49 protein-coding genes and 1 pseudogene (1 of these 50 cut by a window edge) are annotated in these 56766 nt (G+C 72.2%); 32 read left to right on the plus strand and 18 right to left on the minus strand.

Translation table 11 applies throughout. The annotated features are described in order from the left end of the window. Window positions 1-199: 199 nt before the first annotated feature. From ABZ721_RS12465 to ABZ721_RS12475, 3 genes are all read left to right on the plus strand, one after another. The gene (locus tag ABZ721_RS12465) at window positions 200-964 is read left to right on the plus strand and encodes an alpha/beta hydrolase (protein ID WP_358788600.1); all 765 of its coding nucleotides are present in this window, start codon (window positions 200-202) and stop codon (window positions 962-964) included. Window positions 965-1184: 220 nt separating this feature from the next. Next, entirely contained in the window at window positions 1185-2723 is a 1539-nt protein-coding gene (locus ABZ721_RS12470) for an MFS transporter (protein WP_358788601.1), read from the plus strand. A gap of 137 nt (window positions 2724-2860) precedes the next feature. Next, entirely contained in the window at window positions 2861-4051 is a 1191-nt protein-coding gene (locus ABZ721_RS12475) for a hypothetical protein (RefSeq protein WP_358788602.1), read from the plus strand. A 66-nt stretch (window positions 4052-4117) separates the two neighbouring features. On the opposite strand, the gene ABZ721_RS12480 is transcribed toward ABZ721_RS12475, so the two are convergent. Further along, window positions 4118-4531 carry a rodlin gene (locus ABZ721_RS12480; protein ID WP_358788603.1) on the minus strand — a complete coding sequence of 138 codons (414 nt, stop codon included), beginning with the start codon at window positions 4529-4531 and terminating at the stop codon, window positions 4118-4120. 145 nt (window positions 4532-4676) lie between these two features. Beyond that, the gene (locus ABZ721_RS12485) at window positions 4677-4826 is read right to left on the minus strand and encodes an agmatine deiminase family protein (protein ID WP_358788604.1); all 150 of its coding nucleotides are present in this window, start codon (window positions 4824-4826) and stop codon (window positions 4677-4679) included. A 186-nt stretch (window positions 4827-5012) separates the two neighbouring features. On the opposite strand from ABZ721_RS12485, the gene ppk2 reads away from it, so the two are divergent. From ppk2 to ABZ721_RS12530, 9 genes are all read left to right on the plus strand, one after another. Then, window positions 5013-5864, plus strand: a complete 852-nt coding sequence (gene ppk2, locus ABZ721_RS12490) for a polyphosphate kinase 2 (protein WP_358788605.1) — start codon at window positions 5013-5015, stop codon at window positions 5862-5864. A 216-nt stretch (window positions 5865-6080) separates the two neighbouring features. Beyond that, entirely contained in the window at window positions 6081-6455 is a 375-nt protein-coding gene (locus ABZ721_RS12495) for a hypothetical protein (protein WP_358788671.1), read from the plus strand. 197 nt (window positions 6456-6652) lie between these two features. After that, on the plus strand, window positions 6653-6985 hold the full coding sequence (locus ABZ721_RS12500) for a metalloregulator ArsR/SmtB family transcription factor (protein ID WP_358788606.1): 333 nt from the start codon (window positions 6653-6655) through the stop codon (window positions 6983-6985). 194 nt (window positions 6986-7179) lie between these two features. Then, complete coding sequence (locus ABZ721_RS12505) at window positions 7180-7320, plus strand: hypothetical protein (RefSeq protein WP_358788607.1); 141 nt, start codon at window positions 7180-7182, stop codon at window positions 7318-7320. A 288-nt stretch (window positions 7321-7608) separates the two neighbouring features. Then, on the plus strand, window positions 7609-9456 hold the full coding sequence (locus ABZ721_RS12510) for a glycoside hydrolase family 15 protein (protein ID WP_358788608.1): 1848 nt from the start codon (window positions 7609-7611) through the stop codon (window positions 9454-9456). Window positions 9457-9581: 125 nt separating this feature from the next. Further along, the gene (locus ABZ721_RS12515; protein ID WP_358788609.1) at window positions 9582-9854 is read left to right on the plus strand and encodes a hypothetical protein; all 273 of its coding nucleotides are present in this window, start codon (window positions 9582-9584) and stop codon (window positions 9852-9854) included. A 71-nt stretch (window positions 9855-9925) separates the two neighbouring features. Then, complete coding sequence (locus tag ABZ721_RS12520; RefSeq protein WP_358788610.1) at window positions 9926-10324, plus strand: VOC family protein; 399 nt, start codon at window positions 9926-9928, stop codon at window positions 10322-10324. Window positions 10325-10541: 217 nt separating this feature from the next. Beyond that, entirely contained in the window at window positions 10542-10838 is a 297-nt protein-coding gene (locus ABZ721_RS12525; protein WP_358788611.1) for a hypothetical protein, read from the plus strand. A 182-nt stretch (window positions 10839-11020) separates the two neighbouring features. Next, window positions 11021-12370 (plus strand): S1 family peptidase, encoded by a 1350-nt coding sequence (locus tag ABZ721_RS12530; RefSeq protein WP_358788612.1) that lies wholly within the window; start codon window positions 11021-11023, stop codon window positions 12368-12370. A gap of 94 nt (window positions 12371-12464) precedes the next feature. On the opposite strand, the gene ABZ721_RS12535 is transcribed toward ABZ721_RS12530, so the two are convergent. Beyond that, window positions 12465-15713, minus strand: a complete 3249-nt coding sequence (locus ABZ721_RS12535) for a LamG-like jellyroll fold domain-containing protein (protein WP_358788613.1) — start codon at window positions 15711-15713, stop codon at window positions 12465-12467. Window positions 15714-16250: 537 nt separating this feature from the next. Here ABZ721_RS12535 and ABZ721_RS12540 point away from each other — a divergent pair. Both ABZ721_RS12540 and ABZ721_RS12545 read left to right on the plus strand, forming a co-directional pair. Next, a pseudogene (locus ABZ721_RS12540) lies at window positions 16251-17306 on the plus strand (ABC transporter substrate-binding protein). 198 nt (window positions 17307-17504) lie between these two features. After that, window positions 17505-21056, plus strand: a complete 3552-nt coding sequence (locus ABZ721_RS12545) for a ricin-type beta-trefoil lectin domain protein (RefSeq protein WP_358788614.1) — start codon at window positions 17505-17507, stop codon at window positions 21054-21056. A gap of 68 nt (window positions 21057-21124) precedes the next feature. Here ABZ721_RS12545 and ABZ721_RS12550 read toward each other — a convergent pair whose 3' ends face one another. The 5 genes from ABZ721_RS12550 to ABZ721_RS12570 form a co-directional block, all read right to left on the minus strand. Continuing rightward, complete coding sequence (locus tag ABZ721_RS12550) at window positions 21125-22960, minus strand: serine/threonine-protein kinase (protein ID WP_358788615.1); 1836 nt, start codon at window positions 22958-22960, stop codon at window positions 21125-21127. 93 nt (window positions 22961-23053) lie between these two features. Then, window positions 23054-24133 (minus strand): endonuclease/exonuclease/phosphatase family protein, encoded by a 1080-nt coding sequence (locus ABZ721_RS12555; protein ID WP_358788616.1) that lies wholly within the window; start codon window positions 24131-24133, stop codon window positions 23054-23056. A 106-nt stretch (window positions 24134-24239) separates the two neighbouring features. Beyond that, on the minus strand, window positions 24240-24848 hold the full coding sequence (gene vanX, locus ABZ721_RS12560) for a D-Ala-D-Ala dipeptidase VanX (protein WP_358788617.1): 609 nt from the start codon (window positions 24846-24848) through the stop codon (window positions 24240-24242). Continuing rightward, complete coding sequence (gene vanA, locus ABZ721_RS12565; RefSeq protein WP_358788618.1) at window positions 24845-25885, minus strand: D-alanine--(R)-lactate ligase; 1041 nt, start codon at window positions 25883-25885, stop codon at window positions 24845-24847. The genes vanX and vanA overlap by 4 nt, the downstream gene beginning before the upstream one ends. Next, window positions 25878-26837 (minus strand): D-isomer specific 2-hydroxyacid dehydrogenase family protein, encoded by a 960-nt coding sequence (locus ABZ721_RS12570; RefSeq protein ID WP_358788619.1) that lies wholly within the window; start codon window positions 26835-26837, stop codon window positions 25878-25880. The genes vanA and ABZ721_RS12570 overlap by 8 nt, the downstream gene beginning before the upstream one ends. 301 nt (window positions 26838-27138) lie before the next feature. On the opposite strand from ABZ721_RS12570, the gene murF reads away from it, so the two are divergent. Beyond that, window positions 27139-28494 (plus strand): UDP-N-acetylmuramoyl-tripeptide--D-alanyl-D-alanine ligase, encoded by a 1356-nt coding sequence (murF, locus tag ABZ721_RS12575; RefSeq protein WP_358788620.1) that lies wholly within the window; start codon window positions 27139-27141, stop codon window positions 28492-28494. 24 nt (window positions 28495-28518) lie between these two features. On the opposite strand, the gene ABZ721_RS12580 is transcribed toward murF, so the two are convergent. After that, entirely contained in the window at window positions 28519-29682 is a 1164-nt protein-coding gene (locus ABZ721_RS12580) for a peptidoglycan bridge formation glycyltransferase FemA/FemB family protein (RefSeq protein WP_358788621.1), read from the minus strand. Window positions 29683-29769: 87 nt separating this feature from the next. Between ABZ721_RS12580 and ABZ721_RS12585 the strand changes: the two genes are divergently transcribed. Both ABZ721_RS12585 and ABZ721_RS12590 read left to right on the plus strand, forming a co-directional pair. Continuing rightward, the gene (locus tag ABZ721_RS12585; protein ID WP_358788622.1) at window positions 29770-30465 is read left to right on the plus strand and encodes a response regulator transcription factor; all 696 of its coding nucleotides are present in this window, start codon (window positions 29770-29772) and stop codon (window positions 30463-30465) included. Beyond that, window positions 30458-31573 (plus strand): HAMP domain-containing sensor histidine kinase, encoded by a 1116-nt coding sequence (locus ABZ721_RS12590; RefSeq protein ID WP_358788623.1) that lies wholly within the window; start codon window positions 30458-30460, stop codon window positions 31571-31573. Before ABZ721_RS12585 ends, ABZ721_RS12590 begins: the two co-directional genes overlap by 8 nt. Before the next feature lie 56 nt (window positions 31574-31629). Here ABZ721_RS12590 and ABZ721_RS12595 read toward each other — a convergent pair whose 3' ends face one another. Continuing rightward, the gene (locus ABZ721_RS12595) at window positions 31630-32523 is read right to left on the minus strand and encodes an NADP-dependent oxidoreductase (RefSeq protein ID WP_358788624.1); all 894 of its coding nucleotides are present in this window, start codon (window positions 32521-32523) and stop codon (window positions 31630-31632) included. A gap of 69 nt (window positions 32524-32592) precedes the next feature. On the opposite strand from ABZ721_RS12595, the gene ABZ721_RS12600 reads away from it, so the two are divergent. From ABZ721_RS12600 to ABZ721_RS12610, 3 genes are all read left to right on the plus strand, one after another. After that, window positions 32593-33180 carry a helix-turn-helix domain-containing protein gene (locus ABZ721_RS12600; RefSeq protein ID WP_358788625.1) on the plus strand — a complete coding sequence of 196 codons (588 nt, stop codon included), beginning with the start codon at window positions 32593-32595 and terminating at the stop codon, window positions 33178-33180. Between the two features lie 106 nt (window positions 33181-33286). After that, the gene (locus ABZ721_RS12605; RefSeq protein WP_358788626.1) at window positions 33287-35866 is read left to right on the plus strand and encodes a serine/threonine-protein kinase; all 2580 of its coding nucleotides are present in this window, start codon (window positions 33287-33289) and stop codon (window positions 35864-35866) included. A 43-nt stretch (window positions 35867-35909) separates the two neighbouring features. Beyond that, window positions 35910-36293: a VOC family protein gene (locus ABZ721_RS12610; RefSeq protein ID WP_358788627.1), complete on the plus strand. Its 384-nt coding sequence runs from the start codon at window positions 35910-35912 to the stop codon at window positions 36291-36293. A gap of 68 nt (window positions 36294-36361) precedes the next feature. Here ABZ721_RS12610 and ABZ721_RS12615 read toward each other — a convergent pair whose 3' ends face one another. Together ABZ721_RS12615 and ABZ721_RS12620 are read right to left on the minus strand one after the other, a co-directional pair. Beyond that, on the minus strand, window positions 36362-37102 hold the full coding sequence (locus tag ABZ721_RS12615) for an ALF repeat-containing protein (RefSeq protein ID WP_358788628.1): 741 nt from the start codon (window positions 37100-37102) through the stop codon (window positions 36362-36364). Window positions 37103-37333: 231 nt separating this feature from the next. Next, window positions 37334-40171, minus strand: coding sequence for an N-acetylmuramoyl-L-alanine amidase (locus tag ABZ721_RS12620; protein ID WP_358788629.1), 2838 nt, complete (start codon window positions 40169-40171; stop codon window positions 37334-37336). A 467-nt stretch (window positions 40172-40638) separates the two neighbouring features. On the opposite strand from ABZ721_RS12620, the gene ABZ721_RS12625 reads away from it, so the two are divergent. The 4 genes from ABZ721_RS12625 to ABZ721_RS12640 all read left to right on the plus strand — a co-directional run bounded on the left by ABZ721_RS12625 (window position 40639) and on the right by ABZ721_RS12640 (window position 45090). Continuing rightward, window positions 40639-41931: a hypothetical protein gene (locus ABZ721_RS12625; protein ID WP_358788630.1), complete on the plus strand. Its 1293-nt coding sequence runs from the start codon at window positions 40639-40641 to the stop codon at window positions 41929-41931. Continuing rightward, on the plus strand, window positions 41928-43241 hold the full coding sequence (locus ABZ721_RS12630; RefSeq protein WP_358788631.1) for an ABC transporter substrate-binding protein: 1314 nt from the start codon (window positions 41928-41930) through the stop codon (window positions 43239-43241). The genes ABZ721_RS12625 and ABZ721_RS12630 overlap by 4 nt, the downstream gene beginning before the upstream one ends. Before the next feature lie 70 nt (window positions 43242-43311). Next, complete coding sequence (locus ABZ721_RS12635) at window positions 43312-44034, plus strand: hypothetical protein (RefSeq protein WP_358788632.1); 723 nt, start codon at window positions 43312-43314, stop codon at window positions 44032-44034. Window positions 44035-44091: 57 nt separating this feature from the next. Next, complete coding sequence (locus tag ABZ721_RS12640) at window positions 44092-45090, plus strand: winged helix-turn-helix domain-containing protein (RefSeq protein ID WP_358788633.1); 999 nt, start codon at window positions 44092-44094, stop codon at window positions 45088-45090. 39 nt (window positions 45091-45129) lie between these two features. On the opposite strand, the gene ABZ721_RS12645 is transcribed toward ABZ721_RS12640, so the two are convergent. Beyond that, window positions 45130-45528, minus strand: coding sequence for a MerR family transcriptional regulator (locus ABZ721_RS12645; RefSeq protein ID WP_358788634.1), 399 nt, complete (start codon window positions 45526-45528; stop codon window positions 45130-45132). A gap of 65 nt (window positions 45529-45593) precedes the next feature. Here ABZ721_RS12645 and ABZ721_RS12650 point away from each other — a divergent pair, with 65 nt between their 5' ends. Continuing rightward, a complete protein-coding gene (locus tag ABZ721_RS12650; RefSeq protein ID WP_358788635.1) occupies window positions 45594-46853 on the plus strand; it encodes an MFS transporter in 1260 nt (419 codons plus the stop codon). A 13-nt stretch (window positions 46854-46866) separates the two neighbouring features. Here the strand turns inward: ABZ721_RS12650 and ABZ721_RS12655 are convergent, their stop codons facing one another. From ABZ721_RS12655 to ABZ721_RS12665, 3 genes are read right to left on the minus strand one after another with little or no spacing between them, the layout of a single operon-like run. Further along, the gene (locus ABZ721_RS12655; protein WP_358788636.1) at window positions 46867-47730 is read right to left on the minus strand and encodes a hypothetical protein; all 864 of its coding nucleotides are present in this window, start codon (window positions 47728-47730) and stop codon (window positions 46867-46869) included. A gap of 58 nt (window positions 47731-47788) precedes the next feature. Beyond that, complete coding sequence (locus tag ABZ721_RS12660; RefSeq protein WP_358788637.1) at window positions 47789-48493, minus strand: GntR family transcriptional regulator; 705 nt, start codon at window positions 48491-48493, stop codon at window positions 47789-47791. Window positions 48494-48529: 36 nt separating this feature from the next. Beyond that, complete coding sequence (locus ABZ721_RS12665; protein WP_358788638.1) at window positions 48530-49606, minus strand: YafY family protein; 1077 nt, start codon at window positions 49604-49606, stop codon at window positions 48530-48532. A gap of 88 nt (window positions 49607-49694) precedes the next feature. Here ABZ721_RS12665 and ABZ721_RS12670 point away from each other — a divergent pair, with 88 nt between their 5' ends. From ABZ721_RS12670 to ABZ721_RS12685, 4 genes are all read left to right on the plus strand, one after another. Then, window positions 49695-50093, plus strand: a complete 399-nt coding sequence (locus ABZ721_RS12670; RefSeq protein WP_358788639.1) for a VOC family protein — start codon at window positions 49695-49697, stop codon at window positions 50091-50093. A gap of 199 nt (window positions 50094-50292) precedes the next feature. Next, entirely contained in the window at window positions 50293-51270 is a 978-nt protein-coding gene (locus tag ABZ721_RS12675) for a DJ-1/PfpI family protein (protein ID WP_358788640.1), read from the plus strand. Window positions 51271-51369: 99 nt separating this feature from the next. Next, the gene (locus tag ABZ721_RS12680) at window positions 51370-52125 is read left to right on the plus strand and encodes an MBL fold metallo-hydrolase (RefSeq protein ID WP_358788641.1); all 756 of its coding nucleotides are present in this window, start codon (window positions 51370-51372) and stop codon (window positions 52123-52125) included. Window positions 52126-52252: 127 nt separating this feature from the next. Continuing rightward, a complete protein-coding gene (locus ABZ721_RS12685; RefSeq protein WP_358788642.1) occupies window positions 52253-52690 on the plus strand; it encodes an ester cyclase in 438 nt (145 codons plus the stop codon). A 399-nt stretch (window positions 52691-53089) separates the two neighbouring features. On the opposite strand, the gene ABZ721_RS12690 is transcribed toward ABZ721_RS12685, so the two are convergent. Further along, entirely contained in the window at window positions 53090-54526 is a 1437-nt protein-coding gene (locus tag ABZ721_RS12690; protein ID WP_358788643.1) for a PLP-dependent aminotransferase family protein, read from the minus strand. A 46-nt stretch (window positions 54527-54572) separates the two neighbouring features. Here ABZ721_RS12690 and ABZ721_RS12695 point away from each other — a divergent pair, with 46 nt between their 5' ends. The 3 genes from ABZ721_RS12695 (at window position 54573) to ABZ721_RS12705 (ending at window position 56426) form a co-directional block, all read left to right on the plus strand. After that, window positions 54573-55514 carry an aldo/keto reductase gene (locus ABZ721_RS12695; RefSeq protein WP_358788644.1) on the plus strand — a complete coding sequence of 314 codons (942 nt, stop codon included), beginning with the start codon at window positions 54573-54575 and terminating at the stop codon, window positions 55512-55514. 139 nt (window positions 55515-55653) lie between these two features. After that, the gene (locus tag ABZ721_RS12700; protein WP_277436296.1) at window positions 55654-55821 is read left to right on the plus strand and encodes a hydrophobic protein; all 168 of its coding nucleotides are present in this window, start codon (window positions 55654-55656) and stop codon (window positions 55819-55821) included. A 197-nt stretch (window positions 55822-56018) separates the two neighbouring features. Then, window positions 56019-56426 carry an SgcJ/EcaC family oxidoreductase gene (locus tag ABZ721_RS12705; protein WP_358788645.1) on the plus strand — a complete coding sequence of 136 codons (408 nt, stop codon included), beginning with the start codon at window positions 56019-56021 and terminating at the stop codon, window positions 56424-56426. Between the two features lie 119 nt (window positions 56427-56545). Here the strand turns inward: ABZ721_RS12705 and ABZ721_RS12710 are convergent, their stop codons facing one another. Further along, window positions 56546-56766 carry the 3' portion of a sigma-70 family RNA polymerase sigma factor gene (locus ABZ721_RS12710; protein WP_358788646.1) on the minus strand. It continues 751 nt past the right edge of the window, so the window shows 221 of its 972 coding nt (coding positions 752-972); the start codon falls outside the window, past its right edge — the gene reads right to left on this strand; it ends in the stop codon at window positions 56546-56548.

Here is a 56766-nt window from a genome sequence, read left to right on the forward strand (position 1 = left end):
CCGATCACCTGCCGGCGAAATGGACTGGCCGACGCGATGATCGTGCTGCTACCGTCCGGGTGACCGCGACACCGTCCGAGGAGGTGAGACCCATGAACGCTGTATCTGTGGGTGCTCCCCCCTCCCGTCACGGCCGGCGATCGACGTAGCTGTCGCCGGGAGCGCCTCGACCACCAGGCACTCCCGAAGGGCATGACCTATGTACTCTCTGCATTTCACCGCCGAGTCGTCGTCGAACGGCATGATCGAGCGCGACTTCACGCTGGGCGACGTTCCCGGTGTCCTCTGGTCGCCCGCCCGCGGTGCGGCCGATCGTGCGCCGCTGGTCCTGATGACCCACGGCGGAGGCAACCACAAGAAGCATCCGGCGATGTCCGGCCGCGCCCGGCGTCTGGTGCGCGACGGCTTCCACGTCGCCGTCCTCGACGCGCCCGGACACGGGGACCGGCCGCGCACCGCGCACGACGAGGCGGAGGTCGCCGAGTTGTTCCGGGCACGGGCGGCGGGCGAGCCGGAGGGCCCGATCGTCGTGCGCTACAACGCGCACCTGGCGGAGCTCGCCGTGCCCGAACACCGCGCGGCCCTCGACGCCCTGCAGCAACTCCCGCAGATCGGCCCCGGTGGGCCGGTCGGCTTCTGGGGCATCAACATGGGCACCGCGATCGGCATACCGTTCGTCGCCCGCGAACCCCGGATCACCGCCGCGGTCTTCGGCCAGCACTGGCCCGACGTCCTGGCCGAGCAGGCGCGACAGATCACCATCCCGATCGAGTTCGACCTGCAGTGGGACGACGAGCACATCTCCCGCGAGCAGGGCCTCGCGCTGTTCGACGCCTTCGCCTCCCCCGAGAAGTCCCTGCACGTCAACTCCGGCCGGCACAAGGAACTGCCCCGGTTCGAGGCCGACAGCGCGGCCCGCTTCTTCGCCCGGCACCTCGGCCGGGCGATCACCACGGCCGTGTGAGCTGAGCGGTCGGCGGGTCCGGTGAGCCATGCCGGACCCGCCGCCCCCGACACAGCTTGCAGCCTGCCCCGTCCTGCGGCGTCGACCGACCGGACCCCCGCGCCACTTCCGGCAGCATCTTCGCAGGTCAGGATCGTGAAGCTCTCTCCTCACATGGCAGGAACGCAGCGCTCCGCTTAGCGTGGGGCAGGGAAGCCTGACGCCGTAAGGAGATGCGCGCATGGCCACCACCTCCGGAGAGCACACAGCCAGTAGCCCGGCCGCTCCCGTCACGGACGCTCGGCGCAAACGGGGTCCCGACGCCGACCACCCCTCGCACCGCTGGTGGGTGCTGGGCGTGATCGGACTCGCGCAGCTCATGGTGGTGCTCGACGCGACGATCGTGAACATCGCGCTGCCGTCCGCCCAGGCCGACCTCGGTTTCACCGACGGCAACCGGCAGTGGATCGTCACCGCCTACGCCCTCGCCTTCGGCTCACTGCTGCTGCTCGGCGGCCGGATCGCGGACCTGATCGGCCGCAAGAAGGTCTTTCTCATCGGACTCGTCGGGTTCGCGCTGGCCTCCGCGCTCGGTGGCGCGGCCACCAGCTTCGGCATGCTCGTCGCGGCCCGCGCCCTGCAGGGCCTGTTCGGCGCGATGCTCGCACCGGCCGCGCTCTCGCTGCTCACCACGACCTTCACCGACCCCAAGGAACGGGCGAAGGCCTTCGGTATCTACGGCGCGATCGCCGGCGCGGGCGGCGCGGTGGGGCTGCTGCTCGGCGGTGTGCTGACGGAGTACCTGGACTGGCGCTGGTGCCTGTACGTCAACCTCATCATCGCCGTCGTCGCCTTCGTCGGTGCGGTGCGCCTCCTGCAGCCCGGAGCACCGGCCGACCGGCCCAAGCTGGACGTGCCCGGCACGATCCTGGTCTCCGCCGGTCTGTTCTGTATCGTCTACGGGTTCTCCAACGCCGAGACGCATGCCTGGAGTTCGCCCCAGACCTGGGGCTTCCTGACGGTCGGCGCGGTACTCGTGGCCGCGTTCGGCTGGTGGCAGACCCGGGCCGAGCACCCGCTGCTGCCACTGCGGGTCGTCCTGGACCGCGACCGCGGGGCGTCCTTCGCGGCGATGTTCATCTCCGGCGCCGGGATGTTCGGGGTCTTCCTCTTCCTGACGTACTACCTGCAGCAGTCCCTGCACTACTCCCCCGTCAAGACCGGCTGCGCCTTCCTGCCGATGGTCGCCGTGATGGTCGTCATCTCGGTGATCACCACCAACAACCTCGTTCCGCGCTTCGGCGCCAAGCCCATCGTCCCGACCGGCATGCTCATCGCGGCCGGCGCCATGGTCTGGATGACGCAGCTCGACCTGACCAGCACGTACGTCCCGCACGTGCTGTTCCCGCTGATGCTCATGGGCCTCGGTCTCGGGCTGGTCTTCGCCCCGGGCATGAGCCTGGCGACCTCCGGCGTGGCACCGCACGACGCGGGCGTGGCCTCGGCGATGGTCAACACCAGCCAGCAGGTCGGCGGTTCGATCGGCACCGCGCTGCTGAACACCCTGGCGACCAGCGCCGCGACCAGCTACCTGGTCGGCAGGAAGCCGACCCCCGGGGCGCAGGCGCAGGCGCAGCTGGAGAGCTACTCCACCGCGTACTGGTGGTCGGCCGGCTTCTTCCTGCTCGGCTTCCTGGTCACGGTGGTCCTCTACCGGCGCGGCGCTCCGCGGATCCCCAGCATGGACGGGGAGGCGGCACCGAGCACCGCCCACATGTGACACCGCCGGTCCCACCGCGCCAGGTCCGTCATCCCTGGCCGGCGGGGCCGCCGCGGGCGGGGCGGGGCCGGGCCGGCTGCTAAAATGGACCCGTTGGCCTTCGGCGCCCCTCTTGGGTGCGCGCGGAGGCTTTTTTCATGCCTACCGACCCCTCCCCGTGCCGTCCCCTGCCCGCCACCAGCTACCGCGCCCTGCTGCGCAACCGTGAGTTCGCCGGCCTGTATGCCGGCTTCACCCTGAACGTCGCCGCGAGCACGCTGTCGGGCTTCGCGCTGGGCACGCTGGTCAACCGTCAGACCCGCTCCCCGCTCCTGACCGCCGTGAGCATGTACGGCGCCACGTTCGCGACGGTGCTCGGTGCGCTGACGCTGATGTCGGTCGCGGACGGCAGTCGTCCGCGCCGGACCCTGCTCACGCTGCAGTGGGTCTCGCTCGCGGGCGTTGCCGCCCAGGCCCTTCCGGGACTGCCGCTCGCTGCCCGGTTCGGCCTGCTGCTGGTGCTCGGCTTCTTCCAGTCCCTGGGGACCGGAACGCGGATGGGGTTGCTCGCCGAGGTCGTGCCGACCTCCGCGTACGCCCTGGCCCGTTCGCTGATGAACATCACCTCCGGCGGCATGGCCATCCTCGGCTACGCCATCGGCGCGGTACTCCTGCGGTACCTGAGTCCGCACGCGGTCTTCGGCGCCGCAACAGCCCTGACCGGAGTCGGATTGATCGTCGTGGCGGCCACGGTCCGCGAACGCCCGCTCCGGTCGGCCCGCCGCTCCGGACTGCGCCGGACCTGGACGACGAACCTCGCACTGTTCTCCCCTGGCGGCCGGCGGGCGCTGCTGCTGAACCTGTGGGTCCCCAACGGCCTGATCGCCGGCTGCGAGGCCCTGTTCATCTCCTACGCCCCCGACCACGCCGGCACCTTTCTGGCCGCCGGATCGGCCGGCATGCTCCTCGGCGACCTGACGGTCGGGCGGGTGCTCACCGCCGGGCAGCGGCGTCGCTGGGCCTTCGCCCTGCGACTGCTGCTCGCCGTCCCCTACCTGCTGTTCGCCGTCCACCCGCCCATGCTCGTGGCGACCGTCGCGGTGTTCCTGGCCAGTGCCGGATTCGCCGCCACGCTGCCGCTCCAGGAGCAGCTGCTGGAGCTGACGCCCGTGCCGGTCCGCGGCCAGGTCCAGGGAGTGGAGTCCGCCGGCCGGATGACGTGCCAGGGCCTGGGAGCCGTGTTCGCCGGCGGCGTCGCCCAGCACTTCTCCCCCGGCACGGCCATCACGGCGGCGGCCGCCCTCTCCGTCGCCGTCACCGTTGTCTCCCGGCCCTTCGTGGCCCGCTGAACCACGTCTGCTTCCGGGGGCCGGAGCGCTGGGAACGTGCCGGCGCTCCGGCTCCCGGGGGCGACGTCAGCTGTTGCCGGCGCCGTTCCCGGACAGGATCGGGATGTCGTCCGCCAGGTGCGAGAGCGGCTCGTCGCCCTTGATCTGGGAGGAGTTCTCGGTGCACTGCTGGTTCTGCGGGGAGGACAGGACCTGCACGTCCTGGACGGTGACGGGCACCAGGATGCCGACCAGCGACCCGACGTTGGCCTTGACCGGGAGGCCGGCGCACAGCTTGTTGGCCGAGCCCTGGACCAGGCCCATCTGCGGGCTGAGCACGCCGTCGGTGTGGGTGTTGCCGTAGGACTGCTCGGCGCCGTTGCCGTTGACGGTGGAGGCACCGCCGTCGTTGCCGATGGCCAGGGCCGGGGAGGCGAACGCGGCCGAGACGCCGACCAGGGACACGGCCACCGCGGTCGTGGCGAAGTACTTCTTGAGCATGGACGATCCTTCACGAGCAGAACACGTACGGACAGGGCACGCTGCGATGGAGCAGCGGTCTGACCAACTGCCGATCTGCCCGTGGGTTGCGCAACATCACCCGAACGATCACCCTCGGATGCAGGCGGTTGCCCGCGAGGGCCGCCTAGGCGACCGGCTGCTGCTGGGTGACGCAGTGGATGCCGCCCCCACCGGCGCCGAGGCGGCCGATGTTGAGCTGCTCGACGACGCGGCCGGGGAAGAGGCGGGCCAGCGTGGCCCGGGCCGCGTACGCGGGCGTGCCGGGAAGAGCCACCGGTGTCGACCGTGGAAAATCGAGTGCCCTCCCGCACCGTACTGCGGGGACGGCGACCCAGATAGGGCAGAACCCACCGGAACGCGCGTCGCCGACAGCACCACCGCGTCACCGCGTCCAGGAGGCCCTCCCCCGCGGAACGGCCTAGCGTGGAGCATCCGCACCCGCCGACTCCGGGAGGCTCCCGTGGCATCCGGCAAGAAAGCCCGCAAGGACGACGTCACCGCCAGCCTGCTGCCACGGCGCAGCTACGAACGCGAGTTGCTGCGCCTGCAGGTGGAACTGGTCAAGCTGCAGGAATGGGTGCGTGCCGAGGGCGCCCGGCTGGTCGTGGTCTTCGAGGGGCGGGACGCGGCCGGCAAGGGCAGCACCATCAAGCGCGTCACCGAGCACCTCAACCCCCGCGTCGCCCGCATCGCCGCCCTGCCGGCGCCGACGGGACGCGAACGCTCGCAGTGGTACTTCCAGCGCTATGTCGAGCACCTTCCAGCAGCCGGCGAAATCGTGCTGTTCGACCGCAGCTGGTACAACCGCGCGGGCGTCGAGCACGTCATGGGGTTCTGCACCAAGGAGGAGTACGTCCGCTTCCTGCACCAGTGCCCGATCTTCGAGCGGCTGCTCGTCGAGGACGGCATCCTGCTGCGCAAGTACTGGTTCTCCGTGAGCGACGCCGTCCAGGAGCAGCGCTTCCGGGCCCGGCTGGAGGACCCCACCCGGCGCTGGAAGCTGTCACCGATGGACCTCGAGTCCGTCTCCCGCTGGGAGGCGTACTCCCGCGCCAAGGACGAGATGTTCGTCCACACCGACATTCCCGAAGCGCCGTGGAACGTCGTCGCCAGCGACGACAAGCGCAGTGCCCGGATCAACATGATCGATCACCTGCTGTCCACGATCGACTATCACGAAGTGGAGCGACCCCCGCTGGAACTGCCCCCGCGCCCCCCGGCGACCGGCTACGAGCGACCGCCGCGCGACCTGCAGACCTACGTCCCCGATGTCGCCGCCGCCCTGCGGCAGGACGGCTCGGCAGCCGGCTGACCTGCGGACGGTGGCTCACCCGTCGTCCCGGGCCGGCCGCCGCAGCCGCACACCGGGCGCGGATCCTACAGTGAGATGACGGTCCTATTGTCCGTCATCAGGCTTTTCACCCCCCATGCCGCCACGCTGCGTAACGTCCCCGGCACGTCCTGGCCCGATCCGGCCGGGACGACCAGCCGCCTGCGAGGGCAGGCCGACGAGGAAATGAGCGTGGGTATGGCCAACGTGGAAGTCTCTCTCAAGGAGACCATGACATCTATCGAGGGCGCTTTGGGCGCGGCTCTCGTCGACTACACGACGGGAATGGCGCTGGGCACGCTGGGCGGAGGAAAGGATCTGGATCTGACCGTCGCCGCCGCCGGGAACACCGATGTGATCCGCGCCAAGGTCCGCACGATGGAGCACCTGGGCATGAAGGATGACATCGAGGACGTCCTGATCACCCTCGGCAGCCAGTACCACCTGATCCGGCTGCTCAAGGGCCGTGGCGGCAACGGGCTCTTCCTGTATGTCGTCCTCGAGAAGGCGAAGGCCAACCTGGCCATGGCGCGCCATCAGCTCAAGCGCATCGACGCCGATCTGCAGCTGTAGCCGGCGCCCCGACACCCGGACCCCGTACGCCCGTCAATTGAAGAGTTCTTCAATTGGGAACATCCTGATCAGGTCAATCCCTTGGGGGTACGGGGCCGGTAGGCGAGAGGATCAGGCTGCACTCCACCGCGAGCGCGGTGACAGTCGCGGCCACGCACCGGAGGCAGGGCCGTCATGATCGGCAGGAGCGTCGCACGATGCAGGTACCCCTTTACCAGGCCAAGGCCGAGTTCTTCCGCATGCTGGGACACCCGGTTCGGATCCGGGTACTGGAGCTTCTCCAGAACGGCCCGGTACCCGTACGCGACCTCCTGGCGGAGATCGACATCGAACCGTCGAGCCTTTCGCAGCAGTTGGCCGTCCTGCGCCGCTCCGGGATCATCGTCTCCATCCGCGACGGCTCCACCGTCAGCTACGCCCTCGCGGGCGGCGATGTCGCCGACCTGCTCCGGGCCGCCCGACGCATCCTGACCGAACTGCTCGTCGGGCGGGCCGAGTTGCTGGCCGACCTCCGCCAGGCCGATGTGTGACGCTCCCCGGCCGGAGCAGGGCGGCGTCACTCATGATCTTGTGCGGCGTTGATCCGCTCAGGGGCCGTCCCCGTCCCGCGACGCGGGTGCGGCCGGCCCCTGGAAGACACGCACTGGACGGACTCCGCGCTCCGCCGTGGGGCCGCATCCGCGCCCGTGGGTGGACCACCAACGGCTGGAGTGCCCACACCAAGGTGGAGGACGTCGCGAAGTTCCGCACCCACCGCGACCAGGCCTACCCCCAGCGCCACTTCCCGGCGGGCACCCGGCCGTGCGCGGAGGGCTTCCGCGGGGAGGAGAGCGTCGGCCTGCCCTGCGCCACGATCACCGCCTGACCCGGCACGCGCAGCGGCCCTGACCCCACCGCCGCGGCCACCCCACCCGCCCGGCGCCCCCGCACGGTGCTCCTTGCGGGGAGGCCCGCGGTGCGACGACGTCCTGCGGTTCTCACCCCACGGTGGCCCCGAACGGCAGCTCGGCCCACATGCGAGGGGTGAAAAGGCCTGATATCTGTGGCGTGAGAGCTTGTCCCGCGCGGGCGAGCGGAACCGCAGGAGCGGAGCAGGCCCAGGACCGGTTCCTCGGCCGAGCCCGAAACGGACGAACCCCCGGAAGGCCCGAGCATGCGCCGCTACCCCCCGATCGCCGACCACGGACTGATCGGCGATCTGCAGACCGCCGCGCTCGTCTCCTCCGACGGCGTCGTCGACTGGTTCTGCGCGCCCCGCTTCGACTCCCCCAGCATCTTCGCCGCCCTCCTCGACCACGAGAAGGGCGGCCACTTCTCCCTCACCGTCGACGCGGACCCCGCCGAGGTGACCGTTCGCCAGCTCTACCTGTCGGACACGGCCATCGTGGTCACCCGCTTCCTCACCGCCGACGGGATCGGCGAAGTCATCGACTTCATGCCCGTCGAGGACCCGCACCGGGCCGGCGACAGCCGTCGCCTCATCCGCGCGGTGCGGGTCGTCCGCGGCAGCGTGCGCTTCCGGATGGAATGCCGTCCCCGCTTCGACTACGGCCGCGCCCGGCACCGGACCACAACGAGCCCCGACGGCGTCTCCTTCGCCACCCCCGAGGCCCGCGCGCACCTGCAAGCGATCGGACCCGTGGCCCTCGCCGTCGACAACGGCGATGCCGTGGCCACGTTCACGCTCGACTCCGGCACCCTCGCCGCCTGCGTCCTGACGACCCTTCCCGCCGGCGCCCCCCATCCCCAGCCGCTGAGCGAGGACGAGCTGCGCCGGACCTTCGCGCGGACCCGCGGCTTCTGGCACGACTGGACCGCCCGCTGCCGCTACCGGGGCCGCTGGCAGCAGATCGTCAACCGCTCCGCGATCACCCTCAAGCTGCTCACCTACGCGCCCACCGGCGCACTGATCGCCGCGGCCACCACGGGTCTGCCGGAGCAGATCGGCGGGGAGCGCAACTGGGACTACCGCTTCACCTGGGTCCGCGACGCCTCCCTGTCCGTCAGCGCGCTCGTCAAGCTCGGCTACACCGAGGAGGCCGACGCCTTCCGCCGCTGGCTCGGCGACCGCGTGCGGGCCGGCCGCACCGCCCCCGGCGAACCCCTGCAGATCATGTACCGGATCGACGGCGATCCCCACCTCACCGAGGAGACTCTCGACCACTTCGAGGGATACCGCGGCTCCGCTCCCGTCCGGGTGGGCAACGGCGCCGCCGACCAGTTGCAGCTCGACATCTACGGCGAGGCCGTCTACGGCCTCTTGGAAGCCGGCCCCGGGGGCGAGTGGCTGGCCCAGCTCGCGGGCTATGACGGCTGGCTGGCCCTGGCCGAGCTGCTCGACTGGCTCTGCGAGCACTGGGATCGGGCCGACGAGGGCATCTGGGAGACGCGCGGCGGACGCCGGGACTTCACCTACAGCCGGCTGATGTGCTGGACCGCCTTCGACCGCGGCATCCGTGCCGCCACCCAGCTGGCCCGTCCGGCCGACCTCGCCCGCTGGACCGCCGCCCGCGACGCGATCCTCCAGCAGATCATGGAACGGGGCTGGAGCGAGAAGCGGCAGGCCTTCGTCCAGTCCTACGGCAGCGACGTGCTGGACGCCTCGCTGCTGCTGATGCCGCTGACCGGGTTCATCTCCCCGCGCGACCGCCGTTGGCTCTCCACTCTGGACGCCATGGACGACGAACTGGTCTCCGACAGCCTCGTCTACCGCTACAACCCCGAGGCCTCCCCCGACGGCCTGCGCGGCAGCGAGGGCACGTTCTCGCTCTGCAGCTTCCTCTACGTCGACGCCATGGCCCGCGCCGGCCGCCTCGATCAGGCCCGTTACGCCTTCGACAAGATGCTCACCTACGCCAACCACGTCGGCCTCTTCGCGGAGGAGATCGGTCCCACCGGGGAGCAGCTCGGCAACTTCCCGCAGGCCTTCACCCATCTGGCCCTGATCAACGCGGCGATGGCGCTGGACGAGGAGCTCGACCGCGAGGCCGCCGAACGCTGAGCCTTCGAGGAGAGGGCCGCCCGCACCTATGGGGCGGCCCCGACGGGGCAGACGGGGAGCGTGGCCACCATCGGGCCGGCGCCCGTCGGGGCCGAGCGGCGCCACCGCAGACCAGGGAGACCGCCATGGCCGAACAGCAGATACCCTCCGCCCCCGCCGCGCCGCAGCCCGACTCGGAGCAGGATGAACACGGATTCTCCAGTCCGGGATTCTCCAGCCCCGGGTTCAGCAGCCCTGACAGCCCGTCGAAAGTGGACGACTTCGAGGTGCCCGAGTACGAGGTGCCGCCGCTGACCGGGGTGGCGCTCGAGGCGTCGTCCGGCAGTGAACCGGGTTACAGCGCGCCGGCGTTCACGAGCCCGGACTTCACCAGCCCGGGAGCGATGGGCGAGGAATAGCCCCGTCCTGCTCGTGAGACGATCCCGCCAACCCCTGTACACGGCAGGGCCACTTGTAGATCCTGTGCCGTGTGAAGAACACCGACGATTCGCCATGGCCCACCGGCATCAGTGCCATCACTCTGTTCGTCGAGGACCTGGAGGCGACCAAGCGGTTCTACCGTGAGGTCTTCGGCCTGCCGCTGGCCTACGAGGACGCCAACTCCGCCGTGTTCGACTTCGGGAACACGCTGATCAACGTGCTGCGCACCACCGCGGCCCATGCGCTGATCGATCCGGCGCCCGTCGGGGATCCGAGCGCCGGCTCCCGCCTGCAACTCACCCTGCCCGTGGACGACGTGGACGCCATGTGCAAAGAGCTCTCCGCCCGCGGGGTGACCCTGCTGAACGGTCCGATGGACCGGCCGTGGGGAATCCGCACCGCCAGCTTCCGTGACCCGGGCGGGCACATTTGGGAAATCGCCAAATAATCGCGGCACTCGGCGCGCCCAAGTGCGCTCGTTCGGCTGCCGGGCCACACGGAGAACCCCGTCCGCTCGCTAAACCTTTCCCCAAGTCCGCCCCCGTATCCACCGGTAACCGCGCACAATCAGGGCGTACATTCGGGAACGATATCGGGGGCGATGTCTGATGGGTACGCAGGACGTTTGGATACGGGCGCAAAGTGTCGCATTCGGGAACCGCCTGGTGCGGGCCGACACCATCGTGCAGGTCACCTGGGAGCCGCCCGCTTCCCGATACCTCACCTTCACGCTCGCCGGTGAACGGGACGAGGTCCGGCACCAGATACGCGGCATCGGCTCGGCTGCCAGCGCCGTCTCCGAAGAGGAGGGCACCGCTCTGGTGCAGTCCCTGCACAAGGCCATCGCCGCCACCTCGTTCCTCCCCGGCGCGCACCTGCTGGTGCTCACGGACGAGGAGGGCACCGGGCTGCGCTGGCAGCGCTCTCCGCTGTACGACCTCGGGGAGGAAGCCGCCTCCTGACCAGGGCACGGCTCCGAGGCGCCGCGCCGCACGCGACGACAACGAACCGTGCGCTGAGCGCCAACGACGGCCGCGTCGGTCCGGGCCAGACTACGAGGACTGCCTCGTGGAGCGGCCCTCGGCGGGCACCTGGTACGGGCAGTTCGCACCGTCCGTAACCGTGCCTGAGGGGGCGTACGTCCATGAAGCGTGCACAGAAGTCCTGGTCCATCGCCGCGGCCCTGGCCGCGGCGATGACCCTCAGCCTGGCGGTGGGCGCCCCGGCGGCCCCCGCCGCGGCTTCGAAGAGTTCGGGTGGCGCCGACGTCGCGCAGCGGGGCGGGTCCTCGGAGGCCCTGGTGCAGGACCATCGCCTGCGGGAGAACCGGGTCGCGCTGAACCGGCTCGCCAACCGCCTGGTCCCCGTGGCGGAGGACCGCAGGCGGGAGGTCCCCGGATTCGCCGGCATCGTCCTGGATGTCGAGCGGGCCACGTTGGTCGTGCACTGGAAGGGCACTGTTCCCGCGCACATCACCCGCGTGCTCGCCGACGCTCCCCGGGGTGTGACGGCCCGCCTGAGCGCGGCGCGGTACTCGAAGGACGAACTCAGCCGCGCCCGCGACACCCTCCTGGCCGGGGAGGCCGCGCGCAACGCCACCTCCCTGGCCGCGCAGGGCCTGGTGGTGCACACGGTCTCCGTTCTGTCGGATGGCAGCGGGCTCCAGGCGCAGTACGCCACGCAAGTACAGGGCCGTCCGTCCTCGGCCTCGAGCAGCACGCCGTCCCGGGCGGTGCTGGAAGCATCGCTGCGCACGCTGACGAAGGTGCCGGTCGCGCTGGCAGCGGGCACCGCGCCGCAGGCAACGAACCGGGCCGACGACTCCTCGCCGTGGTACGGCGGCGGGCGGCTGACCAATCCCAACGGCACCAGCTGCAGCGCTGGGTTCGGCGCCACCTCGTCGGCCGGCAACCTGCTCATCACGGCGGCCCACTGCGGGACCACGGGGCAGTTCTCCGACGGCGCGAACGAGACCATCGGGCCGGTCCAGGCCGCCAAGGGCTCGCTCGACAGCACGGTCATCCGGGTCACCAACGGTCTCTCCTCCTGGCGGTACTTCGACGGCCCGTGGGACACCCAGGCCAGCAAGTACATCGACGGATCCGCGACAAACTGGACCGGCGACTACGTCTGCGGATCGGGTGCGATGACCGGCATCCGCTGCAATCTGAAGATCACCAACGATGACACCGCGGTCATCCAGGAGAACGGCGTCCGTGTCTCCCCGGCGGTCATCACGCAGCGCAGTTTCGTCGCGGACATCGCGGGCGGCAAGGGCGACAGCGGCGGCCCCGTGGTCGCCTCCACGGACGGCCAGTACGGCGAGAACATGACCGCGCGGGGCATCATCATCGGCGGCAAGGACGTGGTCCCCTGCCCCGCCGGCGGAACGGCATGGCAGACCACCTGCTTCTCGTCCATGGTGTACGTGCCGATCCGGCCGATCCTCAGCTACTTCGGCCTGACGCTGCGCACCGACCCGGCCCACCCGTAGCCGCCGCCCGGTTTCCGAGGCGAGGACCGGGAGCGGCCCCGCCGGTCCGGCACCTGTGAGGTGCTGGACCGGCGGGGCCTGCCGGGTCCGCTGCTCAGGATGCCGGGGTGCTGTGCAGGGCGGCCACCTCCTCGGCGGTCAGCGCACGGTCGAAGACGCGCACCTCGTCGATCGAGCCGTTCCAGAAGTCGCCGTTCTGGCCGGCGTACTTCGCACGGCCCAGGGACAGCGCGCCGGTGCTGACATCCGCGGGGCCGGGCTCGGTGGTGGCGACCAGTCGGCCGTCGACGTACAGCTTCAGCTCGTTGCTCGCCGCGTCGCGCACGCCGGTCAGGTGGTACCAGCGCCCCAGTTCGGGCTGGGTCACCAGCCGGGCCCGGTGGCCGCCCGGGGTGCTGAAGGCGAAGGCGCCCTGGCCGTACTGCAGGTAGAAGGGGTTTTCGGTGCGGCGGCCGTCCTGGCTGACGACCGTGGCGTAGTTGCCGGGGATGGCGTCGAGGGTGACCCACGCGGAGACGGAGTAGCTCTGGGTGGTGTCCACGACCGGGCCCGCGGTCTGGGCGTACTGGCCCTGCCCGGTGAACTTCAGCGCCGTGCCGTCCACGCCCGGGGCCCAGGTGGCACCGGGCGTCAAGGTGAGCGGACGGTGGTTGGGGCCGGTGTCGGCTGCCGAGGTGCCCGTGCCCTCGTTCAGCGCCCAGGAGCCGCCGCCGTGCAGCGCGTCGCGCGTTCCGGCGGCGGCGCCGGCCGCGATGACCTGGAGGTTGATGTCCCGTACCGCCGCCGGGTCGACCTTGAGTTCCCGGCGATCGTAGGTGTACAGGCCGTTGAGCTCGTTCTCCAGGTCGGTGACCTGCGTGTACACCGATCCGGACAGCTCCGCTCCGGCCGCCTCGAGGTAGAACGTGCGGGTGTTGTCGACGTACTTCTGCGTCAGTGCGGCCTTGTCCGCGACACCGCTGTAGATCACCGCGGGGGCGCCGGGCCACATGTGTCCGGCGCTCCGCAGCGTGAACCCGCCGTGTTCGCCGTCCATCGCGGCGCGGTTGTCGGGGAACGGCGGCTCGGTGTTGGTGTAGTCGTGGTGGTCGATGATGTCGCCCTTGCCGGAGTCTCCCTTGGAGGCGCAGCAGTTCACGCCGCTGTGGGCGTTGACGACGCGGCTGGGGTCGGCGGCCTTGACGCTCTCGGCGATCTTGCCGGTCTCCTCGCGGTTCCACTCCCCCCAGCCCTCGTTGAACACGATCCAGCCGATGACGGAAGGCGAGTTGTGCAGTTGCTGCATCTCCGCGCGGCCCTCGTCGAGGAAGGCCTTCTGGCCCGCGGCGTTGTTGAAGTCGCCGGAGACGAAGTCCTGCCAGACCAGCAGGCCCAGTTGGTCCGCGTGGTAGTACCAGCGCGGCGACTCGACCTTGATGTGCTTGCGGACCGCGTTGAAGCCGAGGTTCTTCTGTGCCTTCAGGTCGAAGGCGAGCGCCGCGTCACTGGGCTGGGTGTAGAGGCCGTCGGGCCAGAAGCCCTGGTCCAGCATGGCGAGGGAGAAGATCGGCTTCCCGTTGAGAACGAGCTTCGGGTAGCCGCCGACCGTGGCGATGCCGATCTTGCGCATGCCGAAGTAGCTGCTGACGGTGTCGGAGGACCTGCCGTCGGTCAGGGTGACCTTCAGGTCGTACAGGTAGGGGTCGTCGGGGCTCCACAGGTGCTGGTGGGCGACCGGCAGCTTCAGGGGGCTGTTGGCCGGTCCGGTGATCGTGCCGACGGTGCGGCCCTTGGCGTCGCGCGCGACGACGGTGGCCTTCGCGCCGGCGGAGGCGCCGGGGGCGTTGACGGTGACGGCCAGCGAGCTGGTGTCGATGTCCGGGGTGGTGACCAGGGTGTCGATGGAGGTCGTGGCGACCGGCTCCATCCAGACCGTCTGCCAGATGCCGGACGACTGGGTGTAGACGATGCCGCCCGGGTGGGTGGACTGCTTGCCGATCGGCTGGTTGGGGCCGCCGGTGTCGGTGGCGGCGACCACGATCTCCTGCGGTCCGCTGCCCCGCAGCGCGTCGGTGACGTCGGCGCTGAAGCCGGTGTAGCCGCCCGTGTGCTCGGCGACCAGCTTGCCGTTGACCCATACCCGGGCCTGGTAGTCCACGGCGCCGAAGTTCAGCTTCAGCCGGTTGCCGCGTCCGACCTTCCAGTTGGCGGGGACGCTGACGAGCTTGCGGTAGAACATGTGGTCCTCGTGTCGTTCCAGCCCGGAGAGCTGCGACTCGACGGGGAACGGCACGATGATCTTCTCGTTGAGGTTCTTGCCGAAGACGGGCTGTTCACCCGCGGTGGCGCCGGCGAACTGCCAGGGGCCGTTGAGGTTCTTCCACTGGCTGCGGACCTGCTGCGGGCGGGGGTACTCCGGCAGCGGGTTCCGCTCGTCGAGCCGGTCGCCCCAGGGGGTGGTCAGGCGGTGTGTCGAGGCGTTCTGGGCCGAGCGGATGATCTGCGGCACCGTGTCGGTGCCGACCTTGAGGCCGCCGGCCCCGTCGTAACCGACGCGCACCTTCTGGTCCTTCTGGACCGGGGCCGTCAGGGTCGCGACCAGCGAGCGCGGGTCGCCGTGCACCACGGCCAGCGACTTCACCGGTATCGGTGAGGTGTCGGCCTCCACCCTCAGGTGCTCCTTGGCCGCGCCGACGGCCGTGACCTTGTCGTCGAAGGTCGCCTTGACGTGCAGGCCGTCCGCGGCGACGGACAGCGCCACCGGGTAGACCTCGAAGCCGGCCGGCGGGGTGAACGCCGCTTCGGGCACCAGCTGCTTGGCGAGCGCCGGGCTCGACCACCGCAGGAACATGTTGGCCCCGCCGACGTCCTGGAACATCTCCAGGCGGAAAGCGTGCGGCTCGCCCGCGGTCAGCTTGACGACGGCGCTGGTCTGCTCCCTGTCCCAGTCCGGCACCCAGTGGTCGATCACCGGCGAGCCGTCGATGAACAGCCGGAAGCCGTTGTCGCCGATGGCGTAGAACGTGTAGTCACCGGTGGCCGGGGCCTGGATCTGGCCGGTCCAGCGGGCGGTGGTGTTCTCCTGGCGTCCGGTCACGGCTTCGAACGTGGCGGCCAGACCGGGGAAGTCGATCTGCGGATCGAGCGAGATGCCGCCGAGTTCGGCGAAGTCGCGGGCGCCCGGGGCGGACATCCGGAAGTACTCGCCCTTCAGGCCGTGCACGGTGGACGCCGGCGCGCTCGCGGGCGCGGCCGGCTCGGTGGCCGAGGCGACGGGGGCCAGACCGCTCACGGGCAGGACGAGTGCCGCGAGGAGCAGCACGGCCCACAGGAGGGGTCGATGGCGGGGGGACGGTTGTGTCATGGGCTCGTTCCTCGCGCAGAGGTGATGGTGGACCGAGTCGGGGTGGTGCTGGAGGGGGTCCGCGGACAACGGTTGTTCAACGTTGGAAACTTGGTGCAGCGAAATGACAGCACGCGGACCGGCGCCTGTCCAGAGATCGCGCACGGTTGAGAGTGGGCCGACCATCACCGCGTGCGCATTCGAGGCGGATCAGCGGCTATGGCGACCAGGGGCGGGACGAGAAACGTCGCGCATCGGTCTTGCCTACCTCTGCCGAGCGGGTGTATATCGTTGTAAAGGCGAGCAGGGCAGCTCGGCGTGCCGATAACCGGTTGCCAGGTGACGGCGGCGACGGCTGCAATGTGCGACAGGTGGCCCGGGGGCGATCGCCCCGGTGCAGCCGCCCGGGTGCGCCCACCGCGGCGCGATGGGCCCCGCCCCCTGCCCCACGGGAGACGTCACCGCATGAGCACGCAGCCAACGCCGCAAGCGCCGTCAGCACTGTCAGCACTGTCCGTGCCCTCCGCGGCGAATCCGGCGGACGGCGCATCCGTGCGCATCGGCGCCCTCGTGCCGCTCACCCGCCCCGGCTGGACCGAGGCGGGCCGACAGCTGCTCTCCGGACTCGAACTGGCCGTGCGCGACGTCAACGCCGCCGGCGGGATCTCCGGGCGCCCCCTCGCACTCGTCGTCCGCGACACCGCGGCCGACCCGCAGCGGGCCGCCGCGGCCGTGGACGAACTGGCGGGCCTGGGCGTGGCCGCCTTGGCCGGCGAGTACCACAGCGTGGTCGCCCGCGCCGCTGCCGCCCGGGCCGACGCTTTGGGCCTGCCGTTCCTCTGCTCGTCAGCGGTCCTCGACGCACTCACCGACCAGCCGTAGCCCTGGGTCGCGCGCCTGGCCCCGCCACAGTCCCGCGGCTGGCAGCTCTACGCGGACTTCCTCCTCGGCGCGGGCCACCGGCGCATCGCCGTAGCCACAGAGCCGAGCGTGTACTGGGCCGCAGGAACCCGGGTGCTGCGCGACCACCTCGCCGCGCACGGCGGCAGCGTCATCGAACTCGACGCCCGCGCCCTTTCCCCCGCCGCGCTGTGCGACGCCCTCGTCGACGAGCGCGCGACCGCCCTTCTCCTGCTGGTCGGCCACCCGGACCCGGCCGTGCCGCTCGTCCGGTCCGTCCGCCGCGACGCCCGCCTCGCCGAGCTCCTGCTGGGCGCCCCGGCGGGGCAACCGGAATTCCCCGCGTGGGCGGAGCTGCTGGGCCACGACGGCGCCGCGATCCCGTTCCTGCGCTACCTGCCCGACCGGCTGAGCCCGCTGGGCACCCGCGTCGAGGCGGCCCTGCGGGAGGGCTCGGCCGAAGCCCCCTCCTTCGTCGCCTTCGAGGGCTACGACACGATCACCGTCCTCGCCGCGGCCCTGCGGACGCACGGCACCGACCGGGCCCGCCTGGCCGGATCCTGGGCGCGGCTCGCGGTCGACGGAACCCGCGGGCCCATCCGGTTCTCCCGCCCTCCCGGCATCGGCGTCTGGCAGTGGACCTGGCCGCCCCTCCAGGTCGTGGACCGCGACCCCGCAGCCCCCGACCGCCTGCGCGTCCTGCACACCGGCTGACCGCACCCGCCACTACAACCGCGCGGTCACGGCGCGTCGTCCAGCACCGCGGCGGCGCGGAACGCGGCGAGGCCCCGGCGGCCTGATCCACTGTGTCGGCTTCTGTCCCTTTGTTCGAGGCATTGACACTTAAAGGGACATGACAACACACTGTCGGCCGGTAATGGCACACTCCGCTCCATCCCGTTCGGAGGACCCATGCAGCTCGGCCGGCTCCACTGGACCCATCGGTTGTCCCGCGGCTCGTCGGCCCTGTCGGCCGTCAGCTGTCTGACGCTGCTGCTCGCCCTGCTGGTGACCGGCGGCGCGGCCGCGCCGCCCGCCCGGGCCGCGAGCAATGCCGTCCTCGACGGCAACGCCCGCTTCGAGGTGCTCGGCCCGACCCTGCTGCGCCTCGAGTACGCCGGGGACGGCGTCTTCCAGGACGCGACCACCTTCACCGCCGTCAACCGCGCTTTCCCCATCCCCGCGTTCACCACCACCGTCAGCGCGGACGGCTACCGCGAGATCCGCACCAGTGGGCTGACGCTGCGCTACCGGCAGAACAGCGGGCCGTTCACCGCGGCCAATCTCTCCGTCACCCTCACCGGCAGCGGCGTCCAGGCCGCGCCCGCCTTCCCCTCGTACTGCACCGTGAACTCCGCCTGCGAGGCGGAGAACGGTCTGTTCAGCGGGCGCGCGGCCACGGCCTACGACCACACCGGGAACACCGGTTCCGGCTTCGTCGCCGGCTTCGAGGGCACCGGCAGCGGGGTCGCGCAGGACGTCTCCCAGATCCCGGCCACCGGCAGCTACCGGCTGGCGGTGCGCTACGCCAACGCCACCGGCAGCACCGGGAGCCTGTCCACCCGGATCAACGGCGCCGCCGGGCCGACCCTCAACCTGCCGGCCACCGCGTCGTGGAACGCCTGGTCCACCGCCTCGGCCACGGTGAACCTGACCGCCGGCACCGACACCGTCGGCCTGCTGCAGAGCGCCCAGAACACGGGCAAGGTCAACATCGACAGCATCGCCGTCACCCCGCTGTCCACCACCACCTACCCTGCCGCGTCGACCGCGCTGACCACCACCGGCTACGGCGCCGGCCCGACCAACGCCCTCGGGGGCTGGTCCCGGACCCTGGACAACCCCCGGACGCTGCCGGTGCCCGAGCACCCCGGCATCCTCAGCCGGGACGGCTGGTACCTGCTGGACGACACCCGCACCGCGCTGCTGAGTACCGCCGGCACCGGACACACCGTCACCGACCGCCCCTCGCACGGCGCGCAGCCCTACCAGGACGGCTACTTCTTCGGCTACGGACAGAACTACAAGCAGGGCCTGGCCGACCTCAACACCCTGACCGGCGGCATCGCCCTGCTGCCCCAGTCCGCCTACGGCGTGTGGTACTCGCGCTACTACGGCTACTCCTTCGCCGACTACCAGAACACCCTGCTGCCGGCCTTCCGCAGCACCAACACCCCGATCGACTGGCTGGTCACCGACACCGACTGGAAGGCGCCGACCCAGTGGAACGGGTGGAACTGGAACCCGGCGCTGTTCCCGAACCCGCAGGCCTTCCTCGACTGGACCAAGCAGCAGGGCCTCGCCCTCTCGCTCAACATCCACCCCACCATCGACAGCGGCGACCCCAAGTTCGCCGCCGCCAACAGCCAGGCCGGTGGCCTGCTCCCGGACGGCGGCAACACCTACGCCTTCGACTGGTCCCGGCCCGCCCACCTGGCCTCCTACCTCGCCCTGCACCAGCCCTTCGAGCAGCAGGGCGTCCGCACGTGGTGGCTCGACTACTGCACCAACTGCGGCGGTTCCACCGCCTCCGACCCGCACGTAGCACCGGACAATCTCATCAACCAGGCCTACGCAGACGACGCGGCGGCCAAGGGCCTGCGCGGATTCTCCTTCGCCCGCATCGGCGGCTCCGAACAGGGCGGCGACGACAGCAACTACGCGGCCGGCCCCTGGTCCGAGCGGCGCAACACGATGCAGTTCACCGGGGACACCCCCGCCACCTGGGACATGCTGGCCTTCGAGACGCGCTTCACCGCCGACGAGGCCGCGGCGGGCCTGTCGAACATCAGCCACGACATCGGCAGCTTCCACGGCGGGCACCTGCCCGACGACCTCTACGCGCGCTGGCTGCAGTTCGGCGCGTTCCAGCCGATCGACCGGCTGCACTCGGACCACGGCGACCGGCTGCCGTGGAACTACACCGGCGCGGCCGCGGCCAGCGCCGCGTCCTCGCTGCGGCTGCGGGAGTCCCTGCTGCCCTACACCTACACGCTGGCGCAGCAGGCCCACACCACCGGCGTGCCCATCGTCCAGCCGCTGTACCTGAACTATCCCACCCAGGCCGCCGCGTACAGCAGCCCCGGCGAGTACCTGTACGGCGACAACGTCCTGGTCGCCCCGATCACCACGCCCAACGACGCGTCCGGCAACGGCTCGGCCGCGGTGTGGGTGCCCCCGGGCAGCTGGACGGACTACTTCACCGGCCGCAGCTACACCGGCCCGGCCACCGTCACCATCACCGCCCCCCTGTCCCGGATGCCGGTGCTGATCAAGGCCGGGGGCATCCTGCCGACCCGGACCGACTACGTCGACCACCAGGCGCAGCGCCCGCTGACACAGCTGACCGTGAACGTCGCCGCCGGGGCCAACGGCAGCTTCGCGCTCTACCAGGACGCCGGGGAAGGCACCGGCTACCAGAGCGGGCAGTCCACCTCAGCACCGTTGAGCTGGAACGACGCCACCCGCACCCTCACCGTGGGCGCGCAGAGCGGCAGCTTCGGCGGCGCGCCGACCGCGCGGGCGTACACGCTGCGGCTGGCGAACGCGGCGGCCCCCACCGCGGTGTTCATCGACGGCGTCCAGGTGCCCGAGACGGCCTGGTCGTGGAACGTCAACCGGCGCACCGTCACGGTGACCACCGCGGCGCTGCCGCTGGGCTCGGCGCACACCGTCACCCTGTCCGGCAGCGCCACGGCCAACCCCACCGCGGGCGAGGTCCTGGGCGCCGGCGGGTTGTGTTTGGACGTGCGCGGCGGCCTGCCGGACGACGGCACGGCCCTGCAGTTGTGGGGCTGCAACCACACCGCCGCCCAGCAGGTCTCCGCCCCGAGCGACAACACCGTGCGCGTGCTCGGCAAATGCCTGACCGTCGCCGGCGGCGGCACCGGGAACAACACCCCTGTCGCCCTCGCCGGCTGCGCGGGCACCGCCGCCCAGAGCTGGTCGCACCGCTCCAACGGCGCCCTGGTCAACCCGGTGTCGGGCCGCTGCCTGGACGTCCCCGACGCGAACACGACACCGGGCGCGGTCCAGCTGCAGCTCTACGACTGCAACGGCACCACCGCCCAGCTGTGGAAGCTGCCCCCGGGGCCGATCACCGGACCGGCCGGGCTGTGCGGGGACGTGGCCAACGCCGACCCCTCCTCACCCACCGCGGTGCAGCTGTCCACCTGCAACGGCACCGACGCCCAGCGCTGGTCGGCACCGGGCGACCTGAGTCTGCGCGCCTTCGGCAAGTGCCTGGACGCCGCCGGCGGCGCGACCGGCAACGGCACCGCCGTCCAGTTGTGGGACTGCAACGGGACCGGCGCGCAGAGCTGGGTGACGCGCGCCGACGGGTCCGTGCTCAACCCCGTCTCCGGCCGCTGCCTCGACGACCGCGGCGGCGCCGGCCAGTCCGGCGACCCGCTGCAGCTCTACGACTGCAACGGCACCGCCGCCCAGCGCTTCCGCCTGGGCTGAGCCCGCCGCCCGGCCCCGGGCCCCGGGCGCACCCGCTGCGCCCGGGGCCCGGGGCCCGGGACCCGCGGTCAGGTCTTGCGGACGTACTCCGCCGGCTCCGCGTCCGCGGCCATGCTGTACAGCAGCAGGTGGCCGTCGCTGCCGACTGTGAAGAAGACCGCGGAGGGCTCGCGGCAGTCCTTGCCGGATGCCGCGCTGTAGGTCGCCGGGCTCAGCGCCAGCACCGGGGAGACCGCCCCGATGGCGAAGGTGCTGTCGCAGTACTGCTCCGTGCCGTCGTCCATGCCGGCCGTGGCCGACATCCGCACCAGCCGGCCGCCGACCGGGCCCTGGGAGACGCGCAGCAACTCCTTCTCCCGATAGGTCACGTTGGCCGGCACCCAGACCCCGACGTACTGGGCGGGCACCGCGTTCTGTCCGCCGGAGGACCGGTAGAAGTCGGCCGTCAGGCCGCCGGACTTCCACACCAGCACGTCCCGCGACCGCACCGTGAGGGTCTGCTGGGGCAGCGGCGCGCACCGCCCCTGCGGCACCCCCGCGGTCACCTGCCCGGGGCCGACGACCATGGTGTCGGCGTCGGTGGACAGCAGCCGGCCGCGCCCCGTGCACTGCAGGTCCCGGCCGGTGTCGATGTAGGCGACGGCCTTGTCGCCCGGCCTGCCCGGCGCGATCTCCACCCGCAGGATCCGCTTGGGCAGCTCGGAGCCGCCCTCGACCACGCCTTCCCAGGCGCCGAGGAACGCGTCCGCGATCCGCGAGCCGGCGCTGGGTGCCGCGTTGCGCGAGGCCGACGCGGTCGAGGTGGGTGCGCCGCCCGTCGCGCGGTCCGCATCCCCGCGCTCCTGCAGGACCAGCGCCACCCCCGTGGCGATCGCGGCGAGCGCCACCGCCGCGGCCAGGGCCGGCCGCCACCGCCGCCCGCGCCCGGCCCGTGGCGGCGGCGCACTCGGCGCCGGTGCCCCGGCGGTGAGGTCGTGCGGGGTCGCCGCGGCGGGGGACTCGTGCGGCGGGCCCTCCGCGGTGAGGATCCGGGCGGCCAGCCGCCCCAGGTCCGCCAGCAGTTCCGCGGGCAGCCACGGCCCGGCCGCGTCGGCGCCGGTGCGCTCGGCGAGCTGCTCGGCGGTGGGCCGCTCCTGCGGATCCTTGGCCAGGCACGCGGTGACCAGGCCGGTCAGGGCCGCCGGCACCCCGTCGAGGTCCGGCTCCTCCTCGGCCGCGCGGAACATCAGCGCGTGCGGCCCCGTGTCGGCGGAGCCGAACGGCAGCCGCCCCGTCGCCGCGTACACCAGCACGCAGCCGAGGCTGAACACGTCCGTGGCGGGCGTCACCGGCTGTCCGCGCACCTGCTCGGGGGAGAGGAATCCGGGCGAGCCGAGCACGACGCCGGTGGAGGTCCGCACGTCGCCCACGGCGGTGTCCAGGGCCCGGGCGATCCCGAAGTCGATGATGCGCGGGCCGTCGACGGTCAGCAGGATGTTGGACGGCTTGAGGTCGCGGTGCACCAGGCCCGCGCGGTGGATGGAGAGCAGCGCCCGGGCGAGCCGCCCGGCCAGCGCGTGCACGGTGGCCTCGGGCAACGGCCCGTAGTCCGTCCCGACGACCTGGTGCAGCGACGGTCCGGGCACGTACTCGGTGGCCACCCAGGGCGCCGCGGCCTCGGTGTCGGCGCCGAGGACCGGTGCCGTCCCCTCCCCGCCCACCCGGTGCAGCGCGGCGACCTCCTGACGGAACCGGGCCCGGAACTCGGGGATGTCTGCCAGCGCGGGCCTGACCACCTTCACCGCCGCGGCCCGCCCGCCCGCGGACCGGCCCAGGAAGACCTGGCCCATACCGCCGGCGCCCAACCTGCCGACCAGCGTGAAGTCCCCCATACGCCGCGGATCCCCCGGCTCCAGGACGTGCATCCGTGCCCCGCTCTCCCCGTGTGCGTCAGCTCGCTCTGCGCAGCGGCGACACTACCGGTTCACCCAGCGACCGACCCACGAGGGACGCACGGTTCACCAGTTGACGGCGGCGGCGACCGGCAGGTGGTCGCTTCCGGTGGCCGCCAGCACCCGTGCGCTCTGCGCCGTGACGCCCCGGATGAGGATCTGGTCGATCCGCGCCACCGGGAACGTCGCCGGCCAGGTGAAGCCGAAGCCGTTGCCGGCCGCGTCCTGGGCCGAGCGCAGCTGCGAGGTGAGGGTGGCGAACGCGCGGTCGTCCAGGGTGCCGTTCAGATCGCCCAGCACCACCACCCGCCGATTCGGCTCGGCGGCGACGGCCTCGCCGAGCGCCTGCGCGTTCCGGTCCCGCGAGACCGTCCAGAAGCCGGCCCGCGGATTGACCCGGACGGATCCCAGGTGCGCCACGTACACCGCCAGCGGCCCGTGGCCGGTGGCCACCGTGGCCCGCAGCGCCCGGGTGTAGGACCGCGTGGCACCGGCCGGTTTGCTGTCCCCCAGCGGCCCGACGTCCATCTTGATGTCCACGGGCCGGGCGTCCGACAGCGGCAGCCGGCTCCACAGCCCGACCGTGCCCTGCACCGTGAAGTACGGGTACGCCGCCGCCAGCTCCTTCTCGTACGTGCCCCGGGCCTTGGCGGTCACTTCCTCCAGGGCCAGCACGTCGGCCCCGGAGGCGGCCAGGTCGCGGGCGGTACCGGCCGGATCGGGGTTGTCGGCTCCGACGTTGTGGCTGGCCACGGTCAGGTCGCCGCCCGGGTGGGACTTGTCGCTGAGCAGCCCGCCGAACAGGCTCAGCCACACCACGGCGGGCAGCAGCAGCGCGACCAGCGCGGCGGCGGAGCGCCGCCACAGGGCCCCGGCCAGCAGCACCGGCACGGCAGCGCCGTACCAGGGCAGGAAGGTCTCCACCAGGCTGCCGACGTTCCCGACCCGGTTCGGGATCTGCGCGTGCAACAGCAGGACCAGGCCCAGCAGCAGCGCCAGTGCGGTGAGGATCGGGCCGCGCTTCCACGGCTCCGGCCGGCGGGCGCGGTCGAGCGCCCGGCGGACGCCCGTGCGCCGGGCGCCCGAGCCGTCCTGCTCGCGCTCGGCGCCACCTGGTTCGGTCCGCGCCGTGTCCACCTGCGTCATCGCCTGTCCTCGTTCCTGGGCGGCCCCTGCCGCCTCATGATGTCCCGGTCCCCCGTCACCGTGTCACGGCGCCGTCCGGCCCGCGGCCGGGGCCGGCGCCCGACCGCTAGGTGATGGGGAAGTCGAAATAGGTGTCCGCGTACGGTTCGCCCCGCAGGGTGTAGTGCCACCACTCCCCGGCGTACGCGCTGAAGTCGCAGGCCTCCATGAGGGAGCGCAGGAGCTGCCGGTGCTGCGCCTCCTCCGGGGTGATCCCCTCCGCGCCGTGGTGCGAGCGCGAGTCCATCAAGTCGTGGCCACCACCCATGGGGGCGAGTTCGCCCGAATCCAGGCGGTACAGCGTCAGGTCCACGGTGCTGCCCCGGCTGTGGCCCGACTTCGCGGCCACGTAGCCCTGGGTGAACATCTCGGACCGGTCGATGTTCGGATAGTGCCGGGGCTTGGTGCGTCCGTCCTCCGCCTGTCGCGCCCAGCGCAGGAAGCAGTCCACCGCCCGCTGCGGGCGGTAGCCGTCCCACAGCACCAGGCCGAACCCCAGGGAGGCGGCCCGGTCCTGCGCCCGGCGCAGGGCCGCGCCCAGCGCTGTCGTGCCGACGACGCGGTTGGCCAGGTATCCGTCGACCGGTTTGCCGGTGAAGTTGTCCCAGGTGGCGTACTTGGCATCCCACCGCAGGCCCGGCACCAGCTCGTCCAGGAAGCAGAAGCCGTCGTTCATCGCCGGGCTCCCGTCAGGGCCAACGCCACCGTCCGGTCGATCACGTCCGCCAGCGGGACGCCCGCGGCGCGCATCATGCGCGGATAGCGGCTGTAGGAGGTCATGCCGGGCAGCGTGTTGACCTCGTTGAGGACGATGTCCCCGCCGTCCGTGAGGAACAGGTCCACCCGGGCCAGCCCCCGGCACCCCAAGGCGCGGTAGACGGTCTTGGCCGTCTCCTGGACGCGCGCCCGCGACTGCGCGGAGATCGGGGCGGGAACGAGCGGGGTCGCGTTCTCCGAACCGCTCTCGGGATCCGCCTCCTGGTGGATTTTGAAGAAACCGTGGGACAGGACGATCTGATCGACCTCGCCGGCGAGCAACTCCCCGTCGTTGCCCAGGATGGCGCACCCGATCTCACTGCCGGCGACCGCCTCTTCGATCAGCACCTTCGCGTCGTACTGCCGGGCGGTCTTGACCGCGCGCAGCAGGTCGTCCTGCCCGGCCACCTTGCTGACGCCGAACGACGACCCGGAACGGGCCGGCTTCACGAAGACGGGGTAGGTGAACCGGCCGGGATCGAGGTCCTCGTGCGCGGTGACGGTCCAGAACGTGGGGGTGGCGATGCCCGCGGCGGCGGCGACGAGATAGGTGAGGGATTTGTCCATGCACAGCGCCGAGCTGGCGACGTCGCACCCCACGTAGGGGATTCCCGACAGCTCCAGCAGCCCCTGGATCGCACCGTCCTCGCCGAGCTTGCCGTGCAGCACGGGCAGCACGACGTCCAGGCGGATCGTGTCGTAGCGTCCCGGCTCCAGGACGAGCAGCCCGTGCACGGTCCGGTCGGGTGACAGCAGTACCGGCCGGGACGGGCCGTTCTCCCAGTCCGCCGCCGGGCTGTCGCAGAGCTTCCACGCGCCGCTGGGCGTGATGCCGATGTAGAACGGCTCGTACGTGTCGGTATCGAGGCTCCGGGCGATCTCGCGCGCGGATTTGACGGAGACGGGATGCTCCTCGGAACAGCCCCCGAAGATGATGCCGATCCTCAACTTATCCATGCTGCTTCCTGCTTTCGAATATCCGGCAGTTGCTGAGGGAGTTCTCGACGGTGTCGCTCAGCGCGTGGTCCGTGTAGTACGCGGTGTGCGGGCTGATCAGCACATGGGGCAGTTCCTGCAGCCGCAGCAGCGTCTTGCTCTCGACCGGGCGATTCCTGCGGTCCGCGTAGAAGACGCCTTCCTCGCCTTCGAGGACGTCCAGCGCCGCACCGCCCAACTGGCCGCTTTCCAGGGCGCACACCAGGGCCTCGGTGTCGAGCAGGGCCCCGCGGCCCGTATTGATGACGAACGCGCCGTGTTTCAGCTGCGCGATGCGCCGGCGGTCGAGGAGATGGTGCGTGTCCGCGGTGAGCGGCGTGTGGAGCGTGACGATGTCGCTCACCCGCAGCAGTTCCTCCAGCGGCACGAAGGCACCCTCGGCCGCCGGACGATTGTCGTAGGCCAGCACGCGGCAGCCGAACCCCCGCAGCCGGTCCATGACCGCTGTGCCGATGCGCCCGGCCCCGACGACCCCGATGGTCAGGTCGCGCAACTCCCGGCCACGCACCTCGTGCAGCCGGTAGTCGTGCACCTCCGCGCGCCGGATGACGGCCTTGGCGTGGCGCACGGCCATCAGCATCAGCATGACCGTGTAGTCGGCCACGCTGTCGGGCGAATAGGCGACATTCTCGACACGGATCCCGACACCGGCCGCGTATTCCACGTCGATGTGGTTGTACCCGACGCTGCGCGTGGAGATATAGGTGACGCCGACCTGGCTCAGTGCCCGCAGCGTGGAATGCGCGACTTCCGTTTTGTGCCCGACGCTGATGCAGCGGTTTCCCGATGCCAGGGCAACCGAAGCGTCGGAAACCGCCGCTTCGGTGAGGGTCAGCCGCACCCCGAAACGAGGCGCCATCGCGCGGAACAGAACGGCCTCGTCCCGCTCGCATCCATAGACGGTGAGCCCCATGGCCGGAACGGACCCGCAGGACACGGGTGTTGGCGATCGGGTGCCGCGGGCCGCTGGTCGGCCTGGTTCGCTGGAGGTCATGCCTCCAGTCAAAAGGCCGGGGTGTTGCCGGGGCGTATCCGGTTTTCGATATACCGGCGATACCGGTAAGGACCGGGGGCATATTGTCGGCGTATCGCGCCGCGCATACGGGCCGGCAACACCTCGGTGTCTTGACTGACGGCATGACCAGTACCGCACCAGCCGCCGACACCGGCCGCGCCCCCCTGCCTTCGCCCGCCGGCCCGCACACAGCCCGCGCATGATCCCGCTCGCTCTGGAGGAGATCGCCGCGGTCGTCGGCGGCAGGGTCGAGGGCGACGCCGCCGTGACGGTGACCGCGCCGGCCGTGCTCGACAGTCGCCGGGCCACGCCGGGCGGGCTGTTCGTCGCCCTCGCCGGTGAACGGGTCGACGGCCACGCCTACGCCTACCAGGCCGCTCGGGCCGGCGCGGTCGCCGTGCTCGGCTCGCGGCCCACCGTGCTGCCCACCGTCGTCGTCGCGGACGCCCGCGCCGCACTGCAACTTCTCGCCGCCCATGTCGTGGCCCGCCTGCGCGACGGGCTGACCGTGGTCGCACTGACCGGCTCCCAGGGCAAGACCAGCACCAAGGACCTGCTGGCGGCCGTGCTCGCGGGCACCGCACCCACCATCGCCACGCTCGGCTCGTACAACAACGAACTCGGCGTGCCGCTGACCATGCTGCGCGCCGACGCGGCCACCCGGTTCCTCGTCCTGGAGATGGGCGCCCGCCACCTCGGCGACATCGCCGCGCTCACCGCCCTGGTCGCGCCCGACATCGGTGTCGTCCTCAACGTCGGCCAGGCCCACCTCGGCTCCTTCGGGTCGCGCGCGGCCATCGCCCGGACCAAGGGCGAGCTGGTGCGGGGGCTGGCGCCCGGCGGCACCGCCGTCCTGAACGCCGACGATCCGCGGGTGGTCACGATGCGCTCCCCCACCGACGGCCCGGTCCTGACCTTCGGCCGGGCGGACCACGCCGACGTACGGATACGCGACCTGGCGTTGGACCGGCTCGGCCGGCCGTCCTGCACGCTGCGCACCGCCCACGCCTCCGTTCCGGTCACGCTGCCGCTCGTGGGCGCCCACCAGGCGCTCAACGCGGCCGCCGCCGCGGCCGCGGGACTGGCGGCCGGTGTGCCCCTCGACCGGGCGGCGGCGGCCCTGCCCACTGCCGCGCTGTCACCGTGGCGCCTGGAGCGGCGCACCCTCGCCTGCGGCGCGACGCTCCTCAACGACTCCTACAACGCCAACCCCGACTCGACCCGCGCCGCCCTGGACGCGCTGGTGGCGATCCGGGGCCGGCGCCGTATCGCCGTCCTCGGCCCGATGCTCGAGCTCGGGGAGACCGGCCCGGCCGAACACCGCGCGATCGGGGCGTACGCCGCCGCCCGGGCCGACGTGGTCCTCGCGGTCGGTGCGGCCGCCCGCCCGATCGCCGACGGCGCGGAGCCGCGGGCACGGGAGCTGGCCCTGGCGCCGGCCGACAACGCCGCGGCCGCGGCCTGGCTGCGCCGGCACCTCACCGCGGGCGACGTGGTGCTCGTCAAGGCCTCCCGCGGGGCACGCCTCGACGAGATCGCCGCCGCCCTCGCGTAGCGGCCCCCGTCAGGGCACCGCGGGTCAGCGCCCGCGCCGCTTCATGTAGAGGTCGAAGGCCCGGTAGACCATCGGCCGCAGGGGCAGGTCCCACTCTCCGACGTACCGCACCGCCTGACCGCCGGTGCCGGCCTTGAACTGGACCAGGCCCACGTGCGGGTCGTCGGCATCCAGGGTCGGGGTGATGCCGCGCAGGTCGTAGACGTCGCAGCCGGCCGCCCGCGCGTCGCGGATCATCGCCCACTGGCAGGCGTTCGAGCCGCGCACGTCGCGCTTGTCGGTGGAGGAGGCGCCGTAGGCGTACCAGGCGTGCGCGCCGACGCGGACCAGGAGGGCGGCGGCGACCAGGTCGCCCTGGTGGCGGGCCAGGTAGAGGCGGATCCGATCGGGGTCCTCGGCGCTCAGCGCGGCGACCATGGTCTCGAAGTAGCCCAGCGGCCGCGGCGTGAAGCGGTCGCGCGCGGCGGTGTGGACGTACAGCTCGTGGAACGCTTGCAGGTCCGTCCCGACGCTGACCTCGACCCCCTGCTGCGCCGCCTTCCTGATGTTGCGGCGCCACAGCTGGTTCATGCCCCGCAGCAGCTCGTCCTCCGTCCTGCCGGCCAGCGCAAGCTCGTACTTGAACTGCGGATGCCCGACCCCGAAACCGTCCTCGGGACTCTGCGGCAACCAGCCGGCCGCCCGGAGCCGGTCGCTCACCCGGTCGCCGACCGCGTCGTCGCGCCGGCTGGGCAGCTCGGTCAGCCGCCGGACGCCCGGGTCGGCGATGCCCGCCTTGACCTGGTCGGCGCTCCAGGTGTCGGTGCGCACGGGCGGGCCGAGCCGGACGGCGAACGCGCCGTGTGCCTTGAGGTGGGCCGCCAGCGGGTCCAGCCACGCGTCGAGCTCGCCGCTCCAGTCGATGACGGGTCCTTCGGGCAGGTAGGCCAGGGTGTAGCGCTCGAGCCGCGGCACCGGCCGGTGCAGCACGAGCCCCGCGCCGACCAGCTCCGGGCCGTCGAACCAGCCGAGGGACTCGCTGCGCCACTCGGTCTTGACGCGGCCCCAGGCCGGGGTCTGCAGGAAGCTGGCCGACCGCTGCGTCCGCACGAACGCCAGATGCTCGGCCGCGCTGATCCGCCCGACGGTCAGACCCGTCGAGGACGCCGGACGCCGGGCTGCTGGTCGTGCTCGTTCACTGGGGGGCATGCGCCGAGTCAAAGCAGCGCGGCGTTGCCGGCGCGTATGCCGTTTCTGTTACGCCGACGATATGTCCCGACTCGTAGCATCGGGGACATGCGTGTGCTGATCGTCGAGGACGAGCCCTTCATGGCGGAAGCCATCCGTGACGGCCTGCGCCGGGAGGCGATCGCCGCCGACATCGCGGGGGACGGCGACAGCGCGCTGGAGCTGCTGCGCCTCAACGTCTACGACATCGCCGTCCTCGACCGCGACGTGCCCGGACCGTCCGGTGACGAGATCGCCAAGAGCATCATCGCGTCCGGCAGCGGCATGCCCATCCTCATGCTCACCGCCGCCGACCGCCTCGACGACAAGGCGTCCGGGTTCGAACTCGGCGCCGACGACTACCTCACGAAACCGTTCGAACTGCGCGAGCTCGCGCTCCGGCTCCGGGCCCTGGACCGCCGACGGGCCCACAGCAGGCCTCCGGTGCGGGAGCTCGCCGGGCTGCGGGTGGACCCGTTCCGCCGGGAGGTCTACCGCGACGGCCGCTACGTGGCGCTGACCCGCAAGCAGTTCGCCGTCCTGGAAGTCCTGGTCGGCGCCCAGGGTGGGGTCGTCAGCGCCGAGGACCTCCTGGCGCGGGCGTGGGACGAGAACGCGGACCCGTTCACCAACGCCGTCCGCATCACCGTCTCGGCGCTGCGCAAACGCCTCGGCGAGCCCTGGGTCATCGCCACCGTGCCGGGCGTCGGCTACCGCATCGATGTGGCACCCGCCGCCGGGCGTGAGGCAGCAGACCGTGGATAGAACCCCCGGGCCCAGCGTGCGCCTCAAACTCACCCTCAGCTACGCGGGCTTCCTGGTGCTCGCCGGAGCCCTGCTGCTGGTCGCCGTGGGAGTGTTCCTCGTGCGACAGGGGTGGTTGCAGACCAACGAGACGGGGGCGGTGCGCGAGACGCCCGGCACCATGTTCGTGCGCGGCTTCGCCCCGACCGCCGCCGCGGCCATGGTGTTCCTGCTGGTCTTCGGCCTCCTGGGCGGTTGGATCCTCGCCGGACGCATGCTCGCCCCCCTGGACCGGATCACCCTCGCCACCCGCACGGCCGCGGCCGGCTCGCTGTCCCACCGGATCTGCCTGCCGGGCCGCAAGGACGAGTTCCGCGAACTGGCCGACGCCTTCGACATGATGCTCGCGCAGCTCGAAACACACGTCGCGCAGCAGCAGCGATTCGCCGCCAACGCCTCGCACGAGCTGCGCACCCCGCTGGCGATCTCCAAGACCCTGCTCGACGTGGCCCGGAATGATCCGGACCACGACTGCGGCGCACTCGTCGAGCGCCTGCAGGCCGTCAACACCCGGGCGATCGACCTCACCGAGGCCCTGCTCGTGCTCAGCCGCGCCAACCAGCGGTCCTTCACCCGCGAACCCGTCGACCTGTCCCTCCTGGCGGAGGAAGCCACCGAAACCCTGCTCCCCCTGGCGGAGAAGCAGGGCGTCACCATCGACACCCGCGGGGACATCGCGCCCACCACCGGCTCGCCCGCGCTCCTGCTGCAGCTGACCATGAACCTCGTGCACAACGCGATCGTCCACAACCTGCCCGCGCACGGCAGCATCCGGGTGCACACCGGCCTCGGTCCCGGCAGCGTGCTGCTCTCCGTCGAGAACACCGGCGACCCGCTCACCCCCGCGTTGGTCGCGACACTCACGGAACCGTTCCAGCGCGGTACCGAACGCGTCCACTCCGACCACGCGGGCGTGGGCCTCGGCCTGGCCATCGTCAAGACCATCACCGAGGCCCACGACGGGACCCTCACCCTCGCCCCGCGCCCGTCCGGCGGGCTGCGCATCACGGTGGAGCTGCCGGCGGCACCCCGTACCTGGCCGCACGCCCTGCCCGGGGGCGCGACGTGAGCGCACCAGGCTGACGACCTGCGACCCGCCCGGCGGGCTCAGCGGGCTCAGCGGGCTCAGATGACGATGACCCGGCGCCCCCGCGTGTGACCGGCTTGGCTGTCGGTGTGCGCCGCGGCGGCCTCGGCGAGGGGGTAGGACTTCTCGACCGGGATATGGAGCTTGCCCCGTGCGATGAGGTCGGCGGCCTCGGCGAGGGCGTCCGGCACGCTCCCGGCCACGCCGGAGAAGCGGACCCCGAGCTCCGGCGCGGCGAGATCGGCGATGGAGATCACCTTCTGCGGGTCCCCGGTCAGCTCGACGAGTTCGCGGATCACGCCCGCGCCGGCCAGGTCGAGGGCCGCGTCGACTCGGCCGAGCCGCCGCACCCGTTCGACCCAGCCCGCGCCGTACGGGGTGGCGAGGGCGCCCAGGCTGCGCAGGTACTCCTGGTTCGTGGCCCCGGCCGTGCCGATGACCGTGATGCCGCGGTGGCGGGCGATCTGCAGCACCGCCGAGCCCACTCCCCCGGCCGCCCCGCTGACCAGCAACGTCTGCCCGGCCCGCACACCGACCTGCCGCAGGATGCGCAGCGCGGTCTCCACCACGGAGGGGTATCCCGCCGCCTCTGCGAAGGACAGCCCTTCGGGCATGGGGGCCCACGCGGACAGCACCGCCAGCTCGGCATAGGTGCTCGCGCCCTCGCCGAACACCCGGTCGCCGACCGTGACGCCGTCCACGCCGTCGCCGATCTCGTCCACCACGCCGGCGGCGTCCAGCCCGACGCCGGCGGGCAATGCGATCGGATGGGCTCCCAGGACCTGGCCCTCACGCAGCCTCCAGTCGACGGGGTTCACCCCCGCCGCCCGCACGGCGATGCGTATCCGGCCGGGGCCCGCGTGGGGCTCCTCGGCGTCTCCGTAGTGCAGTACATCCGGGCCGCCGAACTCGGCGAAGGTCACCTTCTTCATGCCGCGACCGTAACACTAACAGTTAGTGTTTTGGAACGAATACGGATTCGCATCTGCTAGCGTCACGTTATGACCACGCCGCCCGGACGCCGAGAGCGCAAGAAGGCCGCGACCCGCCAGAAGATCGCCGACACGGCCCTGCGGATGTTCCTGGACCGCGGCTACGACGCGGTGGGCATCCGGGACGTGGCCGCCGAGGCCGATGTCGCCGTCACCACGCTGTTCTCCCACTTCGCCTCCAAAGAGGCCCTGGTCTTCGAGCGGGACGACGACTTCGAGCAGCGCCTCGTCCGGGCGGTCACCGACCGGGGCCCGCACGAGCCGCTCATCCCCGCCCTGCGCCGCGAGATCCACGCCCTGGTGCGGCACTGCACGGCCGCCGGCGCCGCCCCGCTGTGGCACCTGATCGACGCCTCACCCGCCCTGCGGGAGTACGAGGAGTCGATGCGGCTGCGGCACGCGGACTCCCTGGCCACGGCCATCGCCGCCGACCTCGGCCTGCCCCCGGCCACCACCGCCTGCCGGACGATCGCCCGGTTCGCCATCGACGCCTACACCCTGGCCCGCGAGGCCCCCGACCCGGACGCCGCGGTGGACGAGATCTTCCCGATGATCGAGGCCGCCTGGCAGGCCACCGGCCTTCCCGAACGCGCCTGAAACAGGGCCCGTCCACTTCCGGCCGTCGGCGGAAACCACGGCGCTGCGCAGCCCCGAGCATCTACCCTGGCCTTGCCCAGGGCGAAGGGGGATCGCGGTGCTTCACATGCCGCTGCACCGGCAATTCCGCTACATCCACGAGCCACTGCCCGTCGACGACGACGCGATCCCCGTCCTCGGCCACCACGAACTCGTCACCAGCCTGCGGGAGCGGCTGACCTACTCGCACGGCGGCACCTTCCTGGTCACCGGATTCCGGGGCGTCGGCAAGTCGACACTCGTGCTGCGCGCCCTGTCCGCCGCCGCAGACCAGGCCCACCAGGTCGGCGGCTACCGCCTCCTGACCGTGCATCTCAACTTCGCCCGCAAGATGGAGGCGGACCAACTGCTGTTCGCCGTCGTCCGGCGGATCTTCGAAACGCTCGGCGACGAGGGCCTGCTGCGGCAGCTGCCGCACGACGTCCAGGAGTCCTTGCTGCTCGCCTACACCCGCACCTCGCTGTCCTTCAAACAGACCCAGGCCGAAGGCAGCGAGCACGGCGGCACCCTGGGCGTCGGCCCGCAGATCGGCCCTCTCGCCTCACTGGCGCCCGCACTGAGCATCACGGGCCGGCGGACGAGCAACCGGGCGACCGAGGCCGCCTTCCTGGCCTACTCCGAGACCGACGTCGAGCACGACCTCCTGCGGATCATCCAGCTGCTCGGCGACATCCAGGAGCACCCCGCCCCCCGCCGACGCCGCTGGCCGCGCCGCCGGCGACAGCCGGGCCGGTTACGCGTACACCCCGTCATCGTGCTCGACGAAGTCGACAAACTGACCGACAGCTCCGCGGACGCCCTCCCCTATCTCGAAACCCTGCTGGGCACCCTCAAGAACGTACTGACCGCACGCGGCGCCCACTTCATCCTGGTCGCCGGACCCGACCTGCACGACCAGGCCCTCAGGGACGCCGACCGGGGCAACGGCGTCTACGAGAGTGTCTTCAGCTGGCGGATGTACGTGCCGTGCCTGTGGTCGGCCCCCGAACGGCTGGTGCGGGGGCTGCACGAAGCCCACCAGGTGGAGCACCTGCGCTCACGGCCCCCGCTGCGCCCTCCGCCGAGGAACTGGCCGCCTGGCCGGACCTGGGACGGACGGGACCCCGGGAGCCGGCCCGACGACGCGCCGGACGAGGAACCCGCAGGCCTCGACACCCTCGTCGAGTACCTGCGCTTCAAATCGCGCGGCGTCCCGCGCCGCCTGCTCCAGGAGTTCAACGCCCTGGTCGCCTGGGACACCTCGGGCCACCCCCTGCTGCGCGTGCCGGACGAGGACTGGCCGCGGATGCTGTTCTACGGCTACCTGCAATCGGTGGTCTCCGACGCGATCTCCGCGGGCACCACGACCACAGCGGCCCCCCTGCCGATCGACAACGACCGCTGGCGCCTGGGCGGATACCACGTCGTGGACTGGGCCCTGCGCAGCCGGGGCCGGGTGTTCACGGCCACGGACGTGGCGCGCGACGGGCAGCTGGATCCGCTGCTGCGGATGGACGCCCCGACCGTGGAGCGGCTGCTGCGGCATCTCGTCCACCGGGACGTGCTCGACGTGGTGAGTGAGGGCAGCCGACCCGATGCCACCGACTACGGCAACCCGGCCGACGCCCGCATCACGTACTACCGACTCACCGACGCGTACTCCCGGCAACTGGCCGGCTTCGCCTGGCGCAGCGAGAGCGAGCGCGCCGATCTGCACCTGACGACGCCCCCGCTGCGCGGCCCCTGGGACACCACGCTCACCCGCCGCCCGCCACCGGCGGCCGATCCGTCCGTGACGGGAGCCTTGGCCGCCCCGGCGGTGGTTCCCGAACCGGCCGTGTCCCCGGTGGTCCGCCTCGGCGACCGCTACGAGGCGCTCAGTCCGATCGGGGCGGGCGGGATGGGCGTCGTCTATCGCGGGCGCGACCTGCGCACCGGGGAGGACGTGGCGATCAAGCTGCTGCACCGCGGCCTGACGACGGACGAGACCATGGTCGCCCGATTCCGCCGCGAGGCGCAGATCGGCATGCGCATGCGGCACCCCAACATCGCGCACACGATCGACGTCGTCGACACCCCCGAGCACGCGCTGATCATCGAGCTGATCGAGGGGTCCGTCCTCACCCACGTCCTCAGCGCCCACGGGGCGCTGACCCCCCAGGAAGCCGCGCGGATCGGCAACGACCTCGGCGAGGCGCTGCAGTACCTGCACTCCCTGGGCCTGTACCGGATCGACATCAAACCGGCGAACGTCGTCCTCCACCCGACCCGCGGCGCGGTCATCATCGACCTCGGGGTCGCCCGCGCCCTGGAGGAAGCGGGCGGGCAGCTGACCCTGACGGGCGTCATCATCGGGTCGCCGCTGTACATGGCACCCGAGCAGGTGCGCGGCCAGGTGGACATCCGATCCGACCTGTACGCCCTGGGCACCGTGCTCTACCAGTGCCTCACCGGACGGCTGCCCCACGAGTACACCGACGCGGCCAGCATCCTCTACGCCGTCGCCCATGAGGACGTGTCCGTGGACGGCATCCCGGCCTCAGCCGCCCTGCGCGACGTCCTGCGCCGGTGCCTGGTCCGCGATCCCGATCTCCGCTACCAGCAGCCGCAGGACTTCCTCACCGACCTCCGGGCGGCGCCGGAGGTCGGTGAGGCGGCAGGCCGGTAGCGGGCCCGGCGCCGCCCCGGGTGGTCTGCCTACACTGACGGGCATGGCATGCCGCATCAGTGAACTGGTCCTCGACTGCGCCGATCCCGAGCGGCTCGCCGCGTTCTGGAGCGCGGTCCTCGGCTACGTCGAACTCGGCCGGGAGGACGACGGCAGCATCGAGATCGGGCCGCCCGGCGCCGGCTTCGGCGGTGCGCAGCCCACCCTCATCCTCAGCCCGAGCAGCGACCCGCGGCGCGGAAAGCTGCCACTGCACCTCGACGTCAACGCCACCGACCGCGACCAGGACGCCGAGCTGGAGCGGCTGCTGGCGCTCGGTGCCCGGCCCGCGGACGTCGGCCAGAGCGGCAGCGAGAGCTGGCACGTCCTGACCGACCCGGAAGGCAACGAGTTCTGCCTGCTGCGCACCCGGTTGCAGGCCCTGTGACCCGTGCGGCCTCCCTGAGGCCGCACGGGCGTCCAAGGCGCTCGGCGTACGCCCGCCGGTGTCCTGCCTCAGCGCTCCACGGACGAACGGCGGCGGTTGACGAGCACCAGGCCCGCACCCGCGCCCAGGGCGACGACGGCGCCCCCGACGGCCCACCGCGGGGTGTCGCCGGCACCGGTGGAAGCCAGCTCCGTACCGTTGCTCCCCGCAGGGGCGACGCTGCTCGGCGGGTCGGTGACGACGACGGCGGGCTTGCCGTCGCTGCCGGTTGCCGGCTTCGGCTGGTTTCCGGTGGTCGGCTTGCCGCCCGTGCCCGGGGTGGGAGTGGGCTTGTTGTGGGCCGCGTCCTCGGCCGCCTTGTCCATGGCGCGGGCCGTGTACTGGCCGACTTCCAGGAACTGCTTGATGCTCTCCGCCGTGCCGATCCGCAGGGCTCCCTTGCCGGCCTTGCGCACCTCGGGACCACCGGTGTTGATGATCTGCGAGACGCGGACGCGGTCGTCCGTCAGGCGGGCCTTGTACTGGCCGACTTCGAGGAAGTACCGCTGGTCCTCCTCCGTACCGTCGAGCGCCTTCTGCGCCAGCTCGTACACGCGCCGGCCGGTGTTCTTGTCGGCGAGGATCCTGGAGATCGCCACCCGGACGTCGTCCGCCGGGCGGCCCTTGACCGGCTTCGCGTCCGCCACCGTGTCCGGTGCCGAGGTGGGGACCGGCTGCGTGCCGTCGGCTGCGACCGCCGCGGAGGAGAACAGCACGGCCGGCGCGATGGCGACAGCGGCGGCGATCGCCGAGATACGGGCCATCTCCATGTGGTGAACCTGTTTCATATGAGAACCAGCTGAGAATACGACTCCAGGAATATGCCGGATTGGATCTTCCCTTGACCAGGCGCATCCACCCGCTGTCCGCACCGGAGCAGGTCAGAGGCGGCACAACGCATTCCGCCGTGCGGCCCGCACCCCGGTCTCGGGATGCGGGCCGCACGGCGGGCACGGAACACGGACGGCCGGCCGGTGGTGCCGGCGCCGTCAACCGGCGGGTCAGCCTATGAGGGCGTTGTACATCTGCCAGCCGGAGGTGACGAGCGTGCGGGCGGCGAAGGGCGCGGCCGCGTTGCCGGTGCCCCGGTAGAGCCACAGCTTGCCGGTGGTGTCGCGGGCCAGCAGGTCCGCCTTGCCGTCGCCGCTCAGGTCGGACGTGCCGACGATGAGGTTGTGCATCTGCCAGCCGGTGCCGACCTTGAGCCGCGCCGCCCACGGCGCCGCGACGTTGCCGGTGCCGCGGTAGAGCCACAGGTTGCCCGAGGTGTCCCGGGCGATCAGGTCGACCTTCCCGTCACCGGTCAGATCGCCCCCGCCGACGAGCATGTTGTGCATCTGCCAGCCGGTGCCGATCTTGACGCGGGCGGTGAAGGGCGCGGCGGGGTTGCCGGTGCCGCGCAGGAGCCACAGCACGCCCGCGGTGTCCCGGGCGATCAGGTCCGGCTTGCCGTCCGCGGAGACGTCGCCCACGCCGATCAGCCCGTTGTAGATCTGGTAGCCGGTCCCGGCCTTGACCCGCGGGGCGAAGGGCGCCGCGACGTTACCGGTGCCCTTGTAGTACCACAAGGTGCCCGAGGGCTCGCGGGCGATCAGGTCGCCGGTCCCGTTGGCCCGGAACCCGGACAGGTCGATCAGCGCGTTGTACCCCTGCCAGCCGGCGCTGAGCCGGTAGCGGTACAGGAACGGCACGCCGGCCGTGCCGCTGCCCTGGTACTGCCACAGCACGCCGGCGGTGTCCCGGGCGAGCAGATCGGAGCGGGTGGTGCCGCTGGACGGGCGAGTGCTGCTGATCTGCTGCACGTCGTCGGCCCGCACCCACGCCATACGGTGGTTGTAGCGGATCGGGAGGAACTTCGTCGTCCCGGTGACCAGTTTGTGGTCGCCCGGCGCGCTGTTGTCGTAGTTCATGGCGTAGAAGTAGTCGCCGGCCACGGCCGGGCCACCGGGCACGTAGACCTGGCCCGCCTTGAGGGTGTACTTCGTCAGCGCCTTGTCGGTGTCCGCCTGGACGGGCACCTGGGTGCCCGCGTAGTCGGCCGTCTGCGGGTAGGCCCGGCCGTAGACGGGGATCGAGGCGAGCCCGGCCTTGGCAGTGATGACCTGCTGCCCGGTCGTGCCGACCGGGGCGGTGCGCTGGCCGCCGGGGTTGTAGAACCAGCCCTGCTTGCCGCCGTACCAGATCGCCGTCCAGTCGCCCCTCACCGCCGCGACCACATAGCGGCCGCCGGTGACGGCCTTGGCGGCCCAGTCCGGGCCCTGGGTGCTGCCCGCCGCACCGCCGCGCAGATACGCGTCCGCGATCAGCGGGGAGGTGGTGGAGGCGTCGGAGTACAGGTAGAGGAAGTTCGCCGGGCGCGGGGTCTGGGTCGCGCAGGTCGGCGAGCAGTACACGATGGCGGGCTGGTTGGCCGTGGTGAACGGCGGCGCGATCGTGATCTCCTGGCCTGCCAGGACCGGGCTGCCCCCGCCGCCGTCACCGATCGGCGCGCCCATCAGGGCGAAGTAGTGGTTCCAGTCCCAGTACGGTCCCGGGTCCCAGTGCATGCCCGCCACATTGGCGTCGATCGGGCCGGGCACCTCGTCATGGCCGATGATGTGCTCACGGTCCAGCGGGATGTTGAACCGGCCGGCGAGGTACTTCACCAACGCCGCCGACGACTCGTACTGCGACTCGCTGTACCAGGACCCCGCCTTGATCGCGAAGCCCTCGTGCTCGATACCGATCGAGTGCATGTTCAGGGTCTTGTTACCCGCCTGCCAGGCGGTGTCCTTCGTCGGCACCATCTGGGTGACCAGACCGTCCGACGCGCGGATCAGGTAGTGCGCGGAGGCGGACGTCGCCGGGTTCTGGAAGGTGGCCAGCGAACCCTCGTAGCCGCCCTCGGTGTCATGGATGACGATGGAACGGATGTCGACCCCGTCGGCCGGCCGGTTCGTCACGTCGTAGTTGCCGTAGTCCGCCGGGTCCGTGCTGTTCTGCTTGAACGCCGCGGGCCGGAAGTCGCAGTTCAGACCCGACGGGCACTCGGGCGTCGGAACAGCGGTCGTGCTGGCGAACGTCGCCGCCAGCTTCATCTTCGCCGGTTTGACGGCGGTGACCGACGGGTCGGCGGGCAGCGTGACCCGCTGCCCGTCCGCGGTGACCCGGCTGTTGCCGCGGTGGATGGTCTGGAAGACCCGCTGCGTGAACAGGTCGGCGCCCTTGGTGTCGGGGGCCTGGCTGTAGCGCGCGACGGCCGCGTACCACTGGCCCGCGTCCTCGGGCAGCGAACCGGTCGCTTCCTTCTCGTACTGCGCCAGCAGCGCCGCCCCACCCCGGATGCTCTCCGCACGATCGGTGCGCAGCGACGCGGCAGGCTCATCCGTCAGCTTCGCGGCCGCGTCCAGCGTGTGCAGCCGGGGATCGGAGGTGTCCGCCAGGTCCGCATCGCCCTTCAGCGCACGCGTGGGGTTGAACTTCTTCATCCGGGCCGGATCGCCGCTCAGGTTCAGGTGCGACAACCGCTCCGCCCGAGTGGGCTCCTCGACGTCCTTCGCCGTCACCTGGGTCAGGCCCATGACGTTGTAGTTCCCGGCCGTGCTCGGCTGGCCCTGGTGCGTCTCCCACCGGGTCAGGTGGTACGACACGCCCATCAGCACGCTCTGCGGCACGTCGAACTCCTGCGCGGCGTCAGCGAACTCCCGCTGCAGGGCCGTGGCCGGATCCGGTGCGGGCGCGGTGCCGCCGGACGTGTCCGCCAGCGCGAACGTCCCTATGGCCGCCACGGTGCCCGCGATGAGCGTCGCCGCGATGCTGATCGGAAGGACTTTTCCCGACCGGCGGTGTGTACGAGTCAACGACCTGCCTCGATCTTCTGGCGCGCTCCGGCGCCTTCATGTGTCGTGTCAAAGACAGGCAGACGTTAGCAGCGCACAGGGCCGGTCGACGCAGCAGGATCGGGTGGAACGAGGGCGCGGGGAACCGGACGCCTGCGGCACGGAGCCGCGGGCCCGACGTGACCCCTTGGGAGGCCCCCCGCCTGGGCTCATATTGGTATTTTCGCAGACACCACTGCGCGCCCCCGCTAGGGTGAGGCGCAATCAGTCGTGATCACGACAGCACGACAGGTCGAGGGCGGAGCGGGATGATGGCGAGTACGGCCGCAGGAAACGGACGGCCCTGACCGATGGCGGCTCCGGTCGCGGTGCGCCCCCGCTCGCGGCGCCTCCTCCGCGCACCCTCCCCACCCACGACCCCCCGCCGGTTACGCCGGGCCCTCATCGCGCTGCTCCTGTGCACGGTGGCGTTATGGGGAGCACTGCAGTTGGCTCTGAGCGGCGCCCACACGACCATCGCCTCCGCCGCGGCCCACAGCGTTCCCGCGATCGTCGACACCTCGCAGGTGGCCTACTACCTGGCCGACGCGGACCGCGTCGCCGCCGGCAGCTTCGCGTCCGGGACGGTCCGCCTCAGCGGCCCCGGGCAGCGCTACCAGGACGATCTCAAGTCGGCGCACCAGGCGCTGGCGCGGGCCGCCGAGCACGATGCGGCCGGGACCGCCGGCAGCGGGCAGTTGCAGGCCATCGAGGGCCTGCTCGTCGAGTACACCAGCCTGATCGAACAGGCGCATGCCGCCGCGGGCCAGGGGGCCCTCGCCACCGCCTATCTGAGTTACGCCTCGAACCTGATGCACAAGCCCGCCGACGGAATCCTCGCGCAGGTGCGGACGCTCCAGGTCGCGAACCAGCAGGAGCTGAGCCGGCAGCGGCACACGCGGTGGCTGGCGCCGGCCATGCTGTACGGCGTGCTCTCCCCGGCCGCGGCGGCCCTGGTCCTGCTCGTGGCGACCCAGCGCTTTCTGAGCGGCCACTTCCACCGCCGGATCAACCCGTACCTGCTCGCCGCCTCGGCCCTGCTGATCACGCTGGCCGGATGGACGGTCGTGGCGACGTCCCACAGCGACCGGGCGTTCACCACCGCCTGCGACGAGGCGCTGCCCTCACTGACCGCCGCCTGGCAGGCCCGCACCCTCGCCCGGCAGGCCGCGGGCAGCGACGCGCTGGCCGTCGTCCAGACCGGCCCCGGGCAGGGCTTCTCCCCCGGCTTCAGCACCTACACCGCCCCGCTCGCGGACCGTCCGATGACCCCGGCCGTGATCCAGGCCGCCCGCACCGACGCCCAGGCGTTCCGGGGACTCCTCGCCGACCTGCTGCGCGGCGACCTCGGCCCCGGTGCCCCCGACAGCTCCGACAGCCCCGAGCGACGGGATACCGCCGTGCGCACCTTGCAGGACTTCCAGCACTTCACCGCGGCCGACGCCGACCTGCGGCAGCAGGCCGCCCGGCACGACTTCGCGGCGGCCGCCACGACGGACCCCGCTATGGTGGCGACCGCCGTGGGCCCCGGCGCCACCCAACTGGGCGGGGCCGGCACCGCCCTCGACACCGACCTCGCCCGCCTCACCGACCGGCACCGTCAGCGGCTGGCCGACGCCGAGGTCTCCGCGCGCTCCGATCTGGGACTGCGCCTGGCCCTTCCCCTGCTGTGCGCCGCGATCGCGGCGCTGTGCGTGGCGGGGCTCTGGCCCCGCATCGACGAGTACCGGGCGGCCCGATGAGCCGGCCCACCGCCAGGACCCGGCGCACCCGCCCCGTCTGGGCCCGGGCCGGTCTCGCGCTGATGCTCGTCGCCCTGTCCGCCCTCGCGGCATGCAGCTCAAGCGACTCGGACCGGGTGGTGCACGTACTGGGCACATGGACCGGCAGCGAACAGGACGCGTTCCGGGCGATGGTCCGACCGTTCGAGGAGCAGACCGGGATCACGGTGGACTACCAGGGGTCCCGGGACTCGGACACCATCCTGGCCGACCGCGTCAGCAACGGCGCCCCGCCCGACCTGGCCGTGCTGTCCAGTCCCGGACAGCTCGTGCAGTACGCCCGCGCCGGCCGGCTGACCCCGCTGGACGACGCGCTGGACCTGCCGGGCATGACCCGGCAGTACGGGGCGAGCTGGGTGCGGTTGGGCGCCGTGGACGGCAAGCAGTACGCGGTGTTCGTCAAGGCGTCCATGAAGAGCCTGCTGTGGTTCTCCCCCACCGCCCTGACCGCGCACGGCTGGAGGCCTCCCGGCACCTGGGAGCAACTCCAGGCGCTGAACCGGACGATCGCCGGATCCGGCGTGCCCCCGTGGTGCATCGGCCTGGAGTCCAGCTCCACCTCCGGCTGGCCGGGCACCGACTGGCTCGAGGACATCGTCCTGGCCCAGTCGGGGCCGGACGTCTACGACCGGTGGGCGAGCGGGCAGCTGGCGTGGAGCTCGCCGCAGATCAAACTGGCCTGGCAGACCTGGGGCAGCATCGTCGGCGCCAAAGGCCTGGTCCGCGGGGACGCCCGCGGCATGCTGCTCAGCAACTTCGGCGCCGCGGGCACGTCGTTGTTCAGCCCCACCCCGGGATGCTATTTCGACCATGCGGCGTCCTTCATCACCGGCTACTACCAGCGCTCCGGCACCCGCCTGACGCCCGGCCGGGACTTCGACGCCGTCCCGTTCCCGACCATCGATCCCCGGTTCCAGGGCAGCGCCGAGGTGGCCGGGGACCTGCTCGGAATGTTCCACCCCACCCCGGCCGCCCGCCGGCTGGTCGCCTACCTCACCACACCGGCCGCGCAGCAGATCTGGGTGGCCCGCGGCGGGGCGATCAGCCCCAACCGCGACGTGGCCGCCGGCGCCTACCCCGACGCGCTCTCCCGCCATCTGCGCCAACTGCTGCTCGACGCCCGCACCGTGCGCTTCGACGCCTCCGACCTGATGCCCACCGCACTGCAGAGCTCGTTCCACCAGGCCGTCCTGTCCTACGCCGACGACCCGACGCGCCTGGACACCCTCCTCGCCGACCTGGACCGGGTCCGCGCCACCGTCTACGCCTGACGCCCCGCGCCACCCGCGGCGCCCACCGGCGCCGATCACCCCATCGGGCGACACGAAGGGTACTGCCGCCATGGACGCCGTCTCCACTGCCGTCGTCTCGGCGCTCACCTCGGGCGCCATCTCGCTGAGCCTGGTACTGCTGGCCAACCGCCAGCAACGGCGAGACGGCAGCCGCGCGCAACGGGAGACGCAGAACATGACGTACCTCAATCCCCTGCGCTGGCACGCCGCGGAGACCCACCACCGGCTGTCGTTGTACGCCGTGCGCGTCGACCGGCACGGCGCCTACCGGCCCGCGCAGGTCATCGGCGACCCGCAGGACCTCGACGGCAAGGACGCGGCCTGGTTCGCGGGCACCGGATGCGCCCTGGTGTCCAGCGTGTGGATCACCGCGTGCCTGTTCGCCCAGATGACCCGCGCCCGCCATGACGTACCGTTCCTGCGCCTGTCCAACAAGGACGACACCGAGCTGATCACCTCGATCATGAAGGTCCATGTGGCCTTCGCGGCCTGCGGGGTCCTGTACGCGACGCAGTCGAGCATCGGCACCGACGCCCTGCTCGAGCCCGAGGGCCGGCTCCGCAGCTACCGCGAGTTCTGCACCGTGCTCGCCGAGCCGGAACGCCGCGCCTGGGCCAATCCCCTGATCCACTTCCACCTCGCCATCGCGGGCGGCGACCGCCGCACGGAACTGCAGCGGGCCCTGGAGGCGCTGTCCGCCCTGTCGGACTTCCTCGACGGCACCCTCGCCGGTGGGGCGTCCCTGCGTGCCCGGTGGGATGCCGAACTCTAGGCTGGGCAGGCTGGGGATGCGCGTACGCGCTCCATCGCGGGGGCAGGGGGCCGGTCGGTGTTACGCATCCACTTCACGGCGGAGGACCTGGCGCGCACCCGGGTCGCCGCGACGATCGGCGTCGCCGCGGAGGTCTACTACAGCCTGGAGCTGCTGCGGGACCGGCGGGACCTGGCGCACTTCCGCTCGTGGCGGTCGGCGGTCGCGGGCCGGTTGGGAGCGGACACCCGCCCGCTGACGTCCCTGGTTCCGGTGCGCGGCCCGGGGCTGGACCTGCTGGCGCTGATGGGTGACGCGCCGTCGTTGGACCACGCGGTGGACCATCTGCTGCACGCGCCGGCGTCCCGGCTGCGCCGCGAGTTCGACAGCCTCGACTTCCATCCCGGACACCTGGGATGGGCCCGGCGGGTGGCCGAGGGGGACCGCGAGGCGCGGCGGGAGGTCGCCCAGGCGGTGCGGGCCTGCCATCGGCTGACCGTCGAGCCCTACTGGCACAGGGGGCGGGCAGCCTTGGTCGCGCTGTCCACCCGCTGCGCGAACCTGGTCCTGGAGGGCGGCGTCGACCTGCTGCTGCGCTCGCTGTGCGCCCCGTTGGTCCGCTGGCGTCCACCGGTGCTGGAAGCGCCCTACCCGCGCCGGACCGACGTGCATCTGCGGGGCCGAGGTCTGGTCATCACCCCCACGGTCTTCACCACGGGCACGGTGAGTCTGCTGTGGGACCCCCTCGACACCGCCCAGCCGCCGCGGCTGACCGTACCGGTCCTGCACGAGCCGCTGGCCGATGCCCCGGCCGGGCCGGACGGCTCCCCCGCGCGGAGCCTGGAGTCCTTGCTCGGCCGCACGCGCGCTGCCGCACTGCGGGTGACCGCGGAGGGCTGCACGACGACGGAGCTGGCGCGCCGCCTCAACGTCTCGGCCGCGGCCGCCAGTCAGCACGCGACGGTGCTGCGGAACACGGACCTGATCACCACCAACCGGCGCGGCGGCTCCGTGCTGCACGCCATCACCCCGCTGGGGCTGGCCCTGCTGCGGACCGGCACCCTGACCGCGTCGTGACGCCGCGGGCCGCTGGGAGAGGCCGCTGTGGGTGGCCGGTCAGGGCGTCGGGGCGGTCTCCGCGGCGGCGACGGGGTGGCGGTTGGCGCGCACGATGGCGAGGTACTCGGCGACGGCGTCGCGGTTGCGGGTCAGGCACTCGATGCGCTCGGTCAGCCGGTCCCGTTCGAACTCCAGCGTGGCGAGCATCTCCGGGGTCGCGTCGGGGAAGTGGATGATCCGGGGTTTGTTCAGGCACGGGAGGATCTGCTTGATGATCCGGGTCGGCAGTCCGGCATCGAGCAGCCCGCGGATCTGCAGCACCCGGTCCACGGTGTACTCGTCGTACGCGCGGTAGCCGTTCGGGGCGCGGCCTGCGACGATCAGCCCCTGCTCCTCGTAGTAGCGCAGCAGCCGGCGCGGGGTGGCCGTGCGCTCCGACAGTTCTCCGATGCGCATGTGCGCCGCCTCACTCCCGCCCGGCTTGACCTTCACATGGATGTGAAGGTTCGAGCATACGCACCATGACAAGCGATACCACCCAACTGCCCGACTCCCGCGGCGAATCCGGCGACCCGAGCGGCCGGACGCTGCCGTGGCCCGCGCTGCTGGCGCTGGCGACGGCCGTGTTCATCACCAGCCTCACCGAGACCCTGCCCGCCGGCCTGCTGCCGGCGATGAGTGCCGACCTCGGTGTCGGCGAATCGGCCGCCGGGCAGACGGTGACGATCTACGCGATCGGCACCGCCCTCACCGCGATCCCCCTGACCGCGGCCACCGCGGGGTGGCGGCGCAAGCGGCTGCTGCTGAGCGCGATGGCGGGGTTCGCCGTCGCCAACACGGTCACCGCCGTGTCGACGAACTATCCCCTGACCATGGTGGCCCGCTTCGGCGCCGGGGTCGCCGCGGGCCTGGCCTGGGCGCTGCTGGCGGGCTACGCCCGCCGCATGGCGCCCGTCCATCTGCAGGGCAAGGCGATCGCGGTCGCCATGGCCGGCATTCCAATCGCCCTGTCGGTGGGGGTGCCCGCCGGGACCTTCCTCGGCCACGCCCTGGACTGGCGGGCGGCGTTCGGGGTCATGACGGTGCTCACCGTCGTCCTGCTCGCCTGGATCACCGCCACGGTGCCGGACCACCCCGGGCAGCGGCCCGAAGGCCGGACGCCGATGCTGCGCGCCCTGACCGTCCCCGGGGTGGCACCGGTGCTGTTCGTCACCCTGGTCTTCGTGCTGGCCCACACCCTGCTCTACACCTACATCGCCCCGTTCCTCGACCGGCTCGGCATGAGCGGCTCGACCGACCTGGTGCTGCTGCTCTTCGGCGCCGCCTGCCTGGTGAGCATCTGGATCGTCGGCATACACATCCACCGGCGGCTGCGCGCCCTCACCCTCGCCAGTACCGTCCTGGTCGCCGTGGCGGCCGCGGTGCTGGCGGTCCTGGCCGACACCCCCGTCCTGGTCTACCTGGCGGTGGTCCTGTGGGGGCTGGGATGGGGCGGTGTCCCCACCTTGCTGCAGACCGCGGCGGGCGACGCGGGAGGCGAGTCGGCGGATGCCGCGCAGGCCATGCTCGTCACCTTGTGGAACGTGGCCATGGCCGGCGGCGGCGTCGCCGGCGGCGTCCTGCTCGACACGGTCGGCTCCACGGCGCTGCCCTGGAGCGTCCTGGTCCTGCTGGCGCCCGTCCTGCTGGTCGCCGTGGCCGCCCGCGTCCACGGCTTCCCCGCGCGGGGCAGACGCGCGGAGTCTGCCCCGCTGCCGCACGACGGATCACGGCCGCACTGAGAACCTGCGGAGCTCAGCCCCTGCCGAAGAGCACGGCCGGGAAGGCGCCCGCGGCCCGGATGGCGGCGGTGAAGCCGCCGCCCAGTTCGGTGAGGCGGGCGGTGGCGGCCGGGCCGAGGTGGTTGTACGGGGCGGCGTCGAGCCGGTCGGTGAGCGCCTCGGCCTCGCCGCGCAGCGCCGTGCCCGACTCCGTGAGGTCGCCGGCCGCGTCCAGCAGGCCGCGCGCCCGCAACTGGTCCTGCGCGGCGGCCCACTGCTCCGCCGACCACCCGCGGGTCTGCATGAACAGGGCCGCTTTCGGCGCCGTGCCGGTGGCGTTGTGCATGACCAGCGCCTCGATGCCGGACAGGCCCGCGAGCGCCAGGGCGGCGAGGTGGCCGTCACCGCGGTGCTCGCGCAGCAGCGTCGCGGCGTACCACAGCGCCAGGTGGGGTTCCTCGGGCACGGGGAGGTCGGCGTTGGCGGCGTACAGCGGCCGCGCCTCGCGGCGGCAGGCCTCGGTCGCCCGCAGTGCCAGCTCGGCCGTCTCGCTCAACTCCTGGGACGCGAGGGCCTCTTCGCCGAGCAGCCGCCGCAGCATCTTGTCGACGCCGCGCAGCCGGGCGGCGATCACCGCGTCGGGGGTGGTGACGGTCCATGCGGCGGGGATGACCCGGCCCACGTGCTCGGGGTTGAAGTTGTAGAACGTCGCGGCGACGGTGCCCGCGCCGACCGCCCCGAGGGGGGCCGCGCGGCCCGCGAAGTAGATCATGGCGCCGCGCTCCAGCCCGAGGGCCGCGAGTTCGTCCGCGTGCTCCGGCGCGAAGTACACGCAGCCGTGCAGGGGGGACAGGGCGTGGTGGCACAGTCGGCCCGTAGTCGGCTCGAAGGTCGTCATGCTGCGGCTCCGGTGTCGGTTATGAGGGTGGGTCGTCCGGCCAGGTGGGCGGGGGGCATCAGGACTCCTTCGGGGGTTGGTGGTGCGGGCAGCTCGTCAGGGCGTCCGCGGTCTGGGTGAGGTGGTGGGTCAGTACCTCCGCGGCGGTGTCGGCGTCGCGGGCCAACGCCGCCTCCTCCAGCTGCCGGTGTTCGGCGGCGCCGTCCCGGTCGGGGTCGCGGTGGGCCGACCAGCGGCGCGCCAGCTCGCTCGCGGTCCACATCCGGTCGAACGTCGCGAGCAGGACGGGATTGCCGCACCCCTCCAGAAGGGTGCGGTGGAAGACCCGGTGGGCTTCGGACCACGCGCTGCTGTAGTACGCGCCCTCTTCCGGCACGTAGGGCGCGGTGCGGGTCAGCCGGTGGTGGGCGGCGCGCACCCGGGCCTCCCAGTCGACGTCGCCGCGTTCGACCGACAGGCGCAGCACGACCGGTTCGATGGTGCGGCGGGCCTCCGCGATCTCCTGCCAGCGGCGGTCGGTGAAGGCCGGGACGGCGAAGCCGCGGTTGGGCAGCCGGTCGGCGAGGCCCTCGCCGACCACCCGTACGAGCGCCTCACGCACGACGGCCAGGCTCACGCCCCGCTCCTTCGCGAGGTCCTGCGGCTTGAGGGCCTCGCCGGGGGCGTGGTCCCCCCGCATGATCGCGTCGCGCAGGTGGGCGTAGACCTGCTCGGACAGCATGGGCTTGCCCGCCGGGCTCGGAGGGTCGATCGTCGGGTTCATGCTGACATCATAGATGATCCGCACGATAATCGATTATCAAGGGCCGACATTGCGCCACTTCTCCGTCCCCCCGCGGCCCGGAGCGCTCCTGGCTAGTCCCGCGGCGGGCTGCGCCGGGCGCAGCGGGCTGCGCCGGGCGCAGCGGGCCAGCCGCTCGGCGAAGGCTTCGACCAGGCCGTGGAGCTCGTCCGGGCCTTCGATGACGAAGGGCCGGTCCAGCGAGGCGAGTACGGCCGGCAGCCAGTCCAGCCGCTCAACCCGCAGCTCGACGCGGCAGCAGCGCTCGGCCCCCGCCGGAGCGCCGTCCGCAAGCGGCAGCTCCGTCACGAGCGCGAGACCGGCGGGCAGCCGGGTGTGGATGTACGCGGCCGTCGCCTGGATTCGCAGGGCCACCTCGTGCCGGTACGGCACCGTGGCGAGTGCGGTCAGGACGCGCTCGGCCGGATCGAGTTCCTCGGGCCGCTCGAACGAGCCGGGCAGGACCCGCACCTCGCTGATGCGATCCAGGCGCAGCGTCCGCTCCTCGCCCGCCGAGGGATCCGCCGCCGTCACGTACCACCTGCCCGAGTGGGCGACGACCCCGTACGGGTGCAGGACGCGCTCGCTGCGGCGGCCGTCGGCGGCGGTGTACCGGATCGACACGGGTCGCTGGTGGTGCACCGCGTCGGCGATCGGGAGCAGGACCGCGGGCTCCGGCGCGGCGGCCGTGCCGGGCGGGTCGGTGAAGGCGAGGGAGGCCAGGACGGCGTCGAGCCGGCGGCTCAGCCGCTCGGGCAGCACCCGCCGGATCTTGGCCGCCGCGGTCTCGCGCGCCGTGTCCGTGGCCGTCGTCAGGCCCGAGCGCCGGCCCGCGATCAGGCCCAGCAGCACGGCCAGGGCCTCGTCGTCGCTCAGCATCAGCGGCGGCATGCGGTAGCCGGCGGCGATCCGGTAGCCGCCGTAGCGGCCGCGCACCGACTCCACGGGCACGTCGAGGTCGAGCAGCTGCTGGGCGTAGCGCCGCACGGTGCGTTCGTCGACCTCCAGCCGGTCGGCGAGTTCGGTCACGGTCCGCAGGCCGCCGGATTGCAGGAGCTCCAGCAGGGTCAGCACGCGGGCGAGGGGGCGGGTCACAGCGAAAGTCTCCCGCATATACCGGGCGAGTTCCGCCCGGTATCAGTCGTAGCGTGGGGCCACCGCCACCGACTGACAGGAAAGTCCCATGAACTTCGTCTCCCTCCGCATCATCACCAGCGACGTCGCCCGCCTCGTGGCCTTCTACGAGCGCGCCACCGACGTCGCCGCGACCTGGTCCACCGAGGACTTCGCCGAACTCCGGACCGCCTCGGCCACCCTCGCGATCGGCAGCACACGCACCGTCCCGCTGTTCGCACCCGGCTCCGCCCACCCGGCTGACAACCACAGCGTCATCCTCGAGTTCCTCGTCGACGACGTGGACAGCGTCTACAAGAACCTGAGCGGCTTCGTGGAGGAGTTCGTCAACGAACCCACCACGATGCCCTGGGGCAACCGCGCCCTGCTCTTCCGCGACCCCGACGGCAACCTCGTCAACTTCTTCACCCCGGTCACCCCGGCCGCCATCGCGAAGTTCACGCGCTGAGCACCCCGCGCCACCCGCACAGCACCCACGCTCACGCCCGCTTCCGAGCGCCGCGTCGCCGTCACTCCCCCGCCAGGCCCCGTACGGCCAAGGGCGCGGTGCCCGCCTGGCGGGGGCGGCCGGCGGGTCGACGGCCATGGCCGGATCCGCCAGAAGCTCGTCATTGCGGCCGTCGCCGGCCGGACGACATGATCAGCCCATGTCCCAGCCATCCCACCGCGTCGTCATCGCCGCCTTCCCCGGCGTCGAACTCCTCGACGTCACCGGACCCGCGGAGGTCTTCTCGGTCGCCACCCGGGTCGCCGGACCCCACCGGGCCGGCTACGCGGTACGGATCGCGACGCCGGACGGCGGCCCGGTGGCCACCTCCAGCGGCGTCCGCCTGATGGCCGACCTCACCTTCGACGCGGTCGGCGACCAGGCGGACACCCTGCTGATGGCCGGCGCGATCAGCCTGGTGGACGACCGGGTGGAGCCGGTGATCGACCGGGAGGTCACCGCGTGGCTGCGCACCGCGGCCCCCCGGGCCGGCCGGGTCGGGTCGATCTGCGCGGGTGCGCACCTGCTGGCCGCGGCGGGTTTGCTCGACGGCAGGCCCGCCACGACCCACTGGCTCACCGCCGCCCAACTGGCGGCCGAGCATCCGCAGGTCGCGGTCGATCCCGACCCGATCTTCATCCGCTCCGGGAACGTCTGGACCTGTGCCGGCGTCACGTCAGGGCTGGACATGGCGCTGGCGATGGTCGCCGAGGACCACGGCCAGCCGCTCGCGCTGGCCACCGCCCGGATGATGGTCATGTACGTGAAACGCTGCGGCGGGCAGAGCCAGTTCAGCGTGCCGCTGTCCGTCCAGGCGACCGCCGGGGACCGCATCGACGACCTGCGGGTCTGGATCGCCGAGCACCTGACCGACGACCTCTCGGCCGAAACCCTCGCCGCGCGCCTGCACCTGAGCGTGCGTCACTTCTCCCGGCTGTTCCGCCGGCGCACCGACACCACGCCGGCCGCCTACGTGGAGTCCGCCCGGCTGGAAGCCGCCCGCCGCCTGCTGGAGGAGAGCGACCGGAGCCTGCCGGACATCGCCGCCGCCAGCGGTCTGGGCTCGGTGGAGACCTTGCACCGCGCCTTCCAGCGACGCCTGGGCACCACACCCGCGGAGTACCGCCGCCGCTTCTGACCGCCCGCGGCCCACCTGCTCATCCCCCCTGACTCACCCACCGCCGCCCGGCGGTTCCTCGCCATGCCCGCGCAACCACCAGCCACCAGGAGGAGAACCATGCCCCGTACGAAAGTCGTCCCGATTCCGGTCATGGGCCGGCACGCCATCAACGCGTACCTGCTGCTCGGCCGGCGACCCGTCATCGTCGACGCCGGCACGCCCGGCAGCGGCCGGCGGATCTACGAGCAGGTCGCCGAGCAGGGCGTCGACCCCGCCGACATCGCGCTGATCGTCCTCACCCACGGCCACATCGACCACTTCGGCTCCGCCGCCGAGTTGCACCGCCTGACCGGTGCGCCCGTGGCCGGCCACGTGAAGGACCTCGGACCGTTCCGCACCGGCAAGGTCCGCGAACCGTATCTGCCCACGGGCCCGATGGGACGCCTGATGAACCGGAACAGAAACCTGCACGTCCGGGCCGAACCCGTCGAACCCGGCGTACTGATCACCGGCGAGACGCGCCTGGAGGACTTCGGCATCGCCGGCCGCGTCATGCCCACCCCCGGGCACACCGCCGGATCGATCTCCGTCCTCACCGACGACGGGGACCTCGTCGCCGGCGACCTGATCGCCAACTCCTTCATGGGCCTGATCCCCGGCCGCCCGGCGAACCTGCCCTTCCACGACGACGCCCGGCAGAACCTCGCCAGCCTGCGCGCGATGCTCGCCCTCGATCCCACCGCACTGCACGTCGGCCACGGCACCGCGCTGGAGCCCGGCCGGGTACGCCGCTGGGCGGAGCGCGAGCACGCCCGCCTGACCCGGCGGGAGGCCGCGGGCCGCCTCCCCTGCCGCGCCGAGGGCCCGTCGTGACCGTCGCCCAGCCGCGCTGCCGGCCGCCTCCAGCCGCGCGCCGCGTCACAATCCCGGCGGCTGTGTTGTCTTACTGCACGGACGCCGCCCACCGGGCGGCGACAGCCGAGACCCGAGGTGACACCGCATGGCATCGACAACCGGGGCGACGACCCCCACGGCAACGCTCCACCGCTTCCACTCCGCGGTCAACAGCGGCGACCGGGACACCATCGCCCGGGCCATCGACGAGTTCGTCGCACCGGACGTGCTCTTCCACGCGCCGGTACCGATGGGCGCGACGGGAGCCGAAGCTCTGAAGCAGGTGTGGGACGTCCTCCTGCGCGCGTTTCCCGACATCCAGGTCACCGTCGAGGAGACGGTCGCGGAAGGAGACCGGGTCGTCTCCCGGAACACCGTGACGGGAACCCACCGGGGCGAGTACCAGGGCCTGCCGCCCACCGGCAGGCCCGTCAGCTACAGCGAGATCTTCATCTTCCGCTTCGCCGGCGGTCAGATCGCCGAGATCCGCGGCGTCGTCGACGTGCTGGCGCAACTGCGCCAGCTGGGCGCCGTCCCGTCCTGAAACGCGGCCGGTCCTGCGCGAACAGCGCGGCCCGGTGCGTCAGCTCCGCGCTGATGCCGTACCGACGCGCAGGAACCGTCCAGTCGCCAGGACCACGGCGCGCGCTCGGTCCGGGACCCGCACGAGACCGTGCGCGATGCTGTGCACACTCAGGTACCAGAGTCGAGAACGGTGAAGCTGTGCAGGGTCAGCACGACGGAAGCCAGGGTCCCGAGAGCGCCGCAGACGGCCAGCAGCCGGTTGAAGCGGTGTCCTGATGCGATGGTGCCCGAGCTGGCGGTGCGCTCCCCATCGGCGAGGCGTCGGTCGAGCGGGGATGTCGCCCGGCACTGTTCCTCAGGTCGCAGCCGGTTGGAGCAACTTCCCTTCCGTCGACTCCCCTTGGGGCCCGCGCATCCTCTAACGGCCGGTATCGGCCCGTGGGTGCGGTGCGGTTGAGCGCAGCGCCTCGGTCAGGAGGGCCACGGCCGGGGGGATCTCCGTGTCGTTGATGTTGCCGTAGCCGAGGACGAGGGCGCGCTGCGGGGAGGGGGCGGTGCGGTAGGTGTCGAGGTCCGCCAGGCGCAGCCCGGCGGCGGTCGCGGCCTGGACCGCCGCGCGGGCGTCGGTGCCGTCCGGCAGGTGGAGCAGGAGGTGCAGTCCCGCCGCGGTGCCGGAGACCCGGCTGTGCGGCAGGTGGGTGGCGAGGGTGTGGACCAGCAGGTCGCGGCGGGAGCGGAAGCGGCGGCGGGCCGCGCGCAGGTGGGCGTCGTACCAGCCGCGGTCGATGAAGGTGGCGAGGGCGAGTTGGTCCAGTACCGGGGGCGCGGCGGCGACGGGGTTCGCGGCCCGCAGCGCCTGCGTCAGCGCGGCGGGCGCGAGCAGCCAGCCCAGGCCCAGGGCCGGCGACAGGGTCTTACTGACGGAGCCGAGGAGGAAGACCCGGCCGGGATCCATGCCCTGCAGGACGGCGACCGGGTGGTGGTCGTAGCGGAACTCCGCGTCGTAGTCGTCCTCGATGACGAAGCCGTCCACGGAGCGGGCCCACCGCACCAGTTCGGCCCGGCGGGCCGGGGAGAGCACCGTGCCGGTGGGGAACTGGTGGGCCGCGCCGACCACGACGGCCCGCGCGGGGGTGCGCACCAGTTCCTCGACGCGCAGGCCGTCGTGGTCCGCGGGCACCGCGTGCACGCGCAGGCCGGCGCTGCTCGCCGCGTCCCGCAACCGCCCCCAGCCCGGCTCCTCCAGGGCGACGTCGGTGATCCCCTCGGCGTGCAGGGCCCGGCAGGTGCGGACCAGGCCGTCGGTGACGCCCGCGCACACCGACACACAGTGCACGGGCGCGTCCGCGCCGCGCGAGCGCTGCAGGTACTGCGCGAGGGTGGTCCGCAGGACCGGGTGCCCGGCCGGGTCGGGCAGGCCGAGGTCGTAGTGGACCGCCGAGCCGGTGACCGTGCGGACGGCGTCCGCCCAGCGGCGGCGCGGGAACGCCCGCAGGTCCGGCAGGCCGGGCGCGAGGTCGTAGCGGATCGGTGCGCGCACCGGCGTCCGCGGCGCGCTGGAGCGCGGTGGCGCGGTGTGCGGGGTCCACGACACCCGCGTCGCGGAGCCCACGCGGGCGACGAGGTAGCCCTCCGCGACGAGTTGCCCGTAGGCCTGGGTGACGACCCACCGCGAGCAGCCGAGGTCTTCGGCCAGTGCCCGGCTCGGTGGCACGGCGGCGCCGAGCGTCAGCCGGCCGGTGCGGATCGCCGTGCGCAGGGCGTGCGCCAGGCGGTCGTGCAGCCGCCGCCGGCCGTCGGGCGCGGCGATGTCGAGCAGCGTGGCCCACGCGAAATTGGTCTGGGAATCCGCCATGGGATTGGAGCGTACCGTCGATCCGAATCCGCCTACCGTGATCATCATGATGGAGAACCTGGCCCTGGGGGCCATGCTGTTCGGCACGGCGCACGACGAACGTCGCTCGTTCGAGCTCCTCGACCGTTTCGTCGACGCCGGGGGCGTGTGGATCGACACGGCCAACTGCTACTCGTTCTGGGCCGATCCGTCCGGATTCGGCGGGCAGAGCGAGCTCGTGCTCGGGCGCTGGCTGGCTCGCCGCCCGGGCGTCCGCGACCGGGTGCGGATCAGTACCAAGGTGGGGTGCGAGCCGCTCGAGGCCGGGCGCTACCCGGAGACGGCCGAGGGCCTGTCGGCGGAGGTCGTCAAGAACGGGATCGAGGCCAGCCTGCGGCGGCTGGGCACCGACCATGTCGAGTTGTACTGGGCGCACAAGCCCGACCCCGTCACACCGCTCGAGGAGACGGTCGCCGCCTTCGACGAGTTGGTCGCCGCGGGCACGGTCGGCCGCCTGGGCTGCTCCAACTACGCCACCTGGCAGATCGAGCGGGCCCGGCGGATCGCGCAGGACCAGGGCGCCACCGGTTTCACCGCGATCCAGCAGCAGTACTCCTACCTGCGGCCGCGCCCGGCGACCCGGCCTTCCGTGGTGCACCGCTTCGGTGCGGTCACCGACGAGGTACTGCACTACCTCGAGCAGCACCCGGACATGGTCCTGTGGGCCTACACGCCGCTGCTGAGCGGCGGCTACACCCGCGCGGACAAGCCGCTGCCGCCCGAGTACGAGCACCCCGGCACCACCCGGCGCCTCCAGGTCCTCGACGAGATCGCCGCCGAGACCGGTGCCAACCGCAACCGGGTGGTGCTGGCCTGGCTGACCGGCGGAACCCCGGCCGCCACCCCGATCGTCGGCGTCAGCTCCGTCGAGCAGCTCGACGAGGCGGCCGCGGGCGCGGCCCTGCGGCTGACGGCCGAGCAGCGCGACCGCCTCGACGGCGCGGCCTGACCCGAAGGCCCCCTGAGCGGGCCGCCCCTGGCTGGCCGTGCCTGCCCCTGGGTGCCCGTGCCTGCTGTAAGGAAGATGTAAAACCCGCAGGCATGATCAGTTCGACTCAGGGAATGCGCTGGTCAGGAGGTTGATAACCATGGGTCCACTGCTTTTGGTTCTACTGCTCGCGCTCATCCTGTTCGGTGCCGGCTTCGCCCTCAAGATCCTTTGGTGGGTCGCGGTCGTCGTCCTGGTGGTCTGGCTGCTCGGCTTCGTCATGCGGGGCACGCACTCCGGCGGTCGCCACCGCTGGTACCGCTGGTAGTCGGCAACAGCCGGCGAAACGCGCATGGTGAGGGGCCCGACGGACAACCGTCGGGCCCCTCACCATGCCCGGCCCCGGGCCCCGCCGGACGTCAGCCCAGTGCCGCTGCCCCGTGCGATGAGTTTCGCGTTCCCCGCCGGTATGTACTGACGGGCCCGATCACGGCCCTGAGGATTCCGAACCACGAGGAGCGCACCATGACCGTGACCCGATCACTCGACGAGACCGCCATCCAAAGCGTCCTGGACGGCGTCTACCAGGCCTGGGACGCGGGCGACGCCGACGCGTTCGTCGCGGAGTACCGGGACGACGCCACCGCGATCCTGCCCGGCTCCTACCGCAGGACGAAGGCGGATGTCCGCGCGAGCATGGCCGCCGGCTTCGCGTCCTTCCTCCAGGGCACCACCAGCATCAACAAGCTGGACAGCATCCGCTTCCTCGGCGAGACGGCCGCGGTCGTGGTGAGTGAGGGCGGCATCAAGTTCCCGGGCGAGACCGCGATCCCCGCCGACCGCCTCGCGTACGCGACGTGGGTGCTGGAGAAGCGGGACGGCGCCTGGCTGGTCGTGGCCTACCACAACAGCCCCGCCGTCGTGCCGAGCTGACGCCTGCCCCCACGGAGTCGCCCTGCGGGCGCTGCGCCCCGTCCGGCCGGGACGGGGCGCACTCTCCCCTCGGCCTCGGTGGGCTGTGCTGCGGGCACAGCCGCCCCCTGCCACCCCGGCTACCGCGTCTGTCCCTCGTCCAGTTCCTCCGGCAGCCCGAAGGCAGCGAAGATCTCCGCGTCCTGGAACACCGTGTTGCGGCTGATCCCGGCCGCGGTGACGCTGAACACCTGCAGGGTGTGCAGGTGGTAGCCGCCGCCCTCCACCCGCCAGTAGGCCGCCAGCGCGGGCTGGCCGTTGGCGGCCGTCCGCACCATCCTCCAGTCCTTGCACATCGAGA

Origin of the sequence: Streptomyces sp. NPDC006733, from assembly GCF_040636125.1 — a bacterium.
Taxonomy (GTDB): Bacteria; Actinomycetota; Actinomycetes; order Streptomycetales; family Streptomycetaceae; genus Actinacidiphila.

Bases quoted from the DNA above. Each gene is read 5' to 3' on its own strand.
- ABZ721_RS12550 (WP_358788615.1), bottom strand. From the start codon at position 22,960: ATGCACGTCCTGGAGCCGGGGGATCCGCGGCGTATGGGGGACTTCACG.
- ABZ721_RS12630 (WP_358788631.1), top strand. From the start codon at position 41,928: ATGAGCCGGCCCACCGCCAGGACCCGGCGCACCCGCCCCGTCTGGGCC.
- ABZ721_RS12535 (WP_358788613.1), bottom strand. From the start codon at position 15,713: ATGACACAACCGTCCCCCCGCCATCGACCCCTCCTGTGGGCCGTGCTG.
- ABZ721_RS12610 (WP_358788627.1), top strand. From the start codon at position 35,910: ATGGCATGCCGCATCAGTGAACTGGTCCTCGACTGCGCCGATCCCGAG.
- vanX (WP_358788617.1), bottom strand. From the start codon at position 24,848: ATGAACGACGGCTTCTGCTTCCTGGACGAGCTGGTGCCGGGCCTGCGG.
- ABZ721_RS12670 (WP_358788639.1), top strand. From the start codon at position 49,695: ATGAACTTCGTCTCCCTCCGCATCATCACCAGCGACGTCGCCCGCCTC.
- ABZ721_RS12500 (WP_358788606.1), top strand. From the start codon at position 6,653: ATGCAGGTACCCCTTTACCAGGCCAAGGCCGAGTTCTTCCGCATGCTG.
- ABZ721_RS12600 (WP_358788625.1), top strand. From the start codon at position 32,593: ATGACCACGCCGCCCGGACGCCGAGAGCGCAAGAAGGCCGCGACCCGC.
- ABZ721_RS12530 (WP_358788612.1), top strand. From the start codon at position 11,021: ATGAAGCGTGCACAGAAGTCCTGGTCCATCGCCGCGGCCCTGGCCGCG.
- ABZ721_RS12645 (WP_358788634.1), bottom strand. From the start codon at position 45,528: ATGCGCATCGGAGAACTGTCGGAGCGCACGGCCACCCCGCGCCGGCTG.
- ABZ721_RS12580 (WP_358788621.1), bottom strand. From the start codon at position 29,682: ATGCCCCCCAGTGAACGAGCACGACCAGCAGCCCGGCGTCCGGCGTCC.
- ABZ721_RS12605 (WP_358788626.1), top strand. From the start codon at position 33,287: ATGCCGCTGCACCGGCAATTCCGCTACATCCACGAGCCACTGCCCGTC.
- ABZ721_RS12615 (WP_358788628.1), bottom strand. From the start codon at position 37,102: ATGGAGATGGCCCGTATCTCGGCGATCGCCGCCGCTGTCGCCATCGCG.
- ABZ721_RS12545 (WP_358788614.1), top strand. From the start codon at position 17,505: ATGCAGCTCGGCCGGCTCCACTGGACCCATCGGTTGTCCCGCGGCTCG.
- ABZ721_RS12655 (WP_358788636.1), bottom strand. From the start codon at position 47,730: ATGACGACCTTCGAGCCGACTACGGGCCGACTGTGCCACCACGCCCTG.
- ABZ721_RS12650 (WP_358788635.1), top strand. From the start codon at position 45,594: ATGACAAGCGATACCACCCAACTGCCCGACTCCCGCGGCGAATCCGGC.
- ABZ721_RS12570 (WP_358788619.1), bottom strand. From the start codon at position 26,837: ATGGGGCTCACCGTCTATGGATGCGAGCGGGACGAGGCCGTTCTGTTC.
- ABZ721_RS12585 (WP_358788622.1), top strand. From the start codon at position 29,770: ATGCGTGTGCTGATCGTCGAGGACGAGCCCTTCATGGCGGAAGCCATC.
- ABZ721_RS12510 (WP_358788608.1), top strand. From the start codon at position 7,609: ATGCGCCGCTACCCCCCGATCGCCGACCACGGACTGATCGGCGATCTG.
- ABZ721_RS12690 (WP_358788643.1), bottom strand. From the start codon at position 54,526: ATGGCGGATTCCCAGACCAATTTCGCGTGGGCCACGCTGCTCGACATC.
- ABZ721_RS12695 (WP_358788644.1), top strand. From the start codon at position 54,573: ATGATGGAGAACCTGGCCCTGGGGGCCATGCTGTTCGGCACGGCGCAC.
- ABZ721_RS12635 (WP_358788632.1), top strand. From the start codon at position 43,312: ATGGACGCCGTCTCCACTGCCGTCGTCTCGGCGCTCACCTCGGGCGCC.
- ABZ721_RS12675 (WP_358788640.1), top strand. From the start codon at position 50,293: ATGTCCCAGCCATCCCACCGCGTCGTCATCGCCGCCTTCCCCGGCGTC.
- ABZ721_RS12685 (WP_358788642.1), top strand. From the start codon at position 52,253: ATGGCATCGACAACCGGGGCGACGACCCCCACGGCAACGCTCCACCGC.
- murF (WP_358788620.1), top strand. From the start codon at position 27,139: ATGATCCCGCTCGCTCTGGAGGAGATCGCCGCGGTCGTCGGCGGCAGG.
- ABZ721_RS12465 (WP_358788600.1), top strand. From the start codon at position 200: ATGTACTCTCTGCATTTCACCGCCGAGTCGTCGTCGAACGGCATGATC.
- ABZ721_RS12470 (WP_358788601.1), top strand. From the start codon at position 1,185: ATGGCCACCACCTCCGGAGAGCACACAGCCAGTAGCCCGGCCGCTCCC.
- ABZ721_RS12495 (WP_358788671.1), top strand. From the start codon at position 6,081: ATGGCCAACGTGGAAGTCTCTCTCAAGGAGACCATGACATCTATCGAG.
- ABZ721_RS12680 (WP_358788641.1), top strand. From the start codon at position 51,370: ATGCCCCGTACGAAAGTCGTCCCGATTCCGGTCATGGGCCGGCACGCC.
- ABZ721_RS12660 (WP_358788637.1), bottom strand. From the start codon at position 48,493: ATGAACCCGACGATCGACCCTCCGAGCCCGGCGGGCAAGCCCATGCTG.
- vanA (WP_358788618.1), bottom strand. From the start codon at position 25,885: ATGGATAAGTTGAGGATCGGCATCATCTTCGGGGGCTGTTCCGAGGAG.
- ABZ721_RS12705 (WP_358788645.1), top strand. From the start codon at position 56,019: ATGACCGTGACCCGATCACTCGACGAGACCGCCATCCAAAGCGTCCTG.
- ABZ721_RS12595 (WP_358788624.1), bottom strand. From the start codon at position 32,523: ATGAAGAAGGTGACCTTCGCCGAGTTCGGCGGCCCGGATGTACTGCAC.
- ABZ721_RS12700 (WP_277436296.1), top strand. From the start codon at position 55,654: ATGGGTCCACTGCTTTTGGTTCTACTGCTCGCGCTCATCCTGTTCGGT.
- ABZ721_RS12555 (WP_358788616.1), bottom strand. From the start codon at position 24,133: ATGACGCAGGTGGACACGGCGCGGACCGAACCAGGTGGCGCCGAGCGC.
- ABZ721_RS12515 (WP_358788609.1), top strand. From the start codon at position 9,582: ATGGCCGAACAGCAGATACCCTCCGCCCCCGCCGCGCCGCAGCCCGAC.
- ABZ721_RS12475 (WP_358788602.1), top strand. From the start codon at position 2,861: ATGCCTACCGACCCCTCCCCGTGCCGTCCCCTGCCCGCCACCAGCTAC.
- ABZ721_RS12480 (WP_358788603.1), bottom strand. From the start codon at position 4,531: ATGCTCAAGAAGTACTTCGCCACGACCGCGGTGGCCGTGTCCCTGGTC.